Consider the following 47,701-nt stretch of genomic DNA (forward strand, 5'->3'; position numbering starts at 1 on the left):
AGTCGCGGCGATAGGGGCATGCAAAGACTTTAGATTTGAAACCGGAATCAATGATCAGCAACTGGCCATGGCCTACCAAGAGCAGCGAGCCTTATCGACGAATCAGAATATTCGCTACTATGGCGGTGTTGCCTTCGATCGCACTATAGAGTCTTGGCCTGAGTTCGGTAATAGCCGCTTTATCCTGCCGCGCATTGAATTTAGACGCAGTGGTAACAAATTTAGCCTATTAGTGAATCTTAATTTTGCTGATAATGATCACCATAGCGAGATAGATAAGGCCATCGGCGCTATCGAAGCCGTCATGCCTGCTAAGCCACTCTCGCCACCTAAAAAGATCGTTCCACTTGGGCGCAGTGACAAACCTGATTTTGAACGTTGGAAGACATTAGTCGAGCAAGTGGTGGATCCTAAGTTCAATCAAGATACCCCAAAAGTCGTGTTATCCCGCTTAACGCAACTTGAAGTCAACGAACCTATCGATCCTTGGATGGTGCTGGCTTGCTGGCAGGGCCGTAATCCCAATAGTTTCCAGTTTGGCTTTCAATTTAGCCCAGATCGCACTTTTATCTCTTGCTCACCAGAGCGTTTATTCCGCCGCCGTCAGCAGGAACTATTTACCGAGGCACTTGCTGGTACAACGGTACGCGGTCTCAATCAAGAAGAAGATGTTGCGCTGGCGAACGCTTTATTAGAAGACAACAAAAATAGCGTTGAAAACCAACTTGTTCGCAGTCACATAGTGAATATGCTCACGCCGCTGAGCAATTATGTTGGCGCCGATGAATTAGCGACTATTTTTAAACTGAACCATATTCAACATTTACACCGTGCAATTCGAGCCGAATTGAAACCGGGCGTGAATGATTTCCAACTGTTACAAGCCCTGCATCCTACTCCTGCAGTTGGCGGCTTGCCGCGGTATTCAGCGCTAAACTTTATTCGTCAACGTGAAGGTTATATTCGCGGTTGGTACGCCGGTGCCTGCGGCTATTTCAATAAATATGAGAGTGAGTTTTCGGTAGCGATCCGCAGTGCGCTGATCGAACCCGGTCGGATTAATCTATTTGCGGGGGCGGGAATTATTGCAGGTTCTGAGCCCGAAGCTGAGTGGCAAGAGCTTGAAAATAAACTCGCAACCATAATGTCGATTCTATTCGAAATGTAATAAGCCTAGTAAAAATTAAGACTATTCAGCGCCATCAGCCCTTCGTTTTTCAATCGTTTCAAGGTAAAGCCTGTCCTGTTCACCCGAATCGATTAAGCGCTTATGTGCAAGGTCAAAATGTTGTTTCAACATCTGGCCTTTCTCGGTGTTAGCGAAAACAAAATAGGTTTCGGCCTTGAGTACGCCTTGAATAATCACAAAATTTTGTGGCGCCTTTAATTTAGAAACAAACGTAAGCAAATTAGGTTTGTAATCTAGCACGGCATCTATACGTCCAGCATTTAAGCTATTGAGCATAGTCAGCATATCGCTACTTTCTTCGTAATACATAGGCACAGGTGTCAGCATATTGTATCTGTAGGCCAGCATGGCCTGAACCTTCTTGTGGGATAGGCTTTCAATACCAGTCCATCCTGCCGCCACCTCGGCAGTAACAGCCACATCGATAGAGTCCACTTCAACCATATTCTCTGTTAATAGCCCCTTTTTAATATCACCCTTGTAAACGCTGAGCGTGATATCGGTACGATTGTGCTCAACAAGATATAAACTGCGGGCAAAAGGCATAAACTGTACATTGAGTTGCCATTCTGGCTCAGGGAAAATCCGCTGAAGTAACTCGAAGTAGTAACCCGTTTTATCACGATTGGCAAATCCCTCCCAAGTTGACGTTGCGACATTGACCACTATCGGCTGAACGGCGGAAACAGATACAGGTAACACAGCTAAAAATAAGCAAAAAGTAGCAAAAAATCGTCTCATGGCTATCCTCCTTCGACGTATTCAAAGTGTAGAAGAGTTTTCATTCTATGTGCACATTTAAACAGCAGACTTGCATCTTAAAACTCGACCACTATAATGGCGACCCGATTTCAGCACGCAGTCATCGGCAATAAAGTCGTAAACATAATAAATTGAATATTAGCGGGTTCCCTCACCCCGCCCTACACAACTAAAAAGGCCACATATGTTAATGTTAACCACAGCGCAGCTTCGCCGCGCTTTATTCCTATTAGTAGGATTTCACATACTGATTATTTGCGTCAGCAACTACTTAGTACAATTGCCATTTCAACTGTTTGGCTACCACACAACTTGGGGGGCATTCAGCTTTCCGTTCGTGTACTTAGCCACAGATCTCACTGTCCGTATTTTTGGCCAAAAAGCCGCACGCAGCATCATACTCAAAGCTATGATTCCCGCTTTGATGATTTCCTACGTGATGGGAGTGATGTTCCATCAAGGTAGCTTTCAAGGTGCTGATTCACTTGCACAGTGGAATACCTTTGTGTTCCGAATTGCCTTTGCCAGCTTCGCGGCTTATTTGATTGGTCAGTTGATGGATATTAAGGTTTTTGCCCGTATTCGAGCCAGTCGCTCTTGGTGGGTCGCCCCAGCCGCCTCAACCTTAGTCGGAAATCTGGTCGATACTTTAGTCTTTTTTAGTATCGCCTTTTACGCCTCTTCCGATAGCTTTATGGCAGCCAATTGGCCCGAAATCGCTACAGTCGATTACGGCTTTAAGCTAATCGTGAGCTTAGGCCTTTTCCTACCGGCATACGGTGTTTTGCTAAAAGTCTTACAGGACAAGATTTTGCGAGCCAATCCGCAAGAATCAATTTCCTGATTAACCCAACTGGCCAGACCTGTTATAATTTAACCAGTTAATAGCTCAGCCCTGCTCCTGTTAACGCGCGAGTGGGGCTGATTTTTTATGAGAGTAAACTATGTATTCTATTGAAATTAAAGCAGAGTCAAGTTTGACTCCCGAGTTAGCCGCTCAGCTTATCCAACTTAGCCAACAAATCCCAGAGCTCGATCACCCACTCACAAACGAAGTGTTAGACCAGCGCTTACAGGGCAAGACATGTTTGATCTTAGTCGCATATGTAGAAGGTGAACTTGCGGGTTTTAAACTGGGTTACGAGCAAGAAGAAACCATCTTTTACAGCTGGTTGGGTGGGGTAGCATCCGACTTTAGACGTTTAGGCTTAGCGCAGAGTCTACTCGAATATCAAGAAACTTGGGCACGCCGCCATGGCTATAATCATATTCAGGTGAAAACGATGAATCGTTTTCCTGCGATGCTTAATTTATTGATCTGTAATCAATATTTAATTACTGAACTGACAGCCGATCCTAAAAGCTTAGTCGATCATAAACTGTATCTGTGCAAGTCGATCTAAACCGTTAATGGATGAGGGCAAAACGATATTTGTAAAGATGTGCACTTTTTGCAATAAATAGCTTGCAAACACAATTGAGAATGATTATCGTTAACGTGCGTTCCAAAACTCATCTTTAACAACGATGACTGGTAATCGACGTTGTTATGGAGCTCCTGAGTTTGCAAGCACGACATTGCTCACACACACTCTTTGTGGCCGGACTCATCATCCGGCTTTTTTTTGCCTAAAAATCAGTAATGCAAAGCCACATAATACAAAGCCAGCAATCGCTCGACATATTTTAATTCAAACTTAATCAGCCAAATACAACACAATGTCTATCTAACGGGATAAGACTAATCTGCAGACATATCGCTGTAGTTGCCCGCAAAGTGTAAGCCATCGTAGGGATTATTTTGCTGATCTTCCTTCGCTTCATGATACAAACCTATGGTAAATAAAGACCCTTTACCCAAAGTTGAACTCACTTCTATCGTGCCACCAATCCGCTTGATAATGCCGTAACTGAGCGAAAGACCTAAACCAGTGCCATCCTTACGTGTGGTATAAAAAGGGTCGAATATCCGTCCAAGCTGCTCTGGCGCTATCCCTGAGCCTTCATCTTCCACTTCGATTTTGACGCCAATCGGCATATCCTGCTGCACCCAGTCATAGGTTCGCACCCAAATACGTCCTTTACCGTCCATCGCATGCGCCGCATTCACTACAAGATTAATCAAGACTTGCAGCAACTGCGGACGATTAACCTGTACTGGACAACTGGCGTTTAACTCAGTGATCAGCACGACTTCTTGTTTTTGAATCGAATGTCGCACCAACACCAACATTTCTTCGATAATAGGAGTCATCGGATGCATTTCTAGTGGTGCGTTGAATTCGCCAGGTCGGCTGTATTGCAACAGGCTACGGATGATAGTGCTGATCCGCCCAACCTGTTGAATGACTAGATCAATTTCTTCTTTTACTACTTCAGCATTATCACCAAGTTCGTAGCGCAGTAATTCCATATTGCCAAGAATTACGGCCGTCGGATTATTGATTTCATGGGCAATACCTGCGGTCAATTCGCCAAGAGCTGTGAGCTTCTCGTTAGTGACGAGCTGTTGACGCGTTTCGTTTAGTAATGCCACGTTACGTTGCAGCTCTAAGGTTTTATCCTGCAAGCTACGAGTACGCTCTTCAACCTTCATTTCAAGCTGTTCTGCCGCCGCTTGAATTTGGGCATTTCGACGCTGTAGTAAGTCAAGCATACTGTCGAACTGCTCAGCTAAGTTCGATAACTCATTATCCCTATCTAATCCTAAGGCGCCGATACGAATATTGCGCCCCGACTGCACCGCTTGTACAACATGGTGAATGCGTTCAATGGGCTGCAATAAACTATAGGCGCCGCGATAAACCAGCAGGCCAGAGACCAACAGTACTAACATTAGAATCGTGCCTAGCTCTATGATATTGAGTAAATAATTATGGATAAATGGCGATTCAGAAAAGCCAGTATAGATCATACCGACACGTTGGCCGCGAACATCTTCCAAGGGGGCATAAGCGGAAATAAACCAATCGTTAAATACGAAAGCGCGATCGACCCACTGCTCGCCTTGAGTTAACACTTTATCTTTCACTTCCTCCGACACTAAACTGCCAAGCGCGCGGCCCAGCGTCTCATTGCCTGTGGGATAAAAATGCAGCGGCACGTTGGTGGAAATACGGATGTTATCTAAGAAGATGGTCACAGTGCCGATGGAACGCTCGGGCAAGGTGCCTTTGTCGTATACCAGATCACGAATGTGGTCGACAATTCGAGTATCGCGATTAAACAAGATCCCACCATCGAGATACCAAGCCACTTTGCCTTCCATATCAGGGACGGGCAATAGGCTACGGCTCAATAAACCACGTTCTTCAACGGTTTTAACGGGGCTCTGCGCCCGCAAGGTTGCAACTATCGGAATGCTCGCAGTGATAGCCAATTCGGGGTCGATACGTGCTAAACGCTCGGGCGGCAGCACCATCAAGCCGGAGTAAGGTAATAAACCGTCTAACTTAGGAAGGATTTGTCGTAAATCGGGGTCTGCGGCCGCTTCGGCAACACTAACTAAACGCAAATAATCGAGATTTAGCTGTTTTTTCTGTTCAAGAAGAAAAGCATCAATACTGGCTCGGTAGCTGACTTCGCCACTTAATTCTTTACCACTGAAAAGTGGCCTAAAGTCATTTTGAAAAGTCCAAGACGTCACCACACGTTCAAGTTGTTTTTCTTGGCGTACTTGCACTTGCTGCAAGGTGTTTTCGGCAACAGATAAGTCAGCTTTAACCTTCATAAACAGCTGCTTACCTGTATAACTGATGTTCCAGTAAATAGTGATAAACACTAAACTCACCAGTGTCAGTAGAATGGGCAGTAACGTCAGGATTAATATGCGATAGCGCACCTTGGCCTGCATTTGCTGCCAACTGACACCAAAAAAGTGAGTGAAGAATGACACCCTATGACTCCTGTTCGCCACTAAAATCAAACCACTCTTTATACTTGCGATCTAAGGTCTTACGCGAAACGCCTAAATCCCTCGCCGCGGCAGACTTATTGCCAGAATGTAAGTCCACAACACTGGTCACATGGTGTTTTTCTACGTCTTTCAATGGCCAATCCAATGGATAACCCGATGTGGATAAAGACTCACTCTTCAGCTGTTGCTTCCAATATTCCGCTGGCGGTTTACCCAGCAAAATACAACGCTCAATCATGTTGCGCAGTTCACGAATGTTACCAGGCCACTCGTGTTGCTGTAGTTTCACCATATCTTCATGGCTCCACACGACTTCTCTTACCCCTAATTCAGCGGCAAGTTGGCGAGTGAAATGATGGGTTAACTCCACGACATCTTCGGGTCTATCACGTAATGGCGGGATTAAAATATCGAGCACATTCAGCCGATAATATAAATCTCGACGGAAATTCCCTGCATCCACTTCATCAATCAGAGTACGGTTAGTGGCCGCGATCACTCGCACATCGATGTTAACTTCTTTCTCGCTGCCCACAGGACGAATCGCTTTTTGCTCTAATACTCGGAGTAAAGCCGTTTGCATTTTCAGTGGCATTTCGCCAATTTCATCGAGAAAAATCGTCCCGCCAGAAGCAAAACTGAATAAACCTTCACGATTGCCTTTCGCACCCGTAAAGGCACCGGCGGTATGGCCAAACAATTCACTTTCGAGCAGTTCAGGGGCGATAGAGCCACAGTTAACTGGGACAAAAGGTCCCTGACGTCCACTAAGCAAATGCAATTGCCGTGCGACTAATTCCTTACCCGTGCCCGACTCACCTTGGATTAAGACGACGGCATTGGTCGACGCCACACGTTCGATGATATGTTTCACCGACTTCATGGCTTCACTGCTGCCAATAATGGTCGATGAATAACCGATGGAAACCTCACGACGCAGCATCAAATTTTCACGTTTAAGCAGACGACGTTCGATACAGCGATCGACCGCAGTCATCATCTGTTCGAGATGGAAAGGTTTCATGATGAAGTCAGACGCACCAGCGCGTAGCGCGGTAATCGCGACTTCCATGTCAGCATAGCCGGTCATAAAAATGATGTCCGAACGACGCCCCTGCTCATCCAACGCTTCATGCCATTCGATACCCGAACGACCAGGCAGACGAATGTCGACGATAAGCAAATCGAAATGGCAACGGCTACGCAGCTGCTCAGCATCTTCGATACTGCCCGCCGTTTCGACTAAGGCAAATTTCTTCGAGAGTGCCTTATTTAAAAAACTCCGCATTCCGGGTTCATCATCAACAATCAGTACCGATACTGCCGATGGAAGAGGCTTGAGGTTATTATCTATCTGGCTCATATTGTCTGCTTCTGGACATTTTGACTCATTTGCGACCAATTCTAGCACTGAAAATAGATGAATAGGTCACTATGAACCATCAGAAGTTTGTCCTGAGACAATTTGTCTGTGGAGTATTTGTTAAGCTTGGGATCAAGCTCACAAATTAGGTTAAGCTGTGAAGAAAATGACCGCATTCTCAGCTTGGCATCTAACTTGCTTTCAACCGAACGTATTACAATTTACGAGACCTTCCACTCAGTAGGCATTTGAGTTGGAATCCTATTTTCCGCCAAGGAGTACCCATGCTAAACATGAAATCTCATATGAAGTCATTACTGGGACTGGTTGTTGCAGCCAGTATGTTCACTGTTTTACCCGCTCACGCGACTGAAATTATCAAGTTAGCCACCACCACCAGCACAGAAAACTCAGGCCTATTGAAAGAACTGTTACCTAAGTTCGAAAGTGAATCAGGCTACAAGGTTCAAGTCATCGCCACAGGTACAGGTAAAGCCCTGAAACTAGGTGAGCAAGGTGACGTGGATTTAGTCATGACTCACGCGCCTAGCGCCGAAGCTAAATTCGTAGCCGATGGTTTTGGTGTTGAGCCCCGTGGCATTATGGAAAATGATTTCGTAGTACTTGGCCCTAAAAACGACCCAGCAAAAATCCGTGACAGCAAAACGGCCGAAGAAGCCTTCGTTAAAATGGCAAAATCAGGCGTACCTTTTATCTCTCGTGGTGACAACTCAGGCACTCACATCAAAGAGTTAGAAGTATGGAAAGCGGCAAATGTTACTCCTAACTTCAAAGGTTATACTTCAGTCGGTCAAGGCATGGGTAAAACCCTGCTGATGGCAAACGAAATGCAAGGTTACACTCTGTCTGACCGTGGTACTTTCGTGGCTTATAAAACTAAGCTCGATCTTGCCGTTGATTTCGATGGTGGCAAAACCTTAGCCAACCCATACCAAGTCATTCTCATCAACCCTACTAAATACCCAGATCTGAACCACAAAGGCGCTAAAGCATTCAGCGACTGGTTGATCAGCAAAGAAGGTCAAAGCATGATCAACAGCTTCAAAGTTGAAGGCGAGCAATTGTTCAAGGCAACTTATAGCGAATGAACGACGGCTGGCTAGCACTATTACAGCAGGCGTTAAGCCTGCTGTTTTCTTTAGACCCTGACGTTTGGTCCATCATTTCGATCTCGTTTTCGGTTTCTTTCGCGGCACTGCTGATCACGCTGGTTCCTTCCATGGTGCTCGGCTTTGTGTTGGCGTTTGCGCCATTTCGCGGCAAATGGATAGTCACTAACTTAGTTCAAACTCTGCAATCAATCCCTACAGTGGTTATCGGTCTACTCGTGTATTTACTGCTAACGCGCAACGGTCCTCTGGGCGATCTAAAATGGTTGTTTACCCAAGAAGGCATGATTCTCGGGCAAATGTTCATCTGTGCCCCCGTGCTAATTGCAATGAGCCAAGCCGCATTCACTAGCGTTGATCGCAGAGCTTGGGAAACCTCACGCACCTTAGGTGCCTCTTGGTGCCGTGCAGTGTGGACAGTATGCAGAGAACTGCGCATGCCCTTACTGCTGGCGATTGTCGCGGCCTTTAGTCGCATTCTGACCGAAGTCGGCTGCTCTATGATGGTCGGCGGCAATATTTTAAACGTGACCCGTAATATTCCTACCGCAATCGCACTTGAAACCAGCAAAGGTGACTTCGCCCAAGCTATCGCCCTCGGGCTAGTGCTGCTAATCTTGGCCTTGATCCTCAACTTTGCCTTAGGTAGTTTACGCGGCAAAGCCATGCCAAGGAGCCATTAAGCAATGACTAAGGTCAAACTGATCGCCCGTGACGTAGAAATGTCCTTTGGCGCGCGCCTGTTATTCAAAGCCGACGTATTATCGCTCTGCCAAGGAGATGTGATTTATCTGCAAGGCGACAATGGCACAGGCAAATCAACCTTGATGAAAATTCTGGCGGGCTTAATGCCACCAACCAAAGGCCATATTGAGGCTGTCGGTTTTGCCAAAAATGCTTGGTGGCGACGCAATCCATTGTTAGGTAAGGCCGTTTATCTGCACCAACATCCTTATTTGTTCGACGGCACAGTGGAATATAATCTCACCTATGGGCTGAATTTCAGCTCAGAAACAAAAGCCAAAGCGAAACAGCGGATTACTCAAGCGATTGAGATGGCGCAGCTAGGGTCGCTGCTGCACGCAAGGGCCAGTAATCTCTCTGGCGGCGAAAGACAGCGCCTCGCGATTGCGCGCGCTTGGATCCTACAACCTAAACTGTTAATGCTCGATGAACCCACCTCCAATATGGACAAGGATTCCCAAGAGCTAGTATTAAAAATGATCCAACAACTCAAACACGAAGGCACAGGAATGTTACTGAGTAGCCATCAGAATTGCGCGCTAACCGCCATCTGCGAACAACAGTGGCACATAGAAGGTGAGCGCGTGATGACCTCTTATCAACAGCCTGAATCTTTGCCAGCACAGGAGCCTTTGTATGTCATCGCAAATTGATGCCGTTATTCTCGCCGGTGGCATGGCCCGTCGCATGGGTGGCGACGATAAAGGTCTCGTCGAATTAAACGGCGAAGCCATGATTAAGCACACAATAGATAGAATAAAACCTCAGGTTAAGGAGATCCTGATCAACGCAAATCGTAACCAAACACGTTATGCTGAGTTCGGTTTTAAGGTGATAAGTGATGAGCATAGTGGTTTCCTCGGACCTTTAGCGGGTATGATCACCGCTATGGGCCAAACAGATGCAGACTACTTATTGGTAGTACCCTGCGACTGTCCACTCCTGCCTCTTGATCTTGTTCCGCGTATGTTGGCAGCGATTGAAGCAGAAAAAGCCGAGATTGCTGTCGCCAGTGACGGTGAGTATGAACAACCCGTTGTTTTACTCTTAAAACCTAGCTTACGTGACTCAATGAGAGCGTTTCTTGAGGCGGGAGAGCGTAAAGTGGACTTTTGGTATATCAAACATCACTTCGTCGTAGCGACATTCGCCGACCAGCCCAATGCTTTTGTGAATGTGAATACGCCAGAACAAAAACAACGACTAGCGATAGAAATCACCCAATAGCTAAAAAGGCTCCAATAACCCAAATTAGAGGTGCAAATGAGTAACCCCTTCGTCAATCCGCTCGCTATTCCCGTTCTCGGATTTTGTGCCTACAGTGGCACGGGGAAAACCACCTTACTCAAGCAATTGATCCCCGAATTAAATCAACGTGGCCTGCGCTTAGCCGTAATCAAGCATGCCCACCATAATTTCGACGTAGATATTCCCGGCAAAGACAGTTACGAAATGCGTAAAGCGGGCGCACGACAAATGCTGGTCGCCTCCCATGTACGCTGGGCGCTGATGACAGAAGATGCGCGCGATGGCGATCCTGAGTTAGTCCATTTACTCAAGCAAATCGAAGCCGACAAAGTCGATATCGTCCTCGTCGAAGGCTTTAAAAAACTTGCCTTACCTAAGATTGAATTGCACCGCGCCGCCCACGGCAAACCTTTTATCTACACCCAAGATGAGAATATCCTCGCCATCGCCTGTTGCGACGATACTCAATTGCCCAGCGACGCACTTCCTAGTGAGCTGCGCCGACTCGATCTCAACAATGTCTGCCAGATTGCCGATTTTGTGATGGAGTACACCCAAAACTGGGAAGCGCCACTCCAATACCCCATTTCGGCCGTGGATACCTGCGCCATAGGCGACAATAAAAACCTCAGCGTCAGCCAAGGTTTAGCGCAAATTTTGTCCCATGTTTCACCCGTGGCAGAGATTGAAGACATTGAGTTAGACGCCTTAGATAACCGCGTACTGGCCAGCGACAGCATTTCTCCCGTCGACGTGCCACAACAAACCAATTCGGCGATGGATGGCTACGCCTTTGTCTATCAAGACCCCATGCCTACCACCTTAAAATTGGTGGGAGAGGTTCTTGCCGGTCATCAATATTCGGCCACGCTTAAAGTCGGCGAAACCGTGCGTATCATGACGGGCGCAACAGTGCCAGCAGGTGCTGATACAGTACAGCCCCGGGAGCTTGCCAAGGAAGTCGATGGCATTGTTAGCTTTGAAGGCCGCATTCTTTCTGGCCAACACGTTCGCCTAGCAGGAGAAGATATTGCTCAAGGCCAAGTCGCACTCGCAAAAGCCACTCGCCTAAGCGCCGCCGAACAAGGTTTACTGGCCTCACTTGGACTCAATCACCTGAGTGTATATCGCCGCCCAACTGTTGCAGTATTCTCCACCGGCGATGAAGTGAGCCAGCCTGGCGAAGTACTCAAAGCTAACTGCATCTATGACTCAAACCGCTTTACCATCAAAGCGATGGCAAAACGTCTCGGTTGTGACGTTATTGATTTAGGCATTATCGAAGATTCTGAAGCCGCCCTTGAAGCAACTCTCGCTAAAGCCGCCAACCTTGCCGATGTCGTCATTAGCTCTGGTGGTGTGTCTGTCGGCGATGCGGACTACATCAAAACCGTGCTTACACGCCTCGGAAAAATTGATTTCTGGCGCATTAGCATGCGTCCGGGTCGGCCACTCGCCTTTGGTAAAGTGAATGACAGCTTATTCTTCGGACTGCCGGGCAACCCTGTGGCAGTCATGGTGTCTTTCCTGCAATTTGTGCAGCCCGCTTTACGAAAATTAGCAGGTGAAGTGAACTGGCAAGCGCAGCTATTCCCTGCAATAAGTGATGAAACACTAAGAAGCCGTCAAGGCCGCACCGAATATATTCGCGGGATTTATCAGCTTGGTAAAGATGGACGTCTGCACGTGAGTAGCACGGGCAACCAAGGTTCTGGGATGTTAAGTTCAATGGTTAAAGGGAATTGCCTCATCATCATAGGGGATGATGCAGAAGCCGTGAATGCAGGTGAAACTGTATTTATTCAACCCTTTGCGGATCTGCTTTAGGATCCAGTGAGTTTTTATGAGTCTAATTGTGGATTCCTTTGGCCGTAAGGTCGAATATTTACGGCTCTCGGTCACCGACCGCTGCGACTTTCGCTGTGTTTATTGCATGACGGAAGATCCCTGTTTTCTGCCAAAGGACCACGTACTCCACCTCGAAGAATTAGCTTGGATTGCCCAAGCCTTTACCGAGCTTGGTGTGACTAAAATTCGCCTGACCGGCGGTGAGCCCTTAGTTCGCACCGATTGCGACCAGCTAGTGGGTCTGCTTGGCAAACTGCCTGGGCTGACGGATTTATCCATGACCACTAATGGTTCAAGGCTGACAAAATTCGCTAAACCCATGTTTGATGCAGGATTAAAGCGCCTCAATATCAGCCTAGATACCTTAAACCCCACACTGTTTACTCAGCTAACGCGTAACGGCAAATTAGACAGAGTCATCGACGGTATCGATGCGGCTATTGCGGCGGGATTTGAACGTATCAAGATTAATGCGGTGATTTTAAAACAGCAGAATGATAATGAAGTTATTGATTTAGTTGATTTCTGCCGTGGCCGTAACTTAGACATCGCCTTTATCGAAGAAATGCCACTTGGCGAAATGGATGAGCGGAAACGCGCCCGTCATTGCAGCAGCGATGAAGTAAAAGCCATCATCAATAGTCACTATCCGCTACAGCTTTCCAACAAACGTACCGGCGGCCCAGCACGTTATTACACTATGGCCGACAGCCCAATCCATATCGGCTTTATCTCGCCCCACAGTCACAACTTCTGCCACGAATGTAATCGAGTGCGCGTCACAGTCGAAGGCCAATTACTGCTGTGTTTAGGCAATGAACATGCCGTTGATCTCAAAAGCATAGTTCGGGAATTTCCGGCTGATATTGAAAGATTAAAAGTCGCTATTCTCGCGGGAATTAATCTCAAGCCTAAGCAGCACGACTTTGGCAATAATCAGGTACAAATCCTACGCTTTATGAATGCCACAGGCGGTTAAGCATCACCACTCCATCGCTTAAGGGCTAGCATCTCAATTTGGCCGTGATAAACTCGAAGCATCACCCCATACTTAGCGTCACACATTTCTATGGCATTAACTCGTAAGCAATGGAATAACGTCATCATAGTCGCCTGCGCCTTTATGGTCGCCGTGCTGACGTTTATGGATAACAAAACCAATAATGTTCCGAGTGATGCTCAGCTGCTATTTGACGATAATGCGCCGCTTTCACAGCTGCAACTCGATGGGTTATGGCTGCACAAGCAAGCATCACAATGGGAGTGCGACACTACAGTTCTCAACTGTGATGAATGGGCAAAGGCGTGGCAAACCATACGGGTGTCTCCCTTAACGGCTGCACCAGAAACCACAGATAATCCGCAAGAATTAGTTATACAGATTGCAGATATCCGCGATGCTCAGCTGTGGATCTATTTTCCCAATGAAGGCGCCTTAAAGTCTCCCGCAGGTAATTGGTATTTAGTACCACCGAGTTTACGAGCTAAACTGCAACCGATCCTCGATGCGAAACCCGCAGCTTAATACCGCCCCATTTTACTTAAGATAAGAAAAAATCCATGCCGGAATTACCAGAAGTTGAAGTCACCCGTCAGGGTATTGCCCCCTACCTTGTCGAGCAAACCGTAGTTGATCTTGTGATCCGCAATGGCTCGTTGCGCTGGCCTGTGCCTGACATAGCCAAACAGATTATCGGCCAAGTTATACGCCAAGTGCGACGCCGTGCTAAGTATCTATTAATCGACACTGACGCGGGCACCAGCATAGTGCATTTGGGTATGTCGGGGAGTTTACGGATTTTGCCCCACGATACCCCAGTGGAAAAGCATGACCATATCGACTTAGTGCTCGCCAACGGCCGTATTTTACGCTTTAACGATCCGAGACGTTTCGGCGCTTGGCTGTGGTGTGAACTCCCAGAAGAAGCCCATCCATTACTCGCCAAATTAGGGCCTGAGCCACTGACCCATGCCTTTAATGTCGCACAATTAGCGGCAGCTTTAGCCGGCAAGAAAAAAGCGATCAAACTCTGCCTGATGGATAATCATATCGTAGTGGGTGTAGGCAATATTTACGCCAATGAAGCCTTGTTTGCGGCGGGCATTCATCCAGAGGCCGAAGCAGGTAAAATCGATATCGAGCGTTTGACCGTTTTAGTTGCAGAAGTGAAGCAAATCTTAGCCCACGCCATTAAACAGGGTGGCACTACGCTGAAAGACTTCACCAATGCCGATGGCAAGCCGGGCTACTTCGCCCAAAAACTGCATGTCTATGGTCGCGGCGGTGAAACCTGCACAAGCTGCGGTAACTTACTAAGTGAAATCCGTTTAGGCCAACGCACCACAGTATTTTGTGGCATTTGCCAAACACGCTAATATTGCGTTATTTATAAGCCCAAATGCCAAGCAAGTGCTTGGCATTTTTCGTTATTTAATCAATTACAGCTGTCAAAAACGATACTCAAAACTGCTAAATAGCGTGGCATTGGTATCATTTTCTTGAACTTCAAATTCCGATCTCGATACTGTTCCACCTAAGCTCCACATGCCTTTCCACACAGGCATACGGTAAGAAAGCTCCAGCATCAATAAATCTTCTTTTGGCGGTTGTGGTGCCCAAGTGTTCGCCACATTGGAGCCATCTTTATTCAGCTTCGCATAACGCAGCAACGAGGTAAAACCACGGCTGTTATTAAACTGGCCAACTAATCCAACCACAAACACTTGTGCATCACTATCATAGGTAGAACCCAAAGCACGACCATAGTAGCGAGCACCACTCAGATAGACAGGATCCTCATAGAAACAATTGGCACTATCACCATCGCATTTTACATAGGTGTCCGAATATTCCATGAACAACTTAAACTGCTTACCCGATGTGCCAAAATGGGTATCAATACCCCAAAGTGAGCCGCAGTCACTACCATTTTCACAACTATGTTCGAGATATAATCCAACGGGGATATCCTGCAAAGTATCGGCATAACGCATATCAATACTTTGAGTTCTATGACCTGCATCGCGGCGCTCATTGGGCGCACAATCATTTGTACCATCGATACAAACAGTATTACTCGCAACCGAATCCCACCAAGAGTCAAAGTTACAATCTTGGCCCTCACCACAAAATAAGGTCGACCAAGACAATCCCACTTCTAACTGTTTAATCGGTCTTGCACTTAAGCGCATATCCCACTCAGCCGTCTTAGGCACAGCACGATCCACTTCAGTTAAGCTAAATCCGGTTTTAAAGGTCCAAGGGCCAATCCAAGATAACCAAGGTGTTTCAAAAGCCGCGGCATTGTTACGGCTCAAGGTTAACGATGACATAGGGCGGGCATTATTAGAACGATGTAGAGCCGAGTCAAACCCCGGTCCCCACCACTGCTCAACCGCGCCTAAGGTTGCGATCCAATTGCCAAAAATGATGGCAAAATAAGACTCATCAAGGCGGAAGTTTTTATTATCTTGCGGATCATAGGTTTCTGCCACAGTCGCCTTATAAGCAACACGCGATCCTAAATACTCGTAGGAGCCCAGCACTTCACCTTTCTCGCGATAGTCAGAACCATAATGTTGAAAGCGAGCAGGATCAGATGCTGCCGATACTTTTATCCGTGCATTACCACGATTATCGACAGCATTTTGATAATAAAAATTAACCCGTGCAAAGGCTTGTACTAAAGAGGGAGAAAGCAGCTCAGGCTCAATTTTCGCTAAATCACCACCAATACCTGACCACATCAATGGATAAGTATTCACTGGCACAGTGATCACACCCGCATCAGCAAGTGCTTGAATGTCAGCTCTAAGATAAATATCAGAGGCATCGACCCAAGGTGCAGCAGCAAGCATTGAAGAAAAAAACAGGCCAGAGGCAATGCTAGTAGCAAGGATCGTGGGGGAAAAAAAAGCCTTCATAACATCCTTTTAAGTATCATCACAAGGCAACAATGCCTCAAAGTTAACACAAAACTCCTACGTAAAAACTATCTAGTTCGCAGGTAAAATCTAGGGTTTAACCAACTTAAGCTTTGCCGCCAATGCAGCCGTTACTTCAGGGTGAACAAACTGGCTCACATCGCCACCATGCAAAGCGACTTCCTTTACTAAGGTTGAAGAGATAAATGAGTTCTCCTCAGCAGGCGTTAAAAATACGCTTTCCAGATCAGGGCTCAATCTGCGATTCATATTTGCTAATTGGAATTCATATTCAAAGTCGGATACCGCGCGTAACCCACGCACAAGTACACTGGCCTTTTGCTCCTTGGCAAAATCCACTAGCAACCCCGAAAACCCCACCACCTCGACATTATCCAAATGAGCAGTCACCCGATTGACCAATTCAACTCGCTCTTCAAGGGTGAATCTAGGCTGCTTGGAAGGATTAGCCGCAATGCCAATCACCACATGTTTAAACAGTTTAGCCGCACGCTCAATCAAGTCGGCATGACCATTGGTGATAGGATCAAATGTCCCAGGGTAAATTGCTCTTGTGTGCACTTTGCTGACTCAACTCACATGGATGCCAAAAATCATTGCTCGCCAGTCTACTCGTTTTAGCCAAGCGAGTGAATAATCGCAGCAAAAACGGCTTTAAATACCGATAAAAAACTTAAAAATAAGCAAGAACGCTATTGATTAAGCCCATGTAAAGGCACGAACAGGTATAATGTTGCACGAAATTAAAACCGACCACATACAATGTTGCTCCCCTGTTTAACGATATACACTGAGCAGTGTTAGGTTTAAAAAACGACGTTTGAAGACACGCAGAAGAGCATATATGAAGAAAATCGCGATTTTTTGCCATAACTTTTTCTCCAACGGCACAGTGAAAGTCGCCTTGTCGCAGGCAGAAGTGTTACAGGAAGCAGGACAAGATGTGCATTTGTTTGTGTTTCACAAGGAAGGCGATTTTATACCTCCGCAAAATGTGACCATTCATTATCTGTTTGAAGCGGGTCAAAAACCTTCGCTACAGGAGCAGATACAACAACTCAAAGCTAAAGTGAGCGCCGCCGAAAAAACGGGCAAGTTTTCACTCTTTCTAAGTAATTCAACTGACTGCGATGTTGTTGTTTCCGGCTGTCATTTCGATCCTTGCTACTACTTCTGTCATTGTGCGTTAAAACAAGAGTTATTGATGGAGTTAAAACGCGGTCCAGTACACTTCTGGCGCAGATGGAAAAAAGCCAAGGCTCTGATCGGCAAAAAAATCATCACAGTCTCAAATGGTATTGCCGACGAACTCAGAGCCACTTCTTGGTTAAAACCCCAGAGCGTGCAAACCATCTACAACCCTTTTCGCTTAGAAGAAATAAAAATTAAGACTCAAGAAGTTATCGCCGAAATTCCCAATGAGCCTTATATGATCCATGTGGGTAGAGTCACTCGTCAAAAGCGCCATGACATTCTCTTCAAAGCATTGAGGGATATGCCGACAGCACCTAAACTCGTGCTTCTCTGTAATCGACCAAATAAAGCGCGTAAATTAGCCAAAAAATACGGTGTTGAGCACCGAATTATCACACCCGGTTTTCAACATAATCCCTATGCTTGGATTGCCAACGCAGAATTAATGCTACTGAGCTCAGATTTTGAAGGCTTGCCAACGGTAGTCATTGAGTCATTGGCCTGTGGCACCCCCGTCGTAAGCACTGACTGCCCTCACGGCCCGAATGAAATCCTTACCGGACATTTAGCTAAATATTTGGTTCCCGTTCGCCAACCTGCATTGTTGGCACAAAAGGCTCTGGAATGTCTGGCATCGCCTCCATCGCTTGAAGACCTTGCTATTCTTAAAGCCGTAGATAGTCAAAATATTGCAAAGCAATATTTGAACTTAGCCGAATAAATATCTTTATACGGTAAAAAGTAGAAACTCTATTGAATATAAGTAGAGTTTCTACTTAACCTCCAACACCCGTTACACTCTGATACAGTATGAAAGCTCGTTTGAATTGGATTAAAAAAACACAAGACGTTAACAAATGCATCAAACAAAGAGTGATAACACACAGAAATACAATACATTTAGCCTGTATAATTACTATTATTGAACATCGATAAAACAGTTTATTATAAGGTTAACCATTCTGTATTTATGAATAAATAAATTCATTGATAGTCTATTTGAAAAATATCAAAATACTTCCCATCAAATAATTCTGCCTAAGTAGAATTAGCAATAAATGATTTTTTGGGGTAGTAATGAGTAAGCTTAAAGTGGCTTTATTAGTTGATGAGTACTTTGGTGGTACAGGCACAGTGTATGGTGGATACGGTTTTCTAGCACGCCACTTAATCGCCAAACACTTACCCAACGAAAATATTGAAGTAGAAGTGCTCATTAAGAAAGACTGCAGCAAACAAAGATTAATACCTCGTCGTTATATGATCGATGGTATTAAAGTTTATCGCTTAGCTGCTAAGTTTATGGATTTCCTTAATATTAGGTTTCTGAAAAAGAAGAATTACGATATATTTCTGTCAATAGAAATGACAACCCACTCATATCGCATTCTAAAAACCATCCCCAATATTGATAAAAAACTCCTATTTTGGGTTCAAGATCCAAGACCTGATTATGAATGGGATGAAATTAATACCGTAAAACTTTTCCCTGAGAAAAGTTATTGGGACAGTAATATTTATCAGTTTGTTCATGACCTTTGGGCGGCAGGGAAAGTCTCATTTATTTCTCAGGCACGCTTTTTAGATCGTAAAGCCAGAGATCTCTACAATCTCGATGATAAAACAGAAATCAAATATTTACCCAATCCTATCGAGATCGATCATAATTTCGATGTAGAAGCACACCCGAAGAAAAATCACATTATCTTTCTGGGACGAATTGAGTCAGTCAAACGTGGTTGGTTATTTTGCGAGATAGCTAAACTGATGCCTGAATATGAATTTTTCATGCTAGGTCAGTCATTTAGGCAGTCAAAGAAAAATCAGTCCATCATGAATGACTACCTAAATATTCCCAACCTACATTTTGTAGGGCATGTAGAAGGCGATCGAAAAAACCAGCTAATCAAAGATGCTAAAATTTTAGTCAACACTTCAATTCACGAAGCTCTACCAATTTCTTTCTTAGAAGCGTTATCTTATGGCACCCTTCTCGTCAGTTGCCGTGACCCCGACGAGCTGACGAGTCAATTTGGCGTATTTACAGGTACAGTGCTCGGAGATGGTTTTGATAAAGTCGATTTATTTGTCGATGGTATACGCCATCTGATGGAAAACGAACAACTAAGACAAGAACTCGCGGTTAAGGCAGTTGACTACATCAAAGCAAACCACAGTATTGAAGATTTCCAGAAAAATATGCAAGAAATCATCTTTAAACTGGTTGAAGAAACGAAACTGCAAGGCTAACAAAATGGGCCGATATTTCAATATCGGCCCATAAGTAACGACAACTAGCTAAAACAACTTCCAATAACCTAGCTTGCGCCGCATCTTAAAATGGCGCAACAAGTTCAATGGTTTAGGTTTTAGCCAGTCTGTGCCTTTATCAATCAAAGCATCTGTTGCGGCTAAAACTCGCTGGCTAGATTGACCATCGCCCGTAGGGTGAATTTGATTGCAATAATCATGGATGTGCGCCATCAAATCATCAGGACGACTCAGTGCTCGCGTTAATGCAGATTCAATATCCTCAACCCGACTGATATCGATTAAATGATCTTTCGGTGACTGATTTTTAAAGGTCACCACTGGTTTTCGCTGCATTAAAAACATCAACAGAATCGATGAAGTGTCACACAACATCACATCCCCCGCCTGCAGCAAAGGGATCACATTATCAGTTTCAACAAACTGTAAATTCTCGTTTTCTAAAGCCTTGTACTGCTCAACAATTTTAGGGTTCATCTTTGGATGAAATTGCACGAGCCAGCGCCATTGGCTCTTTTGCGACAGGGCTTTAATCTGCTCAAATACCACTGGTGCGCAGGTCAAACTTGGGGAAAATGTTGAGCAAAAGAGTACTACTGGCCTTGGGTCATCAGCTTTGATATAGGGATTATCTTTATTCTCAAGAAATAGGGGGTCGAGCGCAGGCCATCCCGTTTCAACGACAGTAAAAGTACCAAACTTTTTCTCTAGTTTCAGAAAGGGCAGAGTCGTCGCAGGGCCTTGGGTACAATACAAATCAAAACAATCTCTGATTTCGAAGTGATCTTCTCGGCCCTTATGATTCATTTTACCCGCATTAAATCCATGGAATACGCCCACTTTAACCCCAGGAATAAAATGAGGGACAACGTTCCCAGGGACGAATACCGCATCTGGTTTCCACGCTTTCACAGCATCAATGCTCTGCAAGCGCAGTTCATCGGTTTTTAAAAACTTAGGATTGACCTCATTTCCCTCTAAGAACCAGCTAACCTCATCACCTCTTTCCAAAATGACTTGTTGAAGTGGCCTTAACATCGCATAGGAATAGTTTTGCGCTATGTAAAATAAATAACGTCTTTTGGCTTGTTTGGCTTCTTCCACAAGCATGCTCCTAAAACACAAACGGATAAATTATTTTGCCAACGCTAAATATTGTTCGGCAATTAAGGTCGCATCGACTTTGGCCAAAATCTCAACCTGCTCGAGGGATGGCGGCAAGCTAACAACCTCGTCTATAATTTTAGCTAACGCTTTGGGATCACGACGCGGCACGAGATAAGGCACTAAATTACCCGTTAAAATCTCACTGGGTCCATGTGGGCAATCAGTGCTCACAACAGGAGTCCCACAAGCTAAAGATTCAATCAAGACTGTCGGTAAACCTTCAAAATCAGAGCTGAGCACTAATGCCTTAGCCTGCTTAATCCATGGAAAAGGATTACTTTGAAAACCGGGAATAATTAATCGCTTTTCAATACCAAACTTTTTCGCTGCTTTTATCGCTTTTTTGTGGTTATGGCACAAGAGCACGACAGGAAGTTGATTTTGCGTGAGCTTGAGGGCTTCAAACAACACATCATGGCGCTTTTGCTTAGCAAAACGACCGACATGAATAAGATAATCTCCCTGAGGGATTTGCGGATTATCTTGCTGTGATTGAGATGTGATTTCGTTAAATTCAAATGGATTATAGATAGTTTGCATAGATGCTGGATGCAAACGACCTTTATCTTTAATCTCCTTTGCTATGCCATTTGAGACAGTAATCAAATGCTGGCCATTGAGCGCTTTTTTGGATTTTAGCTTCTTGAAATAAGCAAACGGTCCCAGTTTAAATTGGCGGCTCAACTCTTCTTCTACAGAAGAATGGACTATGACATAAAGCGGTGAAACACCAGTTTTGGTCATCATTAAATTGGTTTTATCTAAATTTGATAAAAACAAATCAAACTTGCCCACTTGAGATTCAATTTCCGCGATTTTTGCGCTGAGTTTGTTAACCGAAGCATTCAATCGCCCAAAATGGTCGAAATCTTTATCCTTAGGGGCAAAACATTGATGAATGGGTAAGTCATCTGGGATTTCATAATAGCGATTATCTTCCATAACTAAAAAATGCGGCTCATGCCCTAAGCGAATAAATTGCTTGGCTAAGGTAATCATGACCTTTTCGGCTCCGCCACCCGCTAAACTGTCAATGGCAATGGCTATCCGCATGATTTATCTCCTAAACGATATTCTAAATACAAACCGCTAACGCAGCGATACATCAAGAGTGCTGAACAAGAATGCTGATACTAACAAGCCTTAACTGAGTGTCTGCTGAACCACCAGATCAAACTTCTCAATCACAGCTTCAACACTGATCAAAGCCATCAAATGCTCGCCTTTGGCTCGAGTGCCCCACTTAACTTCGCCACTATGTTGGGATGCTATTGCCTCATCATAGGCGCTCGCCACATATTGCTGCGATAAATACGGACCTGTGCGCCCAGGATTGGAATGGGCATATAAACCAATGACAGGCGTGCCTTGGGTCACCGCCATATGCGCAGGGCCCGTATCCGGAGCTAACACTACACTGGCGCGTTTTAGCAGCGCCAATAATTGCGTCAGACTGGTTTTGCCCACTAAATTATCGATTTTAGAGGGACAAGCCTGCAAAATTTGCTCTGCTAAATCCTTCTCAAGTTGAGTTGGGCCACCGCAAAGCATGACTCTAAATCCTTTCGCAATCGCATGGCTCGCAACGGTGGCATAACGCTCTGGTAACCAGTTACGTTCTGCCTTACTGGCTGCAGCGCAAATGATAAAGACTTTTTCATTGTCTTTAATCTGCGTCTGGGCAAATTCAGTATCCGCAATTGGCACAGGAATATGCCATTGAGGAGTGAGATCGTTAACGCCAATCACCTTAGCGAATCCCATAAATCCTTCGAGCACATGGGGATTTGCCAAGGGCTCCACCCTGTGATTTGTCACTAGCCACTGACCTTCTTTAGCGCGGGCACGATCAAAGCCTATGCGCACCTTTGCCGAAATGGCTAATGAAGCCAAGGTTGCACGTAGCGCAACCTGCATATGCAGCAGCACGTCAAAACGTCGGCCTTTTAAGGCCTTACGCAAATTAAAATAACTGCGCCACCCTTGAGATTTATCGAAAATAACAAACTCAATGCCGGGTAAATGCTTCAACAATTGATATTCGAGTTTACCGATCACCCATGTGATTTTGAGCTCGGGGTATTGCCGCTGAATCGCCTGCACCATAGCCACGGCATGACAGACGTCACCGATAGCGGATAAGCGAAGCAAACAAAGAGAATTCATGGTATTGGGATTTAAACTCATTGGGATTGAAGCTAAAAGCTCTTAAGGTTATTTGGCGCAAGCTAAGGATCTTAATGTAGAATGGCCCTAGGTGCCACGCTTAAGTCAACAAATCTCCGATGAATGCTCAGATACAGCTCATAAAAACCGCCCAAGGTCACATTGCAGTTTGCCAAGATACGCCAACAGATATCGATCCCGCGTGGTTCTCGGTGGATTTTTGGCGGGCTAAAAATGCTGTCGTCGGTTCATCCAAAGGCCGCTACACCACTTGGTTTGTGGCATTTGAGCACAGTCATTGGGTATTGCGTCATTATTGGCGTGGCGGCTTAATGGAGAAATTCAGCAAAGATGCTTACGTTTATACTGGCCTCGAAAATACCCGCGCCATGGGTGAGTTACGCTTATTAGACGTTTTGTATCGCGAAGATTTTGCTGTACCTAAACCGATTGCCGCCAACATAGTGCGCGATGGATTATTTTACCGCGCCGATATTATTATCGAACGGGTCGAAGGCGCCGAAGATTTAGTCGCTAAACTCGGCAAAGGGGTCATGAGCACTGAGCAATGGCAAGCATTAGGGGCTTGCATCGCCCATTTCCACCAGCGTGGTGTGTACCACGCCGATCTCAATGCCAAGAATATTCTGTTCCAGCCCGCGCAAACAGAACCCTTAACGCCAGAGCGGTTTTATCTTATCGATTTCGACCGCGGCGAGTTAAAAACACCTAGCCCACAATGGCAGCAATCGAATCTAGACAGACTGTTACGTTCCTTTAATAAAGAACAAGCCAAGCTACCAAACCTTGCCTTCACCGCTGATAACTGGTCATCACTAATGCAAGGCTATCAAGCGGCGATGCAAAGCGCCTGATCCACTAAACGAATTATCCAGTTGAATTAAGCGGTTATTAAAGATTGCGCGAGAAGATATTGTTGTTGCAAGGCACCGCGATTTGCCTCAACCACAGCCAATCCCGCGTTCACCGCCTGCTGGCGTAACTCAGGTTTAGCAAAATACTCAATCAAGTTAGCGGCAAGTTCATCCGCCGAAGCGACAACCCTTAACCCACCAGCATCCGCCAACATCTGCGTAATCTGGGCAAAGTCCCAATGGTTCGGCCCCACCATAACAGGTACGCCCATAGCAACAGGCTCCAAGGGATTATGGCCACCATTATTGATCAGCGTGCCACCGACAAAAGCTTGATCAGCGGCGCCATAAAAGGTCAGAAGTTCACCCATGGTATCGCCCACTAGCACTTGAGTCGTGGCCGCCACAGGAAAATTACCGCTGCGGCGAACAGATTCAAAACCTTGGCTGGCAACAAACTCAGCAACAGCAGAAAACTGCTCAGGATGACGCGGTGCAATAATCAGCAAGGCATCGGGCCACTGAGCCAATAATTGCCTATGGGCGGTGAGCATGGCGTCAAATTCTCCAGGATGCACACTGCCTGCGACCCAAATCGGCGAGGTTTCACGCCCCCAAGTCTGACGCAACAGCTTGGCATTGGCTAAACGCTCAGGCGTAATACTGAGATCAAACTTCAAGCTACCGCATACTGTCACTCTATCTGGCGATACACCTAACTCGATAAAACGCTGCGCTTCTACTCGAGTCTGCACCGCAATAACATCGAGTCGTTGCAACATGGGTCGACTGAGTTTAGGACGCTTAGCATATTGCGCCGCCGACTTGGCCGACAGACGTGCATTGGCCAACATCAAGCGCACACCTCGCTTAGCCGCTATGGCAACCAAGTTAGGCCACAGTTCAGTTTCCATAATGATGCAAGATTTAGGTGAGACTTGGCGCAAGAAACGCCCCACACACCAAGGTAAGTCAAAGGGTAAATAACAATGTTGCACTGAGTCACCAAAGGCTTTGCGCACTTCGGCAGACCCTGTTGGGCTGGTTGTTGTAACCGTAATGCTTAACTCAGGGTGTGATTGCATAATCAAACGGATCAATGGGATTGCCGCGAGCGTTTCACCCATAGACACAGAATGGACCAGTAAATCCGTCGATTTAAGTCGAGTTAATCCAAAACGCTCCCCCCAACGACCGCGGTAATCAGGGCTTTTAATAGCACGAAATGCTAAATAGACGACTAGCAAAGGGGATAATAAATATAAGATCGTGGAATAGAGAAAACGATTCATTAAAAACGTGCTTATGAGTTTTGCCTGATGAATAGTGGCAATGTTAGCATATGCACCAAATTAGGGATAATTTACCAGCAGTATGGCGGTCGTTGGTTAACTCTATCTATGATGTGGCGTTCACTAGCAATTTGGATAACTTATGAAAACCCGCGACAAAATAATCTATGCCAGTCTTGAACTGTTCAACGAGCATGGCGAAAGAAACATCACCACCAATCACATTGCCGCTCACTTAAATATGAGTCCCGGGAATCTTTATTACCATTTTCGCAATAAAGAAGACATTATCCGCTGTATTTTCAGTCTATATGAGAATCATCTCGAATCGGGTTTCCAACCCTATGAAGATAAGCAAGTGGATGTAGAACTGTTAATCGGCTACTTCGATGCTATGTTCTATACCCTGTGGCAATTCCGCTTTATGTACGCCAATCTTGCAGATATTCTCGCCCGCGATGAAGAACTAAAAAAACGCTATTTACACGCACAGCAGCAAGTCTTAACGCGTTCAAGCCATGTGCTGCATAAACTCACACAAGATGGATTTCTGTGTGTCGATGCTGACAAAATCACGCCACTGGCGGATACCATTAAGATGATCGTCAGCTTTTGGATTGGTTATCAACTCACACAATCCAGCACGTCAACCATTACTAAAGCGACACTTTATGAAGGCGTTTTAAGGGTGCTGATGATTTTCAAAGCCTATGCAACCCCGACTTCCGTTGCGACTTTTACTCGCCTAGAGCAACATTACCACGCGCTAGCGAGTCAAGAATCCCTATAACATCATCCCAAACCCCTATGTTGGGAACTCGCATTCGGAACTAAACTCAAAGCAATTATAGTACTGAGTGCGAACCCGTTTTCGCTCTACAACGCTTAAAAGAATACTCAGTCAAACAGTGGCAAACTTATGTTGCACATTAGTTTTTATAATGTAAAAACCACTTTAGCCCTAAACTAGTTTATCTTGCGAACCTGCATGAAAAAAAGGCTGTAGGCCGATTAGGTTTAGAGTTAGAATGCCGCCACTCCCAAAATCAGAATAAAGTTAACTAAGGAGATATCAGGTGGCCTCTACCTCATTCTACGCACAGATTAATCAACAGCTTGCAGACATCAAAGCCGAAGGCTTATATAAAAGCGAGCGTGTTATTGCCTCACCACAACAGACTGCCATTCAAGTTAATCACCAAGAAGTTGTTAACTTTTGCGCGAATAATTACCTAGGCCTAGCGAATCATCCAGAGCTAATCAAAGCCGCGCAACAGGGATTAGACAGCCACGGCTTTGGTATGGCGTCGGTACGCTTTATTTGCGGCACCCAAGATATCCATAAAAAGCTAGAAGCTAGCCTGAGCGAATTCCTCGGCACTGAAGACACCATTCTTTACTCTTCATGTTTTGATGCGAACGCAGGTCTATTCGAAACCTTGTTAGATGCAGAAGATGCCATCATTTCCGATGCGTTAAACCATGCTTCTATCATCGACGGTGTGCGTTTATGTAAAGCGAAGCGTTTCCGCTATGCCAACAACGACATGGCCGATTTAGAAACTCAGTTGATCGCCGCGAAAGAAGCAGGCGCCCGTAACATCTTGATCGCCACCGATGGCGTATTCTCGATGGACGGCGTGATTGCTAACCTGCAAGGCGTATGTGATTTAGCCGATAAATACGGCGCACTGGTGATGGTCGATGACTCTCACGCGGTAGGCTTTATTGGCGCAAACGGCCGTGGCACCCACGAATATTGCAATGTGATGGACAGAGTCGACATCATCACAGGCACCTTAGGCAAAGCGCTAGGCGGCGCATCGGGTGGTTTCACTTCGGGTAAAAAAGAAGTCATCGACTGGTTACGCCAGCGTTCACGTCCTTACCTGTTCTCTAACTCATTAGCGCCGTCAATCGTGACTGCGTCTATCCATGTGTTAGAAATGCTCAAATCAGGCCAAGCCCTGCGCGAAGCCGTATGGGAAAACAGCCGTTATTTCCGTGAGCAAATGTCAGCCGCGGGCTTTACTTTGGGCGGCGCCGACCACGCGATTATCCCTGTGATGATTGGTGATGCGAAACTGGCGGGCGACTTTGCTAACCGCTTATTAGCAGAACATATTTATGTTATTGGCTTCTCGTTCCCAGTCGTTCCTAAGGGACAAGCCCGTATCCGTACGCAAATGTCAGCGGCACATACCCGTGAGCAACTCGACAAAGCGATCACCGCCTTTACCCGTATTGCCAAAGAAATGGGCATTATTTAGGACTTAAGACAATGAAAGCACTAAGCAAGTTAAAAGCCGAAAAAGGTATTTGGTTAGTCGATGCGCCTAAGCCAGTGATGGGCCACAACGATCTGCTGATCAAAATTAAAAAAACTGCGATTTGTGGCACCGACATGCACATCTACAACTGGGACGAATGGTCACAAAAAACCATTCCAGTCCCTATGGTTGTTGGTCATGAATATGTAGGCGAAGTGGTTGATATCGGTCAAGAAGTTCGTGGTTTTAAAATAGGCGACCGCGTGTCTGGCGAAGGCCATATCACCTGCGGCCACTGCCGTAACTGCCGCGCAGGCCGCACCCATTTATGCCGTAACACCTCTGGCGTGGGTGTCAATCGTGAAGGTTCATTTGCGGAATACTTAGTTATCCCCGCCTTTAACGCCTTTAAAATCCCTGATGATATCAGCGATGATTTAGCCTCAATCTTTGACCCCTTTGGTAACGCTGTGCACACAGCATTATCCTTCGATTTAGTCGGTGAAGACGTGTTGATCACAGGCGCAGGTCCCATCGGCATAATGGCGGCTGCAGTATGTCGTCACGTAGGTGCTCGCCATGTGGTGATCACTGACGTCAACGAATACCGCTTAGAGCTGGCCCGTAAAATGGGCGCCACGCGCGCTGTGAACGTGTCAAAAGAAAACCTAAAAGACGTGATGAAAGAACTGGGCATGACCGAAGGTTTCGACGTTGGATTAGAAATGTCTGGCGTCCCCTCAGCCTTCCACGCCATGTTAGATACCATGAACCACGGCGGCAAAGTCGCTATGCTCGGTATTCCAAGTGGTGAAATGGCCATCGACTGGAGCAAAGTGATCTTCAAAGGTTTGGTCATTAAAGGCATCTACGGCCGTGAAATGTTCGAAACTTGGTACAAGATGGCCAGTCTTATCCAATCAGGCTTAGATATTTCACCTATCATCACTCACCACTTCAAGATTGATGATTTCCAACAAGGTTTCGACGCTATGGGCTCGGGCCAATCGGGTAAAGTGATCCTCAGCTGGGATTAATCCTGTAGAGCATTACCTAGATAGGGGCTGTACACTCGCAGCCCCTTGTTGCACACTTATCCCATCTTGATTTCCATTTCTTAGCTTTGTCAGGTTTTATTATGTCTTCCTTTAAACACTTAAGCGTTAATCAATTGCTGCAAATGACCGAAGCACAGCCAGTGCAAATCGTCGATATCCGCGATGGCAATAGCTTCACCAACGGCCATATTGCAGGTGCAACTAACCTGAATAACGAAAACCTAGCGCAATTTATTAGCCAAGCCGATATGGATAGCCCACTCGTGGTGGTTTGTTACCACGGCATGAGCAGCCAAAATGCGGCGCAATATTTATGCGAACAAGGTTTTGATGACGTTTACAGCCTAGACGGCGGCTATAGCGCCTGGCATGAGGCGAATGCATGATAGAAATTGGCAGACTCCCCAACAGCAGAGCCGCGCAGGCATTTGTCGATTACCTCAAAGGGGAAGACATTGACTGCCAAATTGAGCCGCTGGTTCAGGGTGTTGCCATTCTGGTTATCCATGACAAAGATGTGGAGCAAGCACGCAAAGAGTTTGCCCACTTTATTGCTCACCCTTACGACAATAAATATCTGCAAGCCTCATGGGAACACGGCGATACCCAAACCAAACTCGATTATGGTGCCCCTTCGCTGCAGTTGTTCACCCAATTTATTACCGGCGCAGGCCCAGTCACGCTGATCGTATTTGCGGTTTGCGTACTCATTTTTGCGGCGATGAACTTAGGATTCGCCAACCAAACCTACGAAGCACTGTCCTATTTTGGGGCAGTACCTCATTCAGAGTTCAGCCAGTTCTGGCGTGTTTTTACACCGAGCCTGCTGCATTTTTCAGCCATGCACGTCATCTTTAATTTACTCTGGTGGTGGTATTTAGGCGGTAAAATCGAAACCCGTATCGGTACTGCACCATTGCTTATTTTGCTGTTTGTCGCAGGAACTCTGCCAAACGTTATCCAATATTATGTCGGTGGACCTAACTTTGGCGGGCTGTCCGGCGTTGTGTATGCAGTGGTGGGTTACACTTGGATCATGGGTATACGTAAACCCGCAGCAGGAATAGATTTCCCACCATCATATATGGGCTTTATGATGATATGGTTGGCATTGGGATTCACAGATATTCTAGGGGTTTCGGTTGCTAATGGTGCCCACATTGGCGGCTTACTCATAGGTTTAGCCCAAGGTTTATTTGATAGTCGCAAATCCTCGAGCTCAATCTAATAACTCAATCTAATATTGTGAACCAAGATAAATCCTGAAATTTATCTTGGTTCAATGACTCGCTTCACTCCTCTACAAACCGCTCAAACTAACTCTGATCAGTCATTTCTAGTAGCTTAACGACTAGCTTCTCGATGCCTGAATGCGCTTCAGCAATATTACCAGCCAACATATAAGCGGGAGTGCTGACAATGCGATTCGCTTCATCCACGACTATCTCATGTACTGTCGCAACTTGATGTTCACCGCCCATCAAATTAAACGCTGCAACAGTATCGCTATCATTACCGATAGTGCCTTTTACACCCTGGGGATATAAACGCGGGATCATCATAGGAGCAATACAGATAAAACCAACGGGCTTTTTCGCCAGAATGAACTCATTGATAAAATCAGTCACCAGCGGCTCCACTTCACACTCACTGCCATTCGTCGCAAAGTTACACAGATTTTTCGCCGCACCAAAGCCACCGGGAATGATCAAGGCATCAAATTCGGCGATATCTAATTCTGTGGTCGCTTTGACTTCGCCACGGGCGATACGCGCCGACTCCACCAGCACGTTACGACTTGCAGCAGCATCGACCTCACCAGTGAGATGATCTACTACATGCATCTGTTTGATATCTGGTGCAAAACACTGGTAGTGAGCCCCTGATCGGGATAAGCATAAAAGCGTTAAAACCGATTCATGTATCTCAGTTCCATCGAAAACACCACATCCACTCAGTAACACTGCGACTTTTTTCATTAAAAATATCCTTCTTATGTCATTAAGTTTTAACAAACCATAAACAAACTAGTTGATCTGATTAAAAATCGTGCTAACTTAATTCGTCGAATCTGACGAGTGCCGAAAATTAAGCCAATCCTTAGATGTATTTTACGGAGTCAATAAAAAATCCACAAATTGGGAAGATTTTTTAAGAAACAGTATTGAACTCACACAAATCTTTTATAAACATAAAAAACAACAACTTAAAAAAATCGCACTAAGCCGTAATCATCGCCATTATTCTCAGTTGACTTTTTCACTCACAGACTTATCCACAGGCTGAGAGTCATTTTGCCATGGCTGAAATAGTGCTTCTGTGGCATGCTTAGCGCCATCTAAGTCATCGATAAACGAAAAATACCTATGCCAACCGTCGCTAAAAACCCACTTGTGCTTGTGGATGGATCTTCTTATTTGTATCGCGCTTATTATGCGCCTCCTCACCTAACAAACTCAAAGGGCGAAGCAACGGGTGCCGTTTATGGCGTAGTGAATATGTTACGCAGCTTGTTGACCCGTTATCAGCCAAGCCATATAGCAGTCGTGTTCGATGCCAAGGGAAAAACCTTCCGCAATGACATGTACAGCGAATACAAAGCACAGCGCCCACCTATGCCTGATGATCTACGTTCGCAAATCGAACCCTTGCATCGCATTATTCGCGCACTGGGTTTACCACTGATTTCAATTTCCGGCGTCGAAGCCGATGACGTGATTGGAACTATTGCCCGCCAAGCCAGCTTAGAAAACCGTGCCGTGCTTATCAGCACAGGCGATAAAGACATGGCCCAGTTAGTGGATGAGAACGTTACGCTCATCAACACCATGACAGACACCATAATGGGCCCAGAAGAAGTCGTCACCAAATTTGGTGTCGGTCCAGACCGTATCATAGATTTACTCGCACTGATGGGCGACAAGGCTGACAATATTCCAGGCTTACCCGGCGTGGGAGAGAAAACGGCGCTCGCTATGCTCACGGGAGCCGGCAGTGTGAGTAACTTATTAGCGGAACCCGAAAAAGTCGCCGAGCTCGGCTTTAGAGGTTCTAAAACCATGGCGGCAAAAATCATTGAAAATGCCGACATGCTCAAGCTTTCTTACGAACTCGCCACCATCAAAACCGATGTCGAACTTGAGCAAGATTGGCACGAACTCACTCTCATGCCAGCAGACAAAGATGAACTGATCAAATGCTACGGCGAGATGGAGTTTAAACGTTGGTTAGCTGAAGTCTTAGATAATAAAATGACGGCAAATACCTCAATTGATGCGGCATCCACAGAAACACAAGAATACTCATCTCCAGTCGAAGCGATTGAAACACAGTACGACTGCATTCTCACCGAAGCCGAATTAGACACTTGGATTGCTAAGCTTAAACAAGCCGACTTAATGGCAGTCGATACTGAGACCACCAGCTTAGATTACATGGTGGCCGAATTAGTCGGGATTTCCTTCGCCGTTGAGACAGGAAAAGCCGCTTATCTTCCTTTGACCCACGATTACGTTGGTGCACCGACTCAAATCGATAAAACGGTCGCGTTAGAAAAACTGCGTCCGCTGCTTGAGGATCCAAAACTTAAGAAAGTCGGTCAAAATCTTAAGTACGACATCAGTATCTTAGCCAATGCAGGGATCAAACTACAGGGCGTCGCTTTCGACACTATGCTCGAATCCTATGTTTTCAACTCTGTGGCTTCGCGCCATGATATGGATGGTTTAGCACTCAAGTATTTAGGCCATAAAAATATCAGTTTTGAAGAAATTGCTGGCAAAGGTGCAAAACAACTGACCTTCAACCAAATCCCGCTAGAGACGGCTGCACCTTATGCAGCAGAAGATGCTGACATCACACTGCGTTTACACCAACATTTATGGCCAAGACTCGAGAAAGAAGCCGAACTTGCCGCCATGTTTACCGAAGTCGAATTACCGCTAATCCAAGTGTTGTCGGACATTGAACGTCAAGGGGTCTTAATCGACAGCATGTTACTCGGCCAACAGAGCGATGAACTGGCGCGTAAAATCGATACCTTAGAAGAAAAAGCCTACGACATTGCCGGTGAAAAATTCAATCTTGGTTCACCTAAGCAGCTGCAAGTATTGTTTTATGAAAAGCTAGGTTATCCGATCACCAAAAAGACCCCAAAGGGTGCGCCATCGACCGCGGAAGAAGTATTAGTCGAATTAGCCTTAGATTTCCCACTGCCAAAGGTGATCCTCGAACATCGAAGTCTATCTAAGTTAAAGAGCACTTACACCGATAAGCTGCCACTGATGGTCAACGCCAAAACGGGTCGCGTACACACTAGCTATCATCAAGCTAATGCGGCAACAGGTCGCTTATCGTCAAGCGAACCTAACCTGCAAAATATTCCGATTCGCACCGAAGAAGGTCGCCGTATTCGCCAAGCCTTTATCGCCCCAGCAGGCCGTAAAATTTTGGCCGCCGACTACTCGCAAATCGAACTACGGATCATGGCCCATTTATCCCAAGATGCAGGCTTACTCAAAGCCTTCGCCGAGGGCAAAGACATTCATAGAGCCACTGCTGCAGAAGTATTTGGTACCGACTTTGATGAAGTAACCACAGAACAACGCCGCCGTGCCAAAGCGGTTAACTTCGGCTTAATTTATGGCATGTCAGCCTTTGGTTTGGCGCGTCAGCTTGATATCCCACGCCATGAAGCACAAACCTATATCGATACCTACTTTGCCCGTTATCCTGGCGTATTACGTTATATGGAAGAAACGCGCGCGGGTGCTGCTGACTTAGGTTATGTGTCGACTCTGTTTGGTCGTCGCCTCTACTTGCCCGAAATCCGTGATCGTAATGCGATGCGCCGCCAAGGTGCTGAACGTGCTGCGATTAACGCGCCAATGCAAGGTACGGCTGCTGACATCATCAAAAAGGCCATGATCAATATTGCCCAGTGGATCAAAACAGAAACCCAAGGCGAAATCACTATGATCATGCAGGTTCACGATGAATTAGTGTTTGAAGTCGATGCGGATAAAGCAGAGGCACTTAAAAAGACAATCTGCACCTTGATGGCGCAAGCAGCTAATCTCGATGTTGAACTGCTTGCCGAAGCAGGCATTGGTGATAACTGGGATGAAGCCCACTAATCTCAGTAATATCCAGAAGAACACTATCAATATGATTTAACTGAAAATAAAGCTAATCTGACTTCAATATTTTGAGCTCAGATTAGCTCTCTCCCGTCTTAATCGCCTCTAAGAACATCAATACAGAGTCCTTTTCATCACTCAGCATAAATAACCCTTTCACAATACAAATTAGCTCGTTAAGTTAGACAAACTTCATCGGCAGAAAATGATTCACTCACAGCCAAACAATCTTTACCTGATACATTTGGCAGTAGAGTTCATCGATACACTGCCACAGCAGATGGATATTAAAAGGTGTGATTTACTCGAATTGAAACTGCATTCAAGTCAGCCATATATGCTCAAGAATGCCATAACGGTTGTTCTCTCACGCGTACACCAAAATCTTAGGTCAGGATTAGAGTAAAAAATCAAATCTCAAATATTGATCACTTTTGTATATAAATTTCGAGTTTTCTCTTTAAATCAGCCAATTAACCATTTTCACTGAAATTTTAGGATCAATTTGAGATGCTTTTTCACTCACAACCTGAGATCAAGCGCACATAATTACCTCTTTTTTGAAAAAACTGTTTTCCATTTAAAGATAAATAGAGTAATATTCTCTGCGTAGGGTACAGAGGTTAAGATGTTCTATCTTTCAGACCTTTATTTCACTTATAGTGATGAGCCAAATTCTGGCGCCTCAGCAACTTGTTTGCTGAGGCTTTTTTTTGCTCTTTTTTCAGACTTTAAGTAAATTTTAGAGTATTTACTTTAATAAGGGATGAATTGGCTGTATGCTAGTTTCATTGAGAACCATTGAAGCTAATTTGATGGTGCTTGAGTCTTGTTGAATTTAGCTTCTCCCCAAAAGAGCTAATATTTTTGGCCGATGATAATATCATCGGCTATTTTTTTGCCTGAGATTAACGAATAACCGATGGGAATGAGACTGAACAAAAGAGAAAAAATTGCAGTAAAAACAAAAAGGAGGTATACACAGTCAAATTCTACCATGTACACCAAAACAGGCGATATTATTCAGCGTTATTCGCTGCATCTAACTCATCAGTCAACCACTGTGGATGACACCATTCATTAAGAATTGCCAACACTTTAGGCTTACCGGTTCCTTTAAGTGATGAGAAGGGTTCAACTTGCACCCAGTCGCCAAACTCACTTAGTGCGAGACGCACTTCATTTACGGTTTTCATCTTAGCACTTTGGGCTAATTTGTCTGATTTCGTTAGCAAAGCTAATACAGGAATTTCACTAGCAACTGCCCATTCAATCATCTGCATATCGAGATCTTTTAATGGATGACGAATATCCATCAAGACAACCACGCCACTTAAACAAGCGCGTTTTTGCAAATATTCACCCAATGCTTGCTGCCATTTATTTTTCAACGCAAGTGGGACTTGCGCAAAGCCATAACCAGGCAAGTCAACTAAACGACGCTGAGCATCTAACTCAAATACGTTAATTAGTTGAGTACGGCCCGGTGTTTTACTGGTTCTTGCTAAACTTTTTTGCTCAGTTAATGCATTGAGTGCACTAGACTTTCCAGCATTAGAGCGGCCAGCAAATGCAATCTCAACTCCAACATCGCCGGGCAGATATTGATCCAAATGTGCAATGTCAGGTGCACTGATTAAAAACTTTGCCCTACGAAAATCTATACGAGATTCAGTCACTATTTACTCCGAAATTTTTCTACGCAATACCATAATTTATGAAGAATTACTTACTTTCCCACGTTTTCGTGTAAAATATTACTCCGATCACATTAATCATATTTTACCACGCTTGCGGGTCACCCTAGTAAGCTCAGGATAATAATTTAACCAGAAGTTGGAACGCCATGAAAAAGCTAGCTCTTGCGCTGTCTGTTGTAATTGCCGCCATATCTTCACCTGCGATTGCTGAAGGTAATGCTGAAGCGGGAAAAACGAAAATCATTGTCTGTTCGGCCTGTCACGGTATGGACGGTAACAGTATGATCGATATGTACCCCAAAATTGCGGGCCAACACGCCACTTACCTCCAAAAGCAACTACATGATTTCCGTAGCGCAGCACAAACTGGTGGTAAAGATGGTCGTATGGATCCTATCATGAGTGGCATGGCAATGCCTCTAAGCGATCAGGATATTCTCGACATTAGCGCATATTTTTCTAGCCAAGCAATCCAAGTGGCTGAAGCAAAAGATGTTCCTGAGTTAGGTGCTAAACTTTACAAAGGTGGTGATGTTTCTCGTGGCATTACCGCTTGTATGGCATGTCATGGCCCAGATGGTAAAGGCGCTGAGCTTGCAGGTTTTCCAACGCTGGCAGGCCAACACGCAAACTACATCAAGATCCAGCTGACAAAATTCCGTGAAGCGGGCCGCCATAATGACTTGAATGGCATGATGCAAGATGTGGCTAAAAAACTAAATGATAGCGATATCGACGCGCTATCAAAGTATCTTTCTAGCCTGAAGTAATCTTCGCGAGTGAAAAGAAGGGTGTATTGTCACCCTTTTTTTACACCACAAAGTTGACGTGGACGTAAACTGCTAAGATTCGTGCTTGACATAGATCACAGATTTCGGTTTAATAAGCCCCGTACCGAGATAAACCCATCTGTTTGTACAAAAAGATTAATAATAACTTACAGGTTTCGGTATAATTAACATTCAAGATATAAGAATAAAGATACTCAATAACAATAATATACTTAAGACCACTCTCTAATAATAACAAGAGTCGTGATTTCCACTTGAAATCCAGGTCAGCACAATTTTGTAAGGGATGGCCGATAACGCCAATTTGCTTCTAGCAAAACACCTTACACTAAGGGTAACTTGCCCCATCAGGACATAGTTTACATGATGTAAACTGTAGCAAAGGAAGCGATAAGCTTAGGATGCACTGGCTGGATGCTTGTTATCACAGGAAGGTACTTAAGTAACATGGATGGTTAACTCGACGTCAATGATGACGATGCTTTAAAAGATTTGTCGCGAGACCATCTACGGAAACTGTAGTCAGGATGGCGACAGAAAAAAATAAAGTGTCTGGAAGACCATTAACAAAAATAATGCAGGGAAAGCAGTAAAAAAAAGAAGGATACCGACCGGGAAAGTCGCATAGCAAGTATGGATACTTGGAATCAGGATAAGGTGCTAAAGCACCCTTTGTAAGGCGGCAGTTTAACTGCCGCCTTTTTTCTTTTGTAACACCCCATTAGTGTCTAAAATGTGCACTCAACCAATATAATTGGTACAATCAAAGCCTTAATAACCACTTCAGCAGACTCAATGCCCAGATGCCCTCTTTGTCATAACAGTCAGACACGACTCCTTCATCAAGATAAAAAGCGGAGTTTTTATGTTTGCAAGACATGTGAGTTAACCTTTGCGGATGTGAATAGCCATTTACCCCCCGCGGCAGAGAGGCAAAGATACGGTCGTTCACGCATAGCGTCGAAGCAAAAACAGTTATCGCAATTTATTTTGCCGCTGTTAGCGCAATTAGAGCAGCAACAAGCGGGCAGTTTATTAGGATTGAATTTTGGTCGCATACTCGATGATGAGAGCCTGACGACCATAGAAAATGCGGGCCACAAGTTAAATCAATATGATCCCTTTTTTGCCCCGAATCATGACGTGTTAAAGCTAGAGTATGATTTTATCTGCTGTTATCGGGTGTTTGAGCATTTTCAAAACCCTATAAAAGAGTGGACTTTGCTCTCTCGGCTACTGCATTCTGGTGGTTGGTTAGCGATAAGCACACCATTACTAACTGAATTAGATGGTTTTGCTAAGTGGCATTATAAGAACAACCTCACCCATGTGAGCTTTTATCAGCGACAAACCTTCGAGTACCTCGCAAACAATAGCGATTTTGAACTATTATTTGCCGCAAAGGACCTCGTTTTGATGCAAAAAACATCATAATCTGGTATAACACTCGGCCTAATTTCGCACCTTGTAGACAAGCTCACCCTTAGTCTGCAAGGCCATACGTTGTAAATAATTGAGAAGACCATGTCTCGTAGCAAGAAAACACGCAAGGGCGGCGAGAACAGCCCTAAGTTACAGCCAAGAGTGAAGAAGCAAGATCGCGCTGTAGCGACTGGCAAACGTAAAGATTCTGGCAATAAATCAGGTAGTCGTCATAACGAAAGCTTAATTTTAGCGCAAGCGCCGCAACAGCAGGCCGCTAAGAAAAAAGACCCGCGTCATGGCAGTAAAAAGCCTGTGGCTTTAGCAATTCCTGCGGCAGTGGTAACAGATAAAGCCGCTCAGCCAAAAGTGAAACAAGCTAAGCTGACTGACGAGCAAAAACTGCTGAAATTGGAAGAAGATCCAAGACTAAATCAGCTGTTAGATATGCTTGAAGAAGGCCGCGACCTCAACGAGGTTGACCAAAAGTGGTTAGATCAACAGCTAAATAAAATTGAAGCTCTGATGATTAAACTGGGCATTAGCGACGATATGGATGATGACACACCTTCATCACCTGCTAAGTCTTTGTCTGACGATGAGTTGTTCGACAAATTCGAATCAGGCGCTGACTTACTAAAAGATTATCAAGACAAGTTCTAACCTCTCAGTGCTAAGGCATAGGGACTCAGTTTTTAGCTGTGGCTCCTTATGCCATTCATATAAGGAGTCTCTGTGTCTACGACTATCATTATTCTCGGTTTTATCATCATAGTAGCGCTAAGTAGCTACGCCACCTTCTTAATCCTAAAACTCAAGCAGCAAAAAAAGCGTCAGCAGGCTGAACAAGCCGAGCGTGAAGTCACGGCGAATGCAAAACGCGCCCAAGTTTTAGATGATATCCGCTATATCGCCACCGCTATGATTGAAGACCGCTGTGAGATCTCTGAAGGCGTGGTCAGGATTGGGCGATTATTTGAAATCCTGTCATTAAGTGAGCGTGTGGCTCCCGATTACCCTTCATTATTCAAACACTTTGAGTTAATTAAAAATCATCCCATCATGGATGCTCGTCAAGCCTTGCCTAAGCAAGAAAGAATGAAGTTAGACTTGATCAGAATGAAGTCCGAAGCGGCATTAGAGCAAGGCATCAGTGATGATGCGAAAAAACTGTCGGATTACCAAGCCAAAGCGATGCATTAAACCAGCCCATTGCTATACCTCAAGACCACTTATATTGTGGTTTTGAGGTCATCTCGATAAAACCCGCACCAATCTTACCCTCCTTACTCCCGTGAGCCTGCGCACAAAACCGCCAAATATCGACAGACAAGCGTACTTTTTTGATAGATATTGCGTAACTTCTAAAAAGACAGACGTCATTTTTACAACCTAGATCAAGGTTATTTACTTAAGAACCTTGCATACTTCGCTTGTTGCTAATTTACCCACGGAGGACACGCCTTGAAGCAGCCCACTCAGATTAGCTGGGATCAGTCGATGATCGAAAAATATAACTACAGCGGTCCCCGTTATACCTCTTACCCAACGGCATTAGAGTTCGATGATACATTCACCGAACAAAATCTGCTGACGGCCATTGAAAATAGCAAAAGCGATAAACTGTCGCTGTATATTCATATCCCGTTCTGCGCCAAGCTTTGTTATTACTGCGGCTGTAATAAAGTCATCACCCGCCACCAACACAAAGCCGATCAGTACATTGAATATTTAAGCCAAGAAATTATTAAACGTGCGCCCCTGTTCAAACATTACAGTGTGACCCAAATGCATTGGGGCGGCGGTACACCCACGTTCTTAAATCCAGAGCAGATTCTTAAACTTACGTCATTGATTAAAGCTAACTTTAACTTTGCGGAAGAAGGCGAGTACTCAATTGAAGTCGATCCTCGCGAGATAGAACTGTCAATGCTCGACACGTTGAAAGAAGCGGGCTTTAACCGTATCTCCATCGGCGTACAAGATTTCAATAAAGAAGTGCAAATTGCCGTTAATCGCGAACAAGACGAGCAATTTATCTTCGACTTAATGGCTAAAGCGAAAGCCATGGGTTTTGTGTCAACCAACATAGATTTAATCTATGGTTTGCCACACCAAACGCCAGAAACCTTTGCCGTCACTATGCAGCGCGTTTTAGATTTATCGCCTGACCGTCTGTCGGTATTTAACTATGCTCACTTACCTGCGCGCTTTGCCGCTCAACGTAAGATCAAAGATGAGCATTTACCTTCGCCAAAACAAAAACTCGAAATGCTGCACCAAACTATCGAGACCTTAACTGGCGCTGGCTACCAATATATCGGTATGGACCACTTTGCTAAACCCGATGACGAGTTAGCCAAGTTACAGCGTGAAGGCAGACTGCACCGCAACTTCCAAGGTTATACCACCCAAGAAGAATGCGATTTGTTAGGTCTTGGCGTATCGTCCATCAGTCAGATTGGCGACTGCTATGCGCAAAACCAGAAAGATATCCGCCCTTACTATGAAGCCATAGATAAGGAAGGCCATGCTTTGTGGAAAGGTTGTAGCCTGAACCGCGACGATGAAATCCGCCGCGTAGTGATTAAACAGCTGATTTGCCACTTCGAATTAGATATGGCGAAAATTGATGAGAAGCTAGGGATTAACTTCGAAACCTATTTCGCGGAAGATCTTAAGTTAATGCAGACATTTATCGATGACAAGTTAGTTGAAATCGTCGACAGACAGATCACTATCAGCCCTACTGGCCGTTTATTGATCCGCAATATCTGTATGTGCTTCGATCTTTACTATCGTCAAAAAGCGCGTCAGCAACAGTTCTCACGCGTGATCTAAAACGCTTATTGCTGCACTCGCAAACGCTCACAAAAAATCCGACTCTAGAGTCGGATTTTTATTTATGGCTATTTTTATTAACGACTCAGAATCGACTTATACCTTAGCGGCATAGAGTGCTTTGCGCTCACTGTCCGATAAAAATGCCATTTCAACGCCGTTACGTTGCACCTGCGCTAACTCAGCATCGGTTAACTTGAGTTCAGATTTGGCGATACGATACTCATGCTTAATATCGATAGCGCTCACACCGGGATCATCGGTATTTAGGCTTATCAACACGCCTGCATCCATAAAGGTTCTGAATGGATGCTCAGCGTAAGAAGCCACAGTAGAAGTATGCAAGTTACTGGTTGGGCAAGATTCGATGCCAATACGGTGCTTAGCAAGATATTCCATCAGCTTAGGATCGTGAATCGCATTCACCCCATGACCAATTCGAGTTGCGCCAAGTTCTTGAATCGCTTGCCACATACTTTGTGAACCCGCAGCTTCACCGGCGTGAGCCGTAATCGCAAGGCCAGCATCACGAACACGTTTAAAGTGATCGTTAAATAACTCGCCAGGGAAGCCTAATTCATCACCGGCTAAGTCCATAGCCACGAGATGTTGTTTATGGGCGAGTAAGCCTTCAAGTTCTTGAGTACAAGCAGCTTGACCAAATGAACGTGACATAATGCCAATCAAATTGATCTTCACGTTATAGTCTTTTAAGCCCGCTTTAACGCCGTCAACTACCGCCTCAACTACGCCTTCAATCGGTAACTTATGGTTCATCGCCATATAGTAAGGACTAAAACGTAACTCAGCGTAATCTAAGCCAGATAACGCCGCATCGGCAACGTTTTCATAGGCGACGCGTTTAATCGCATCCAAATCTGCGAGTACAGCAACCATCCAATCGAGCTTCTTTAAGAAGGCGACTAAGCTAGTTTCTTTCCCCTGAATTTGCACAAAAGGTGCGAGTGTCTCTAAAGAATCGGCAGGTAGCGCAATGCCGTGTTGGTGTCCTAGTTCCCAAATGGTATTTACCCGCACATTACCGTCTAGGTGACGATGCAGATCCACCAATGGAATGGATGTATCAATCATATTTAACCCCTATTTGAACTACCCAGCCAATGCTTTTGTTATTTGGTCGCGGGCGGACACTAAGTTTAACACGCATTTTCGGGGGCATTTATGCGCCAAACGCATTTAAATTCACATTCAGTCACAATTCTGCTTAATATCCATACAAGGAACGGCCGCATTCATCAGGCATAATGACTTCAATAACAACGAAAATATCAGAGATCTAACATGCATAAACTCTTAATCCCCAGTTTATTGATATGCGCATTAGGCGCCTGCAGTGCCACCCAAACCACAAAAAATATTCAAACCCCATCGTCACAGGCAATATCAGCAGCACAGTCGCAAGTTGAGCCAATCGCTCCCGCGCTGCAAGCGATTATCGACCAAAGCTGGCAATTACAGCTCAGTGCGAGTCCTGAAATGGCTTACAGCATGGGCGATGCCAGTGCAGCAGGAAAATTAGCGGATCTCTCGCCAGCCGCGCTCGCTAAGCTTAATCAAGGTCAAATCGCAGTACTAGCGCAGCTCAAAGTACTCGACCGCAGCAGCTTGAGTAAAGAAGATAAGATTAACGCTCAAATACTGGAAGATCAGATCCAAAACGATGTCGACCTATATCGTTTCAAGGATTATTACCTGCCCATTACGGCGGAAAGCGGCTTCCACGCTTATATCACGTCAATCGCACAGGGAAGATTCAACACCCTTGAGGATTACCGCAACTATATTGCCAAACTCAATGCACTCCCGACCTATTTCGCCCAGCAAACCCACTGGCTAAAACAAGGATTAGCCGAGGGAATAACGCCGCCAAAAGTGACACTCAATGGCTTTGAAGACAGTATTAGTGCTTATATCGTCCCTGTTGAAAAGAGCAGTTATTTCAAACCTTTTACTCAATATCCCAACTATTTCACTGAGGCACAAAAAACTCAGCTGACCCAAGAAGGCCGCGCTTTAGTTGAGCAAAAAGTTCTACCTCTGTACCAAAACTTTTATGATTTCATGACTAAAGAGTACATTCCCAATGCTCGGGAAAATATCGCGGCCAGTAGCTTACCTAACGGCGCAGAATTTTATGAGAATAGGGTACGTTACTATACGACCTTGAATATGACGTCGACGCAAGTGCATGAACTGGGTTTAAAAGAAGTACAACGTATCCGCCAAGAAATGGAACAAATCATCGCGTCAGTAGGTTTTAAAGGCAACTTTGCCGACTTCTTACATTTCCTGCGGACCGATCCCCAGTTCTACACCACCAGTGCCGAGCAGTTACTCAAAGAAGCGGCATTTATTGCCAAAAAAGCCGATGCCATGCAACCTAAGTACTTCGGCAAACTCCCACGCCAACCCTATGGTATAGCGCCAGTGCCCGCCGAAATTGCACCGAAATACACCACTGGGCGATATTCAGGATCGAACAGCGATGATGAACCCGGTTACTACTGGGTCAACACTTATGCATTGGATAAGCGCCCACTCTACGAGCTAGAAGCCTTAACCTTGCACGAAGCAGTACCCGGTCATCATCTGCAAATTTCACTCAACTCTGAGCTAACCTCACTCCCAGATTTCCGTCGTTATGGCTATATATCTGCCTTTGGTGAAGGATGGGGGCTATATTGCGAATATTTAGGTTTAGAAGCTGGTTTCTACCAAGATCCATACAGTAACTTTGGTCGCTTAACCTATGAAATGTGGCGCGCGGCGCGTTTAGTCGTAGATACTGGCATGCACGCCCAAGGATGGAGTCGTCAACAAGCCATCGACTTTATGGCCAGCAATACCGCACTATCACTGCACAATGTCACTACCGAAATTGACCGCTATATTTCGTGGCCAGGACAAGCCTTATCCTACAAAATTGGTGAGTTAACAATCAAACGATTACGTGCCAAGGCAGAACAGGAACTCGGCGACAAATTTGATATTCGTGCCTTCCACGATGCTGTGCTCGAAAATGGCTCAGTGCCTATGTCGATCCTCGAACAGCAAATCAATGATTTTATTGAAGCGAAAAAGGCGACACGCTAAGTTAATGAAATTCATGGGAGTCGGTATTTTCAGACTCCCATGGTTGTCTGTTACACTCTAACAAACCATTCAAGCCAAATGATTTGCGACTGAGTATGAGCCAAGCCAAAGCGACATTTTCGACTGAACACGATTTAAATACCTCAGAGCAGCAAGCCTTCTGGCAAAGCGTTGTTCAAGACACGCTAGCCTCTGCCGACGGCGTTACGCTGGCCTATATGATGGTCAAACATCCCCAAGCGCATACCGCAATCGTTCTCAGTAGTGGCCGAGTCGAGTCCTATTTAAAGTATCAAGAATTGGTCTTCGACTTATACCAACAAGGTTACTCTATTTATGCCATAGATCACCGTGGCCAAGGGCTATCGGATCGTATGACAATCAATCCACACATGGGCCATGTGCGAAGATTCAATGATTATATTGATGATTTTGCACTATTTATGCAGAAGATAGTGTTACCACAAAACGACAAACAACTCATGCTACTTGGCCATTCAATGGGTGGCGCGATTGGCACTTTGTATCTCAAACAGCATCCCGATATTTTTACCGCCGCGGCATTTTCCGCACCCATGTATGGCATTAAATTACCTATGCCAAAAGCGTTCGTACGCTGGTTAGCCAGTAAACTCGATACCACACTCAATGGTGGCGAGCCTAATTATGTACTTGCAGGACAAAACTATAAACCTGTTCCATTCAAAGGGAATGAGCTAACTCACAGCCAAACCCGATACCAAGCCTACCGAGAATTGTATGATGCTGCCCCTAAGTTACAACTCGGCTCACCCACTAACCGTTGGTTGACTGAATCTTTAGATGCGGCAGATACTTGCGTACTGGCAACGGCACAAATTCGCACTCCGATACTGATACTGCAAGCGAGTGAAGATAAGATTGTTGATAATGCGGCCCAGAATCTTGCGGTGAGTACCCATTGCCAATTGAAAGTAATCGCTGGGGCTGCCCATGAGATTTTTATGGAAAAAGACGCCTGCCGAAACCAAGCCTTAAACTATGCTCTCGACTTCTTTAAACGCTACGCAATAAAGGACGAGGACAAACAAGCTGGATAAAGTCCGCTTGGTTTAAGGCTCGACTGAATAAATAGCCCTGATAGCCATCACAGCCTAGTTCAACAAAAGCTTGATATTGTTGGGATGATTCGACACCTTTGGCGACAACGCTCAAATTGAATTGCCGCGCAGAGGTAATAAGTACATTCACTTTTGTTGGCATTGTGGTTAATGAATCAATACAACTCATATCCAATTTAACCGCAACTAATGGCTGATTAGCTAAGCAGCTCAAGGCACTCAAGCCTGAACCGAAATGATCGAGGATGATACCTACACCTACTTCAACTAACTTAGAGACACGCTCATCCACAAACTGTGGTTGCATTAAAAATGCGGCCTCATTGAGCTCAATACCCAGTTGATTAGCACCAATACCATGCTCCTTAACCAACCCAACGAATGTATCAACAAAATCTGCCTGACCAAATGAGAATGCACTGATATTGAGAGTCAAAGGAGGCAAACTCCTTCCTTGAGCCCGCGATTTCTGAATAAACAGACACACCCGCTTAGCCACCCAAAGATCAAGCTCAGCAATAATTCCCCCTTGTTCTGCTAACGCCACAAATTCAGCTGGCGGAATAAACTCTCCATCAGCACGATACCAACGCGTGAGCACTTCTGCCGAGACAAGTTCACTGGTCGCATTGATCACAGGCTGGAACATTAACGTTAAGCTATCTTGTTGTAATGCGGTTTGTAATTCCTGTTGCAACAGCTCATCACGGCTCTGGCGAAAGTCCATTTCAGCATGGTAAAAAGCGCACCCAGCTTGACCTGCTTGCTTAGCGCTTAACGTTGCTAACTCGGCACGACGCATCACTAAAGCAGGCTCTAAGGTTTCTATACTATCGAGTAAACAGATCCCCACACACGCGCTAAGCTCAAAGTGATGATGACCGTAATGGAATGGTCGAGCAATAACTTGCCTTAACTCACTCGCAAGGGCTAAAGCACGACGAGCAGCGGCTGACGCATCTGCCGCTAAATCTTTAGCAAGCAAAACGAAATTACCAGACTCTAATCGACCGACCGTTATATTTTCAGTGAAATAACTCGATAAACGGGCCGCGATTTGCGTTAACAAGCGCTCTAATTCATGGGAATGTAAAGTGGCGACCAATCCTAAGCGATCCACCTCAACGAGCAGCAATGCTCCCCATTGCCCCGAACTATTACCTTGGGTTAAAAATTGCGATAAACGCACCATAAAGACATCGGGCAACATCTTGCGACCGACAACAGATTGATCCACAAGCTCAGTAATTGCAGCATGGTTCTTCGCGCTTTCTGACACATCCATATGAATGCCTATCATGCGAGTCGGGCGCCCTTGGGGATCCCAATCAACTAACATACCGCGGTCTAACACCCACACATAATGGCCATCTCTATGCCGTAAGCGGTGAACACTTTCAAATTCTTTACTCTTTCCGCTAACGTATTCCTGCAAAGCATCTAACACAATCTGCTTATCATCGGGATGTAGCCGCGTCTCCCATGTCTGGAATACTCCAGCCAATTCATCAGGCGCATAACCAATCATCTCTTTCCAGCGATCAGAAAGAAAAACCTCCCCCGTACTGATGTCCCAATCCCAAATACCGTTACGCGAACCTTCCACAGCAAATAACCAACGCAATTCACTGTCATTCAGCTGTTTAACTGCCCGACTTAAACGCTCATGTGCCTGCTGCAAACTGGCTTGCAAAGATAAAACTTCAGATGAACTCCAAGGTATCGATGTCGAAAAGGAAGAAGTACCGACCTGCTTAGCTGCCTCGCTCAACATTTGGAATGGGCGGATCAACAGGAAATATAAAATAAAGGTAAAGCCAATCAGCAATAATCCGCCAAGGCCCCAAACCCGCATAAAACGTTGCTGCAACTTAGCAGAAGCTTCGGCAACTAAAGGGGCTAAATCGGCTTCAAGATAAATCAAATCAACAGCCCCACCATACTGGGGAAGAACGGGATAATATGCTTGAATAGTTAAACGGTCGAGATTAACGAGGATCTGCGGAAAAAAAGCTTGAACCACAGAGCGGTGAAGGTCTACATCATAACCATCGATGACTTGAGTCGCATTGCTATCTCGCCACACAGTATGATTAGCAAAACGAATACGGCTTTCAGCATCAACCAAGATATACACCATAGTGCCCATATCCAGCGCAGCCAAGGAAACTTCCTGCTCAATCCGCTCCACATCCTGTAAAGCTTGCGCCGATTGAACCACATTCTGCATGCGGAACAACTGTTGCTTTATCAAAGCCGACTGTCGCTGCGCAAGTTCAGCCCTAACTTGGTCACTTTCGAACAGGTACTCGCCTATGACCAACACTAAATATAGGGTCAGCATACAAAGAGGAAGCAGTACCGCGAGCGAAAGCTTACGAAGCATAGGCAACAGATGGCCGTTAACAAAAAAATTAATATTTTTGTATGCTAACGGGAAACTAACCACTAAGCAAAAGGACTTATCAAACTAAGCGAGATCTTCATGTAAATAATCAACTTATAGTATAAAAGTCTGAAATAAAGGAAGGAAAAAACGTAAAGAACTAGCAGAAGAACCAAAACTAAAATGAATAGAACAATGCTATATAGCATTGGTCTTTAAATGACAATTTAACAAATTGCAGACGCAAAAAAGCCAGCTTATTCAGCTGGCTTCGTTGCATCTCAATGAGATAATTAGGCGCTTGGCGGTGACCTACTTTCTTTTATCCCTGAAGGGGATACATGGGGGCGAGTCATCATTGCCTAAAATGCGCAGCATTTTGATGATGTGTCGCGCGGAGCAATGTATTGCGCAGCTGGGGACCCCGCTCAGCGGCGGGTTGACATCGAGATAAGTTTTCGCGAAGCGTATAAACACAAAAGCCCTAGCGGTTTAGGCTAGGGCTTTGGTGTTTATTTGGATGCTTGGCGATGACCTACTCTCACATGGGGAGACCCCACACTACCATCGGCGCGTTTGCGTTTCACTTCTGAGTTCGGGATGGGATCAGGTGGTTCCACAAGGCTATTGTCACCAAGCAAATTCTGTTTATTACCGTGTCCATCTCTGGCTCACGTTAATAATAATTCGGAAAGCTGATTTTCTGTTGAGTCTTTAACTTTATCAAGTGTCGATATTCTGTCTAAGGCTTCTTTGTAAAACCCATCTGGG

The 47,701-nt window shown here is 45.2% G+C and carries 40 protein-coding genes and 1 rRNA gene (1 of these 41 only partly in view); 27 read left to right on the forward strand and 14 right to left on the reverse strand.

What is annotated here, in order from left to right; genetic code table 11:
* On the forward strand, positions 1-1,168 hold the 3' portion of the coding sequence (locus L5M40_RS12260; protein WP_131524435.1) for an isochorismate synthase MenF. 191 nt of this gene lie to the left of the window's left edge; only the last 1,168 of its 1,359 coding nucleotides appear in the window; its start codon lies off the left edge, out of view; it ends in the stop codon at positions 1,166-1,168.
* Between the two features lie 21 nt (positions 1,169-1,189).
* Here the strand turns inward: L5M40_RS12260 and L5M40_RS12265 are convergent, their stop codons facing one another.
* Entirely contained in the window at positions 1,190-1,930 is a 741-nt protein-coding gene (locus L5M40_RS12265) for a substrate-binding periplasmic protein (protein ID WP_263176807.1), read from the reverse strand.
* Between the two features lie 205 nt (positions 1,931-2,135).
* On the opposite strand from L5M40_RS12265, the gene L5M40_RS12270 reads away from it, so the two are divergent.
* Together L5M40_RS12270 and L5M40_RS12275 are read left to right on the forward strand one after the other, a co-directional pair.
* Positions 2,136-2,795 (forward strand): 7-cyano-7-deazaguanine/7-aminomethyl-7-deazaguanine transporter, encoded by a 660-nt coding sequence (locus tag L5M40_RS12270; protein ID WP_263176808.1) that lies wholly within the window; start codon positions 2,136-2,138, stop codon positions 2,793-2,795.
* A gap of 100 nt (positions 2,796-2,895) precedes the next feature.
* A complete protein-coding gene (locus tag L5M40_RS12275; protein WP_173248422.1) occupies positions 2,896-3,354 on the forward strand; it encodes a GNAT family N-acetyltransferase in 459 nt (152 codons plus the stop codon).
* Positions 3,355-3,692: 338 nt separating this feature from the next.
* Here the strand turns inward: L5M40_RS12275 and L5M40_RS12280 are convergent, their stop codons facing one another.
* Both L5M40_RS12280 and L5M40_RS12285 read right to left on the reverse strand, forming a co-directional pair.
* Positions 3,693-5,846 carry a cache domain-containing protein gene (locus L5M40_RS12280; protein WP_105250737.1) on the reverse strand — a complete coding sequence of 718 codons (2,154 nt, stop codon included), beginning with the start codon at positions 5,844-5,846 and terminating at the stop codon, positions 3,693-3,695.
* A 1-nt stretch (position 5,847) separates the two neighbouring features.
* On the reverse strand, positions 5,848-7,230 hold the full coding sequence (locus L5M40_RS12285) for a sigma-54-dependent transcriptional regulator (protein WP_263256700.1): 1,383 nt from the start codon (positions 7,228-7,230) through the stop codon (positions 5,848-5,850).
* Positions 7,231-7,514: 284 nt separating this feature from the next.
* Here L5M40_RS12285 and L5M40_RS12290 point away from each other — a divergent pair, with 284 nt between their 5' ends.
* The 8 genes from L5M40_RS12290 to mutM all read left to right on the forward strand — a co-directional run bounded on the left by L5M40_RS12290 (position 7,515) and on the right by mutM (position 14,576).
* A complete protein-coding gene (locus L5M40_RS12290; protein WP_263176809.1) occupies positions 7,515-8,339 on the forward strand; it encodes a substrate-binding domain-containing protein in 825 nt (274 codons plus the stop codon).
* Entirely contained in the window at positions 8,336-9,043 is a 708-nt protein-coding gene (locus L5M40_RS12295; protein WP_105250740.1) for an ABC transporter permease, read from the forward strand. The genes L5M40_RS12290 and L5M40_RS12295 overlap by 4 nt, the downstream gene beginning before the upstream one ends.
* 3 nt (positions 9,044-9,046) lie before the next feature.
* Positions 9,047-9,757, forward strand: a complete 711-nt coding sequence (locus L5M40_RS12300; protein ID WP_263176811.1) for an energy-coupling factor ABC transporter ATP-binding protein — start codon at positions 9,047-9,049, stop codon at positions 9,755-9,757.
* Entirely contained in the window at positions 9,741-10,331 is a 591-nt protein-coding gene (gene mobA, locus L5M40_RS12305) for a molybdenum cofactor guanylyltransferase MobA (RefSeq protein ID WP_263176813.1), read from the forward strand. The genes L5M40_RS12300 and mobA overlap by 17 nt, the downstream gene beginning before the upstream one ends.
* Positions 10,332-10,367: 36 nt before the next feature.
* Complete coding sequence (locus L5M40_RS12310) at positions 10,368-12,179, forward strand: bifunctional molybdopterin-guanine dinucleotide biosynthesis adaptor protein MobB/molybdopterin molybdotransferase MoeA (RefSeq protein ID WP_263176814.1); 1,812 nt, start codon at positions 10,368-10,370, stop codon at positions 12,177-12,179.
* A 16-nt stretch (positions 12,180-12,195) separates the two neighbouring features.
* Positions 12,196-13,179 (forward strand): GTP 3',8-cyclase MoaA, encoded by a 984-nt coding sequence (gene moaA / locus L5M40_RS12315; protein ID WP_131524425.1) that lies wholly within the window; start codon positions 12,196-12,198, stop codon positions 13,177-13,179.
* Between the two features lie 90 nt (positions 13,180-13,269).
* Complete coding sequence (locus tag L5M40_RS12320; protein WP_263176816.1) at positions 13,270-13,725, forward strand: hypothetical protein; 456 nt, start codon at positions 13,270-13,272, stop codon at positions 13,723-13,725.
* Between the two features lie 35 nt (positions 13,726-13,760).
* Positions 13,761-14,576: a bifunctional DNA-formamidopyrimidine glycosylase/DNA-(apurinic or apyrimidinic site) lyase gene (gene mutM / locus L5M40_RS12325; protein WP_263167915.1), complete on the forward strand. Its 816-nt coding sequence runs from the start codon at positions 13,761-13,763 to the stop codon at positions 14,574-14,576.
* Between the two features lie 72 nt (positions 14,577-14,648).
* Here the strand turns inward: mutM and L5M40_RS12330 are convergent, their stop codons facing one another.
* The gene (locus L5M40_RS12330) at positions 14,649-16,124 is read right to left on the reverse strand and encodes a capsule assembly Wzi family protein (RefSeq protein WP_131524422.1); all 1,476 of its coding nucleotides are present in this window, start codon (positions 16,122-16,124) and stop codon (positions 14,649-14,651) included.
* A 90-nt stretch (positions 16,125-16,214) separates the two neighbouring features.
* Positions 16,215-16,706, reverse strand: a complete 492-nt coding sequence (gene coaD, locus L5M40_RS12335) for a pantetheine-phosphate adenylyltransferase (protein WP_105250747.1) — start codon at positions 16,704-16,706, stop codon at positions 16,215-16,217.
* A 283-nt stretch (positions 16,707-16,989) separates the two neighbouring features.
* Here coaD and L5M40_RS12340 point away from each other — a divergent pair, with 283 nt between their 5' ends.
* Positions 16,990-18,060, forward strand: coding sequence for a glycosyltransferase (locus L5M40_RS12340; protein WP_105250748.1), 1,071 nt, complete (start codon positions 16,990-16,992; stop codon positions 18,058-18,060).
* A 356-nt stretch (positions 18,061-18,416) separates the two neighbouring features.
* Complete coding sequence (locus L5M40_RS12345) at positions 18,417-19,589, forward strand: glycosyltransferase family 4 protein (protein WP_173497803.1); 1,173 nt, start codon at positions 18,417-18,419, stop codon at positions 19,587-19,589.
* Between the two features lie 48 nt (positions 19,590-19,637).
* Here the strand turns inward: L5M40_RS12345 and L5M40_RS12350 are convergent, their stop codons facing one another.
* From L5M40_RS12350 to L5M40_RS12360, 3 genes are all read right to left on the reverse strand, one after another.
* The gene (locus L5M40_RS12350; RefSeq protein ID WP_411569085.1) at positions 19,638-20,720 is read right to left on the reverse strand and encodes a CDP-glycerol glycerophosphotransferase family protein; all 1,083 of its coding nucleotides are present in this window, start codon (positions 20,718-20,720) and stop codon (positions 19,638-19,640) included.
* A 24-nt stretch (positions 20,721-20,744) separates the two neighbouring features.
* Positions 20,745-21,830 carry a glycosyltransferase gene (locus L5M40_RS12355; RefSeq protein ID WP_263192724.1) on the reverse strand — a complete coding sequence of 362 codons (1,086 nt, stop codon included), beginning with the start codon at positions 21,828-21,830 and terminating at the stop codon, positions 20,745-20,747.
* Between the two features lie 90 nt (positions 21,831-21,920).
* A complete protein-coding gene (locus L5M40_RS12360; RefSeq protein ID WP_263256702.1) occupies positions 21,921-22,964 on the reverse strand; it encodes a glycosyltransferase family 9 protein in 1,044 nt (347 codons plus the stop codon).
* Between the two features lie 98 nt (positions 22,965-23,062).
* Between L5M40_RS12360 and L5M40_RS12365 the strand changes: the two genes are divergently transcribed.
* Positions 23,063-23,818 (forward strand): 3-deoxy-D-manno-octulosonic acid kinase, encoded by a 756-nt coding sequence (locus L5M40_RS12365; RefSeq protein ID WP_263173935.1) that lies wholly within the window; start codon positions 23,063-23,065, stop codon positions 23,816-23,818.
* Positions 23,819-23,844: 26 nt separating this feature from the next.
* Here the strand turns inward: L5M40_RS12365 and waaA are convergent, their stop codons facing one another.
* Entirely contained in the window at positions 23,845-25,110 is a 1,266-nt protein-coding gene (waaA, locus tag L5M40_RS12370; RefSeq protein ID WP_263256703.1) for a lipid IV(A) 3-deoxy-D-manno-octulosonic acid transferase, read from the reverse strand.
* 142 nt (positions 25,111-25,252) lie between these two features.
* Between waaA and L5M40_RS12375 the strand changes: the two genes are divergently transcribed.
* The 5 genes from L5M40_RS12375 (at position 25,253) to glpG (ending at position 29,666) form a co-directional block, all read left to right on the forward strand.
* A complete protein-coding gene (locus L5M40_RS12375) occupies positions 25,253-25,900 on the forward strand; it encodes a TetR/AcrR family transcriptional regulator (RefSeq protein ID WP_113940155.1) in 648 nt (215 codons plus the stop codon).
* Positions 25,901-26,186: 286 nt separating this feature from the next.
* The gene (locus L5M40_RS12380; protein WP_105250756.1) at positions 26,187-27,380 is read left to right on the forward strand and encodes a glycine C-acetyltransferase; all 1,194 of its coding nucleotides are present in this window, start codon (positions 26,187-26,189) and stop codon (positions 27,378-27,380) included.
* 11 nt (positions 27,381-27,391) lie between these two features.
* The gene (gene tdh / locus L5M40_RS12385) at positions 27,392-28,417 is read left to right on the forward strand and encodes an L-threonine 3-dehydrogenase (protein WP_012090660.1); all 1,026 of its coding nucleotides are present in this window, start codon (positions 27,392-27,394) and stop codon (positions 28,415-28,417) included.
* 101 nt (positions 28,418-28,518) lie between these two features.
* Positions 28,519-28,824: a thiosulfate sulfurtransferase GlpE gene (gene glpE, locus L5M40_RS12390; protein ID WP_006084745.1), complete on the forward strand. Its 306-nt coding sequence runs from the start codon at positions 28,519-28,521 to the stop codon at positions 28,822-28,824.
* Positions 28,821-29,666 (forward strand): rhomboid family intramembrane serine protease GlpG, encoded by an 846-nt coding sequence (glpG, locus tag L5M40_RS12395; RefSeq protein WP_105250758.1) that lies wholly within the window; start codon positions 28,821-28,823, stop codon positions 29,664-29,666. The genes glpE and glpG overlap by 4 nt, the downstream gene beginning before the upstream one ends.
* Positions 29,667-29,754: 88 nt before the next feature.
* On the opposite strand, the gene elbB is transcribed toward glpG, so the two are convergent.
* The gene (elbB, locus tag L5M40_RS12400; RefSeq protein ID WP_113940152.1) at positions 29,755-30,417 is read right to left on the reverse strand and encodes an isoprenoid biosynthesis glyoxalase ElbB; all 663 of its coding nucleotides are present in this window, start codon (positions 30,415-30,417) and stop codon (positions 29,755-29,757) included.
* 387 nt (positions 30,418-30,804) lie between these two features.
* On the opposite strand from elbB, the gene polA reads away from it, so the two are divergent.
* Positions 30,805-33,573 carry a DNA polymerase I gene (gene polA / locus L5M40_RS12405; protein WP_173497795.1) on the forward strand — a complete coding sequence of 923 codons (2,769 nt, stop codon included), beginning with the start codon at positions 30,805-30,807 and terminating at the stop codon, positions 33,571-33,573.
* A 1,022-nt stretch (positions 33,574-34,595) separates the two neighbouring features.
* Here polA and yihA read toward each other — a convergent pair.
* Positions 34,596-35,255 (reverse strand): ribosome biogenesis GTP-binding protein YihA/YsxC, encoded by a 660-nt coding sequence (gene yihA / locus L5M40_RS12410; protein ID WP_006079362.1) that lies wholly within the window; start codon positions 35,253-35,255, stop codon positions 34,596-34,598.
* Positions 35,256-35,422: 167 nt separating this feature from the next.
* Between yihA and L5M40_RS12415 the strand changes: the two genes are divergently transcribed.
* From L5M40_RS12415 to hemN, 5 genes are all read left to right on the forward strand, one after another.
* On the forward strand, positions 35,423-36,046 hold the full coding sequence (locus L5M40_RS12415) for a c-type cytochrome (RefSeq protein WP_105250761.1): 624 nt from the start codon (positions 35,423-35,425) through the stop codon (positions 36,044-36,046).
* Between the two features lie 816 nt (positions 36,047-36,862).
* Complete coding sequence (locus tag L5M40_RS12420) at positions 36,863-37,501, forward strand: class I SAM-dependent methyltransferase (RefSeq protein WP_263176826.1); 639 nt, start codon at positions 36,863-36,865, stop codon at positions 37,499-37,501.
* A gap of 90 nt (positions 37,502-37,591) precedes the next feature.
* The gene (yihI, locus tag L5M40_RS12425; protein WP_105250763.1) at positions 37,592-38,152 is read left to right on the forward strand and encodes a Der GTPase-activating protein YihI; all 561 of its coding nucleotides are present in this window, start codon (positions 37,592-37,594) and stop codon (positions 38,150-38,152) included.
* Between the two features lie 72 nt (positions 38,153-38,224).
* Positions 38,225-38,692 carry a DUF2489 domain-containing protein gene (locus L5M40_RS12430; protein ID WP_113940148.1) on the forward strand — a complete coding sequence of 156 codons (468 nt, stop codon included), beginning with the start codon at positions 38,225-38,227 and terminating at the stop codon, positions 38,690-38,692.
* Between the two features lie 261 nt (positions 38,693-38,953).
* A complete protein-coding gene (gene hemN, locus L5M40_RS12435; RefSeq protein ID WP_006084752.1) occupies positions 38,954-40,330 on the forward strand; it encodes an oxygen-independent coproporphyrinogen III oxidase in 1,377 nt (458 codons plus the stop codon).
* Between the two features lie 96 nt (positions 40,331-40,426).
* Here hemN and add read toward each other — a convergent pair whose 3' ends face one another.
* Positions 40,427-41,422 carry an adenosine deaminase gene (gene add, locus L5M40_RS12440; protein ID WP_263176829.1) on the reverse strand — a complete coding sequence of 332 codons (996 nt, stop codon included), beginning with the start codon at positions 41,420-41,422 and terminating at the stop codon, positions 40,427-40,429.
* Positions 41,423-41,632: 210 nt separating this feature from the next.
* Between add and L5M40_RS12445 the strand changes: the two genes are divergently transcribed.
* Positions 41,633-43,444, forward strand: a complete 1,812-nt coding sequence (locus L5M40_RS12445; RefSeq protein WP_263176830.1) for a DUF885 domain-containing protein — start codon at positions 41,633-41,635, stop codon at positions 43,442-43,444.
* A gap of 95 nt (positions 43,445-43,539) precedes the next feature.
* Entirely contained in the window at positions 43,540-44,523 is a 984-nt protein-coding gene (locus tag L5M40_RS12450; RefSeq protein ID WP_263176831.1) for an alpha/beta fold hydrolase, read from the forward strand.
* Here L5M40_RS12450 and L5M40_RS12455 read toward each other — a convergent pair.
* A complete protein-coding gene (locus L5M40_RS12455) occupies positions 44,480-46,930 on the reverse strand; it encodes a GGDEF domain-containing phosphodiesterase (RefSeq protein ID WP_263176832.1) in 2,451 nt (816 codons plus the stop codon). The genes L5M40_RS12450 and L5M40_RS12455 overlap by 44 nt on opposite strands.
* A 522-nt stretch (positions 46,931-47,452) precedes the next feature.
* Positions 47,453-47,568 (reverse strand): 5S ribosomal RNA (rrf, locus tag L5M40_RS12460).
* Between the last annotated feature and the right edge of the window lie 133 nt (positions 47,569-47,701).

It is taken from the genome of Shewanella sp. SM68 (genome assembly GCF_025653925.1).
Taxonomy (GTDB): Bacteria; Pseudomonadota; Gammaproteobacteria; order Enterobacterales; family Shewanellaceae; genus Shewanella; species Shewanella oncorhynchi.

Excerpts from the sequence above, each read along its gene's own strand:
- polA (WP_173497795.1), top strand. The coding sequence starts at position 30,805 with ATGCCAACCGTCGCTAAAAACCCACTTGTGCTTGTGGATGGATCTTCT.
- moaA (WP_131524425.1), top strand. The coding sequence starts at position 12,196 with ATGAGTCTAATTGTGGATTCCTTTGGCCGTAAGGTCGAATATTTACGG.
- glpG (WP_105250758.1), top strand. The coding sequence starts at position 28,821 with ATGATAGAAATTGGCAGACTCCCCAACAGCAGAGCCGCGCAGGCATTT.
- L5M40_RS12285 (WP_263256700.1), bottom strand. The coding sequence starts at position 7,230 with ATGAGCCAGATAGATAATAACCTCAAGCCTCTTCCATCGGCAGTATCG.
- L5M40_RS12415 (WP_105250761.1), top strand. The coding sequence starts at position 35,423 with ATGAAAAAGCTAGCTCTTGCGCTGTCTGTTGTAATTGCCGCCATATCT.
- L5M40_RS12445 (WP_263176830.1), top strand. The coding sequence starts at position 41,633 with ATGCATAAACTCTTAATCCCCAGTTTATTGATATGCGCATTAGGCGCC.
- elbB (WP_113940152.1), bottom strand. The coding sequence starts at position 30,417 with ATGAAAAAAGTCGCAGTGTTACTGAGTGGATGTGGTGTTTTCGATGGA.
- L5M40_RS12270 (WP_263176808.1), top strand. The coding sequence starts at position 2,136 with ATGTTAATGTTAACCACAGCGCAGCTTCGCCGCGCTTTATTCCTATTA.
- yihI (WP_105250763.1), top strand. The coding sequence starts at position 37,592 with ATGTCTCGTAGCAAGAAAACACGCAAGGGCGGCGAGAACAGCCCTAAG.
- waaA (WP_263256703.1), bottom strand. The coding sequence starts at position 25,110 with ATGAATCGTTTTCTCTATTCCACGATCTTATATTTATTATCCCCTTTG.
- L5M40_RS12355 (WP_263192724.1), bottom strand. The coding sequence starts at position 21,830 with ATGCGGATAGCCATTGCCATTGACAGTTTAGCGGGTGGCGGAGCCGAA.
- mutM (WP_263167915.1), top strand. The coding sequence starts at position 13,761 with ATGCCGGAATTACCAGAAGTTGAAGTCACCCGTCAGGGTATTGCCCCC.
- glpE (WP_006084745.1), top strand. The coding sequence starts at position 28,519 with ATGTCTTCCTTTAAACACTTAAGCGTTAATCAATTGCTGCAAATGACC.
- L5M40_RS12275 (WP_173248422.1), top strand. The coding sequence starts at position 2,896 with ATGTATTCTATTGAAATTAAAGCAGAGTCAAGTTTGACTCCCGAGTTA.
- L5M40_RS12330 (WP_131524422.1), bottom strand. The coding sequence starts at position 16,124 with ATGAAGGCTTTTTTTTCCCCCACGATCCTTGCTACTAGCATTGCCTCT.
- L5M40_RS12450 (WP_263176831.1), top strand. The coding sequence starts at position 43,540 with ATGAGCCAAGCCAAAGCGACATTTTCGACTGAACACGATTTAAATACC.
- L5M40_RS12365 (WP_263173935.1), top strand. The coding sequence starts at position 23,063 with ATGAATGCTCAGATACAGCTCATAAAAACCGCCCAAGGTCACATTGCA.
- L5M40_RS12340 (WP_105250748.1), top strand. The coding sequence starts at position 16,990 with ATGAAGAAAATCGCGATTTTTTGCCATAACTTTTTCTCCAACGGCACA.
- L5M40_RS12295 (WP_105250740.1), top strand. The coding sequence starts at position 8,336 with ATGAACGACGGCTGGCTAGCACTATTACAGCAGGCGTTAAGCCTGCTG.
- L5M40_RS12265 (WP_263176807.1), bottom strand. The coding sequence starts at position 1,930 with ATGAGACGATTTTTTGCTACTTTTTGCTTATTTTTAGCTGTGTTACCT.
- L5M40_RS12420 (WP_263176826.1), top strand. The coding sequence starts at position 36,863 with ATGCCCAGATGCCCTCTTTGTCATAACAGTCAGACACGACTCCTTCAT.
- L5M40_RS12320 (WP_263176816.1), top strand. The coding sequence starts at position 13,270 with ATGGCATTAACTCGTAAGCAATGGAATAACGTCATCATAGTCGCCTGC.
- L5M40_RS12300 (WP_263176811.1), top strand. The coding sequence starts at position 9,047 with ATGACTAAGGTCAAACTGATCGCCCGTGACGTAGAAATGTCCTTTGGC.
- L5M40_RS12345 (WP_173497803.1), top strand. The coding sequence starts at position 18,417 with ATGAGTAAGCTTAAAGTGGCTTTATTAGTTGATGAGTACTTTGGTGGT.
- L5M40_RS12350 (WP_411569085.1), bottom strand. The coding sequence starts at position 20,720 with ATGCTTGTGGAAGAAGCCAAACAAGCCAAAAGACGTTATTTATTTTAC.
- mobA (WP_263176813.1), top strand. The coding sequence starts at position 9,741 with ATGTCATCGCAAATTGATGCCGTTATTCTCGCCGGTGGCATGGCCCGT.
- L5M40_RS12290 (WP_263176809.1), top strand. The coding sequence starts at position 7,515 with ATGCTAAACATGAAATCTCATATGAAGTCATTACTGGGACTGGTTGTT.
- L5M40_RS12375 (WP_113940155.1), top strand. The coding sequence starts at position 25,253 with ATGAAAACCCGCGACAAAATAATCTATGCCAGTCTTGAACTGTTCAAC.
- L5M40_RS12360 (WP_263256702.1), bottom strand. The coding sequence starts at position 22,964 with ATGAGTTTAAATCCCAATACCATGAATTCTCTTTGTTTGCTTCGCTTA.
- L5M40_RS12310 (WP_263176814.1), top strand. The coding sequence starts at position 10,368 with ATGAGTAACCCCTTCGTCAATCCGCTCGCTATTCCCGTTCTCGGATTT.
- tdh (WP_012090660.1), top strand. The coding sequence starts at position 27,392 with ATGAAAGCACTAAGCAAGTTAAAAGCCGAAAAAGGTATTTGGTTAGTC.
- L5M40_RS12455 (WP_263176832.1), bottom strand. The coding sequence starts at position 46,930 with ATGCTTCGTAAGCTTTCGCTCGCGGTACTGCTTCCTCTTTGTATGCTG.
- add (WP_263176829.1), bottom strand. The coding sequence starts at position 41,422 with ATGATTGATACATCCATTCCATTGGTGGATCTGCATCGTCACCTAGAC.